Origin of the sequence: Candidatus Liberimonas magnetica (genome assembly GCA_020523885.1) — a bacterium.
In the GTDB taxonomy this organism is placed as follows: domain Bacteria; phylum Elusimicrobiota; class Endomicrobiia; order Endomicrobiales; family JAFGIL01; genus Liberimonas; species Liberimonas magnetica.
Window position 1 is genome coordinate 115,344 of record JAJAPY010000007.1, and the last position, 57,671, is coordinate 173,014.

The window sequence follows — 57,671 nt, forward strand, 5'->3', positions numbered from 1 at the left end:
TAATGCCTACGGTCACCTGTCCGCCCCGCTTTCAAAAATCGCTTTGCAGAACGGTGTTTATGCCCTGGGTGTCTCATCCATCGAAGAAGGCATCGCCTTAAGGCAGAACGGCATAAAAGGGAAAATCCTGGTCCTTGGGAGTATTTATCCTCTTAGTAATTTTGCCGTAACTTCCAAATACGGCCTTATCCCTACCATATCAAGCCAGTTAAGCTTACATGAGCTGGCAAGTACGGCAAGAAAATTAAAAAAACGCCTGCCTTTCCACCTGAAAGTAGATACAGGAATGGGGCGCATAGGCATTTCTCCGAAAAATGCAGTAAAACTGCTCGACGAGATAGCTTCCGCTAAAAACGTGTCCCTTGAAGGGATATATACCCATTTTTCAGTTGCAGGTACAAACCAAAAATATACTCTTAAACAATTAAACAGTTTTAAAGCCGTTTTAAAATATGCGAAAAAACTGGGGTTTAATTTTATAGCGCACAGCGCTAATTCGTCCGCCCTATTGAGGAACAGGGCTTTCCATTTAGATATGGCCAGGCCCGGTCTCTTGCTTTACGGCATGTACCCTTTTAAGGGTGCAAGAAAACTTATAAAGCTGTCCCAGGTCCTTTCCTGGAAAACAAAGGTGGTTTTTTTAAAAAGGGTGCCTAAAGGAACTGCAATAAGCTACAGCCGTACTTATATTACAAAAAGGAATTCCGTGATCGCTACTTTGCCTGTCGGTTATGCCGACGGGTACTTAAGAAAGTTCTCGAACAAGGCAGATGTCCTGATAAGAGGCCAAAGGTGCAGGGTCGTAGGCCGTGTTACGATGGATATGATAATGGTTGACGTGACCGTCGTTAAGGGTGCCGGTATAGGCGATGAAGTTGTTTTAATAGGTTCACAGGGCAAAGAAAAGATACGGCCAGAAGAACTTGCGAACATAGCAGGGACAATAAATTATGAAATAACCTGCGGTATAAGCTATCGTGTTCCAAGGATATTAATTTAAAGCATAGGAAATTCAATAACAGAGAGATTGCTTCGTCTTCGGCTCGCACTTCTTGAGTCATTGCGAGAAGCGAAGCGACGAAGCAATCTGCTTTTGGAAAAGAGTAATAAATGAATAACAAAATCCCTGATTATGTGGGTTTATGGTTCTTAGAAACTGCATCTGAATTAGGCAAGGTAGCCAATATTATTTTCGGCACTTTCTACTGGGTATTCCGGGGTGCCATTAATTGGAGGAATACTGTTATTCAGATGGTCGAGGTCGGCTGGGCATCTTTCCCGGTCGTTTTTTTAACCTCTCTTTTTACAGGGATGGTGCTTGCGCTTCAGATGGGTTCATCCATGAAAAATATGTTCAACGAGCCGATCTATCTCGGTTCCATAGTATGCCTTTCCCTTGTGCGGGAATTAGGTCCTGTGTTGACATGCATAGTTATATCAGGAAGGATAGGCGCGGCTATTGCGGCAGAAATAGGGACTATGAGAGTAACTGAACAGATAGACGCCCTGTACACGCTCGGCACTGACCCCGTACGGTACCTTGCAGTACCGCGGTTCCTTGCCTGCATGCTTATGATACCGATACTTGTGATTTTTTCAAATATCATAGGAACTTTTGGCGGGCTTTTGGTGACCATGTATAAATGGAACATCCCGTACACTGTTTATTGGAACGATATAACGGACTATATAAAAATGAGCACTTTTATGCACGGTTTCATTAAAACTTTTATTTTCTCAGGCATAATTGTATTTACTTCATATTACAAAGGAACTACCTGCAGCGGAGGGGCGGAAGGTGTGGGCAGGGCTACTACTAATGCTGTCATGGTCTCGATGGTATTGATCCTGGTTTCCGACTATTTTATTTCTGCGATACTCGTGGCATTAGGCATAGCATAACGGCAAAATATGATAAAAGTAAAAGGTGTTTATAAGAGTTTTGGAAAAAACAATGTGCTTCGCGGCGTTGACCTAGATATACATGATGCAGAGACACTTACGATCATCGGCGGTTCGGGCTGCGGGAAAAGCGTTTTGCTTAAAAATATTATAGGTTTGATAAAACCCGACAAGGGTTCTATACAAGTTGACAACAAAGAAATAACGGGATTGAATGAAGACGATCTTCTTGAAGTACAGAAAAAATTCGGTTACCTGTTCCAGGCTGCGGCGCTCTTTGATTCATTGACGGTAGGAGAGAATGTCGGGTTCGGTTTAAAAAACTTGAGCAGTTTAAGCGATTCTCTTATAGAAACAAGGGTACAGGAATGCCTTGCTCTTGTCGGGCTTAAAGGCATAGAGCACCTAAAACCGGCGGAAATATCCGGCGGTATGAAGAAAAGAGTAGGGCTTGCAAGGGCGATCGCCCATGAACCGAAATATATCCTTTACGACGAGCCTACAACGGGCCTTGACCCCATAATGGCCGACGTGATAAATGACCTTATAATACATCTGCAGAAAGAAATAAAGGTGACTTCTATCGTAGTAACGCATGATATGAAATCCGCGTACAAGGTTTCAAACCGGATAGCCATGCTTTACCAGGGCAAAATAGTGGACAGCGGCACCCCTGACCAGATAAAAAACACTAATGACGCAATCGTGCACCAGTTCGTAGAAGGTTTAAGCAAAGGGCCCATTACCCTTGACCTTGAAAAAACTATTTAACTAAAATTATTATATAACGTTTTTAATTGGAGACTATATGAATCAGGAAACTAAACTAGGGCTTTTCGTGCTTGTCGGTATTATCGCTCTTGCCACTACGATAGTGTTTTTGGGAGATTTTCAGTTCCAAAGGAGCTATTACCTAAATATCCTTTTTAACGACATAGCCGGCCTGCCTGCAAAAGCAAAGGTCAAGATATCTGGCGTTGAAGTCGGGGCCGTAAAAGACATAACTTTAGCGGAGAACAAGGCAAAAGTCACAGTATGGATCAAAAAAGATATAGTAATCCACGCTGACTGCCGTGCGAGCATCGTAGCTACAGGGCTTATAGGCTCAAAGTACCTTGAGCTTACCACAGGAGACCCGAATACCCCTATTCTTAAGGACGGGGATACAATTGTGGGAGTAACTCCGCTCTCTTTTGACAAGATAGTTGAAACCGCTATGGAACAGCTCCACGAAATACTAAACGCTTTTAAAGGCACCGGAGGAAGGAGTTTGGGCCAAAACCTGTCGGAGACGCTTGATAATTTAAGGAAAGTATCCGAATCGCTCCGGGTTGCTTTGTACGACCAGGAGGACAGGGTTAACAGGATAGTCTCGAACATCGACAATTTCACCGGAGATCTGGCTGATATAACAGGCGATAATAAGGAAAACCTGAAATCAGCTTTAGCAAACATAAAAAGTGCCTCAGAGAAACTGGACAGGCTTTTGGCAGGATTGGATAAAGGCGAAGGGACTATCGGAAAACTTATGGCTGATAAGGAGATGGGAGAAGACCTGAAGGCTACTTTCAACGACCTCAAAGAGACGACAAAAGAAGCTAAAAGGGCGCTGCGGCGCATTAATTATATCGAAACTCAATGGGATTACGAACTGCGGTACGATTCAAGGTATTCCGTTGCAAAAAGCGATATAGGTTTAAGGTTTAACCCAAGCCCCGGGAAGTTCTATTATATAGGCGCTTCAAATGTAGGCGAAGCAAGTCTCGGGGATAATAACCCGGAAGAGTATAATACCATCAATCTGCTTATAGGAAAAAGTTTCGGGCCTACGACACTTTACGGAGGGATAATCCGCAAGAAAGCCGGTTTAGGTGTAAAAGTAAAACCTTTCTGGAACTGGCAGCCTCTTAAGAAACTGGAGATCACTGTTGAAGGGTATGACTTTGCAAGAAAGGTCCCGGTAAACTCGGCTAATGCCAACGTCGGAATGAGGTACCCCGTAACCAAGTGGGCCTATGTAGGCACTCAGCTGGAAGACCCTTCGTCCCGCTCAAGCGTTAACACTTATGTTAACTTTGTGATCCGCGACGACGACCTGGGATACCTGCTGGGGCTGGTGGGATTGGCAAGGCCGTAATGACAATGTAAAATGCAAACTGAAAAATGAAAAATTTAGGTATTTTTATAATAAATAAAATAGTATACCTTTGGCAAGCACAATAATTTTGCATTTTGCAATTTTCAATTTGCAATGAATCAGTTAACTATATGGTTAAATCAAAGATAAAAACAGTGTTCCGGTGCCAGGAGTGCGGGTATACAAGCCCTAAATGGCTTGGCAGGTGCCCGGACTGCGACGCGTGGAACACTATGATTGAAGAGAAGGAAACCAGCCTTGCATCTTCTTTGAACATCAGAAACCTTACGGATTTTTCATCCGAGGTTTCAAAGCTTCAGGATATTTCTGTCGAAAACAGCGAAAGGCTCAAAACCGGTATCTCCGAATTTGACAGGATACTGGGCGGAGGCGTGGTGCCGGGCTCGGTCGTGCTCCTGGGCGGAGCTCCGGGTATAGGCAAATCCACTCTGATGCTTCAGGTTTCTGCGGTCCTTGGTTCAAAAGCATCTTTAAAAGTCCTCTATGTGTCAGGAGAAGAGTCGCTGTCCCAGGTAAAAGCAAGGGCGGACAGGCTTAAATTAAAAGCTGACAACCTCTACACGGTTTCAGAAACTAACCTTGAAAACATACTTGAAGATATAAAAAAACTCGGGCCCAATATCGTTGTTATAGATTCGATACAGACTACCTACCGCGTTGATGTTACAAGCGCTCCGGGTTCTGTCAGCCAGGTAAGGGAATGCGCGGCTGAGTTCTTGCGTCTTGCCAAATCAAAAAATATCACGGTATTTTTGCTCGGCCATGTTACAAAAGAAGGGTCTATTGCAGGCCCAAGGGTCCTAGAGCATATAGTTGATACTGTGCTCTACTTTGACACGGAAAAACAGGAAGTTTATAGGATCTTAAGGGCGTACAAGAACAGGTTCGGCCCTACTAGCGAAATAGGCGTTTTTGAAATGAAAAGCGAGGGGTTGGCCGAGGTAACGAACCCGTCTTTGATGTTCTTAAATGAAAGGTCAACAGATGCACCGGGCAATGTAGTGGTATCGACCATAGAAGGGACAAGGCCCATACTTCTTGAAGTGCAGTCGCTTGTCACAAGGACGAGTTTCGGGCTCCCCAGAAGAATGGTGACAGGCTACGACCTGAACAGGGTGATACTTTTAATAGCTGTCCTTGAAAAAAGGGTTGGGCTGCACCTTGAATCGCAGGATGTTTTCGTAAATGTAGTGGGCGGAGTGAAGATAAAAGAAACAGGCGTTGACCTGGGCATACTGTGCTCTATAGCTTCGGGTCACCTTAACTTTGTCTGTTTAAAAGATACTATAATCCTCGGCGAAGTCGGTCTTTCAGGAGAGGTGCGTTCCATATACAATTTGTCCGAACGTCTCCTTGAAGCCGAAAAACTGGGGCTTTTAAAAGCTATAATCCCAAAAAGCAACATGAACGGTTTGAAACATAAAGGAAAGATAAAAATTATCGGTGTCGAGAACGTTAAAGAAGCTATTGAACAAATTAAATAAAAGCGGATAGCGTTTAGCGTAGAGCGTATAGGAACAGCAAAATCTTTAAAGGTTTTGATTTTCTATACGCTATACGCTATACGCTCTGCGCTAAAGAGGTGTTTTAATGATTCGTTATATCACAAGCGGGGAATCGCACGGGAAACAGCTTACTGTAATTATTGACGGGGTGCCTGCAGGGCTTTCATTAAAACTTTCAGATATAAATAATGACCTTGTAAGAAGGCAGTCTGGTTTTGGGAGAGGTATGCGTTCGACAAGCATTGAGAAAGACAATGTGGAGATAGTCTCAGGAGTCAGGTGGGGGCAGACTATAGGTTCTCCCATTACCCTTGTCATTAAAAACGTGGATTGGGAAAATAACAAAACCCTTATGTCCGATAACCCGGATGCTGTTGATGAGAATACATTTCTTTTTAAGGCCCGTCCCGGGCATGCGGACCTGGCCGGGGTGCTCAAATTCGACAGAAAGGATATAAGGGATATTTTAGAGCGTGCATCAGCAAGGGAAACCGCAGCCAGGGTAGCGGCAGGTGCAGTATTTAAAAAATTTCTGGCGGAGTTCGGCATAATCGTTTATTCCTTTACAAGAGAGATAGGGGGGATAAAAGCAGGGTTAAAGAACGCTTTTAACCTTAACTCTGTATCCCATATAGAAAGATCGTTGGTACGCACTCCCGACCCAAAAGCCGAAAAAGAGATGGTTGCATTGATAGAGCAGGTCAAAAAAGACGGCGACAGTGTCGGCGGGGTATTTACTGTAGTTGCAAAGTGTATCCCGGCCGGGCTTGGAAGCCATACCCAGTGGGACCTAAAACTGGATGCAAAAATAGCTCAGAGCCTGATGTCCATACAGGCTGTAAAAGGTGTGGAGTTCGGCATCGGCTGCGAGTTCGCACAGAGGCTTGGTTCAAAGGCTCACGATGAAATATTCTACTCAAAGCCGAAAGGCTTCCACAGACTGACGAACAATGCAGGCGGGTTTGAAGGCGGCATGACAAACGGCGAGGACGTAGTTGTAAGCTGTACGGTCAAAGCTATACCGTCGTTAAAGAAACCTCTGAGGTCCGTAAATATTTCAACTAAAAAAGCCGAGCTTGCAGAGGCAGTAAGAAGCGATTTTTGCGTTGTCCCGTCCGCAGGTGTTGTAGGCGAGTCCGCTTTATCCTATGAGCTTGCTAAAGCTGTGAAAGAAAAATTCGGCGGCGATTCCATAAAAGAAATGGACCGCAATTTCAGAAGCTATTTAAAACAGATCAAGGATTACTAAACCGAAATTCCACCGCGTAGGTGGAACATGGTTACCGGTTGGTAAAAAATATTATGAACATTGTACTTACTGGTTTTATGGGAACTGGAAAATCCGCGGCTGGGAAACTGCTTGCAAAGCGGCTTAAATGGCAGTATTTAGATACGGATGAAATGATAGAAAAAGACATAAATGTAAAGATATCCGATATATTCAAGTATCACGGCGAAGCCCGGTTCAGGGAATTAGAATCAAAAGCGATAAAACTCATAGGCCTGCTTGATAAAGCCGTTATAGCCTGCGGCGGGGGAGTTGTTTTAAAGGCCCAGAACATGGACGAGCTTGAAAAAAACGGAGTAGTAGTATGCCTCAGCGCAAGCCCTGAAAAAATACTTGAACGGACCAAGGACAACGATGACAGGCCTCTTCTTAAAACCCCTGACCCTCTTTCCAAAATCAAAGAACTCCTAAAAATCCGTGCCCCTTTCTATAAACGCTGCAGTTTTTCCGTAGATACAGATAACCTCTCCGTTGAACAAGTCGTAGATAATATATTAAATAATCCTACAATTAAAGATAAATTAATGAAGGACAACGTTGTTTGATAGTACGATATACGAAACTATTTTTCAGCATAAACTATATATTTACGAAATGCTGAAAAAAATGAAGTAACAGATCAATCGGTAAATAAAGGAGTAAACATGAATTTAAATCCAGGCAGGTACATCGTTGACAAAGAATTCCAGTATTCATACATTTTTAGAAGCCTTTTACTGCTTTTCTTTGTAATGTTTTCTACGTTCGCAATAATAATTGTCTGGAACAATTTTAAATTTTATCAGGGTTACCTTTTAAACCCGCCGTCCGGGGAGCAGGTCACAGCCTGGGCTAAAGCGAACAACGTCCCGACCGACAGTATCGAGGCAGCATTCCAGTACTATGTGCAGGCAAAACCGTACCGTTTTTACGAGATAATTATCGTGCCTGTTCTGATAATTTTTGCGGTGAACGCGGTCGTCATTGCTATAGCGAGTCTCTATATCTCATATAAAATAGCCGTACCTCTCCATGAGCTCAAGATTGCCCTCAGGAAAAAAGTGGAGACCGGTAATTTCGAAAAACAGCTTACTGTGCGAAAGGGAGACCCTTTCCATGAGCTTACAAGTATCGCAAACCTGGCGTTTTTCGTTGCCGTTCACCCTGCACTTAAGCCATTTGCAAAAACTGATGAAACTGGTTCCGGGACGTAAACGTGCCGTTCGAAACTTTGGCAGGAATGGGCTACCGGTATTCCAAAAGAATGATCTTTGGTTTTGACCTGCAATATGCCAGGTTCCGCGGAGATGAAGTCCTTATAGGTTCAGGCCTGACCCCTGCGTATGATGATTATAAAGTTGCACGCAGCGCCTATTTGAGCCCGCACTTTGGAGCGGAATACAAAACTTCACTGTTTAAAAGGGTCCTATTTTTGCGGGGTGGGTACTACTACCAGCCGAACATATTTGAGGGTCTGTCTTCAAGGTACCACCTGACTTACAGTTTATCCTGGAGCCTTATAAAAATGCCCAGGTTCATGTTTTTAGGAGACCTGGACATCGGGTTCAGCAACGATATAGCGGATAAATACAGCGTAAGCTCGATTACCTTAGACGGCAATTTTTAATTTTAGAGATACATTATAATTAGTACAGGTTAGTGCATTTATGGTAAAAACTTTGGTTAAACCTACTCCTGCTTTTTAGATAGGATTTCCATCACAGAATCGAGGTTTACGTCGGTATCTACGCAGCCGTCTTTAGACAGAGGTACAAATTGAACGGTTATGTTGTTTTTCTCACAGAGTTCCATTCCTTCGCTTCCTTCATAGAAACACGCAACGCCGACTATGGCTTCAGGTTTTAATTCTAAAACTAGCTTCTCAACTATCCTTCCGCCTTTTAGTATGAATAACCCCTTATAGCCGAGTTCTTTGGATTTCTTGGAGATACTGCCTATTTTGCAGCCGCCGCATTCCGAGCATATATAGTACCCGCCTTCTTCTTTTGCTTTGCAAACTTTTACGTTTCTCATGCATTGAGGCACGAATATTAAGCGTTCGCCAAAAGGAACAGAGATAAACTTGGCAGAATTTGATTTGTTTTTCTTTGCGGTTATTTTTTTATAGGTTTCTTCTTTTAATTTAGAAGGTTTTAAACATTCGAACATACCCTAACTTTATCAAAAAATGACGGAAAAATCAAATTGCTTTTTTGAGGCGTTTTTTATATAATATCAGGCAATATGAAGTTAATAAACGTCAGGCTGAAAGAACGGACTTATCCTATTTTAATAAATCGAAAGTTGAAAAACCTGGGTAGTTACCTTAAAAACAAAAACTATACCCGAAAGGTCCTGGTGGTTACAAACCCGAAGGTAAAAAAGCTTTATTTTGCAGAGCTTGATAATAGCCTTAAAAAAGCTGGTTTTAAGGTTTATTCGGCCATTTTACCCGACGGGGAAAGGTACAAAACCCTTGGAACGGTAAATAAAATATATATTAAAGCGATAAAGGCCGGCATTGACAGGGCCACCCCTGTTATAGCTCTTGGCGGAGGCGTGATCGGCGATATAGCGGGTTTTTTTGCCTCCACTTTCTTACGGGGTATTCCATTTATACAGGTGCCGACAACTCTGCTTGCAATGGTTGATTCTTCGGTCGGAGGAAAAACCGGAGTTGACTTAAAAGAAGGGAAGAATCTCGTAGGCACGTTCTACCAGCCTGATCTGGTGTGGATAGATATCTCTACTTTAAAGACACTGCCTCTTGCAGAGATGAAGAACGGCATGGCGGAAGTCATCAAATACGGGGTCATTAAGGACGGTACTTTTTTTAAATACCTGAACGAGCATATACAAAATATCTACGAGATAGAAAATTCAAAATATGAAGCGATAATCGCAAAATGCTGTTCGATAAAGGCCAGGATCGTTGAATCCGACGAGAAGGAAAAAAAAGGCATTCGCGAGGTGCTGAATTTCGGCCATACTTTCGGCCATGCAATAGAAACCTTGAGCGGATATAAGGTTTACAAACACGGCCAGGCAGTGGCGATAGGCATGAACATGGCCGGCAACCTTGCAGTCAGCCTGGGTGTTTTAAGTGAGGTAGACAGGATAAGAATAAAAAATATACTGGTTTCTGCAAAGCTTCCTGTAGGTATGAAAGAAAGATATTCGTTCAAACAGATCCTGCCGGTGCTCATGCGCGATAAAAAAGTTAAGAGAGGCAATCTGAGATTCGTCCTGCCGAAAAAACTCGGAAGTGTGTTCGTCCACAAAGGAGTGCCCCTTAAAGTTGTCAGAGATATACTTTCTTTAAAAGGGTAAATTAATAATAGGAGATGAAATAAATGAAAATACTTGTTATAAACGGCCCGAACTTGAATTTGCTCGGAGAAAGAGAACCGGATATTTACGGAAAGATAACGCTCGATAAGATAAACGGCGAAATGACTGCCCTGGCCAATGAATTAAAGATAGAACTTGAATTCTTTCAGTCAAATCACGAAGGAGAAATAGTAGACATTATCGGTAAAGCGAGAAAAGATTTTAAGGCGATCATAATGAACCCTGCTGCATATACCCATACTTCAGTCGCTATAAGGGATGCCGTAAGTTCTTGCGCTCTGCCTGTTATTGAAGTGCATATTTCAAACATCTATGCAAGGGAAGAATTCCGCCATAAATCGTTGATAGCCCCTGTATGCAAAGGCCAGATATCAGGTTTTGGGTTAACCAGTTACTTATTGGCTCTTCGGGCGGTCAAAGAATTAATACAATAATTCATCAATTAATTCGGCAAATAAGACACCCTATATTTTAATAGGGTGTTTTTGTGTAATATATAATGATAAAAAGAATAGAAAACTTAATTGCAAGAACGAACGGCATGCCAAGCCTAATAACCAGGGGCCCGGACCTGTTTTACCTGACAGGCATAAATCTGGACGGCTACTGGCTTTTGTTGGCCAAAAAAGAAGTTTTTGTCCTTACATCAGAAATGCTTGCAGGACAGTTAAAAGAGGCTTTACCGGATTTTTCGGTTATTGCAGGCAATAATTTGTTTGAATTATTAATCAATTTGTGTAAAAAGAACAGGTCGAAAAAATTAGGGGTTTCTTTAAATGAAATAAGTTATGCTTTAGGAAAAAAACTTGGCAAATCGATACAATTGGACGATATTTCCGGGCTGCTTAATGATCTAAGAGTAATAAAAGATGAAAATGAAATAAAAAACATAAAAATATCGTGCCGTATAGCTTATTTGGCTGCAAAGTATGCTCAAAAGTTCATAAAACCCGGAAACACCGAGATTGAAATTTATTACAAAATTGAAGAGTTTTTTTCAAAAAATCATGTCAAACAATCGTTCCCAACGATCGTTGCATCCGGGCCTAACAGCTCTTTGCCTCATCATATAACTTCATATAGGAAAATCAGAAGAAATGATGTAGTTTTATTAGATCTGGGCTGTATATATAAAGGGTATTGTTCTGACTTGACAAGGACATTTTATTTAGGTAAAATCAACAAATCTCAAAAAGACGTTTACGGGTTAGTAAAGAAAGCAAAAGACACGGCTCTAAAATCTATTAAAAGCGGAGTAGAGTCAAGTAAAATAGATATGGCAGCAAGAAACGTGATAAAGCATGGCGGATATGGAGACAACTTTATCCATTCAACCGGACACGGAGTGGGTATAGAAGTGCATGAACCGCCAAGACTTAGCAGTAAAGATAAAACAGTACTTAAAAACGGTATGGTAGTAACGGTCGAGCCCGGGATCTACCTGAAAGGCGAATTCGGGGTCAGGCTTGAGGATACTATTTTAGTGACAAGAAAAGGATATAAGGTCTTAACGGACTAAGGGAAGGATTAAAAAATGATTTCGACGAGTGACATAAAGAACGGAGCCAACATTTTTGTGGAAAAACAGCCTTGCACGGTGATATGGTTTCAGCACCACAAACCCGGCAAAGGCGGAGCTATGCTAAGGACAAAGCTGAAAAACCTGCGCACAGGAGCTATCGTAGAGCGGACATTTAAATCCGGTGAAAGGTTTGATGAGGTAGATGTTGAACAGCGAAAAAAACAGTATTTGTATGCGGATAATGATAATTTTTATTTCATGGATGCTGAAACCTACGAACAAATAGGTTTTCCTAAAGAAAAAATGAAGCTGGAAGGCTCGTATTTAACAGAAAATCTTGAAGTGACCGCATTATATCTTGAAGGAGAGCTTGTAAATATAACTCTTCCGCTGTCCGTTGTGCTTACAGTTACAGGCACGGTGGTAGGGGCTAAAGGAGATACTGTCTCGGGCGCTACTAAACCAGCAACCGTTGAAACAGGCTTAGAAGTGATGGTCCCCTTGTTCATCAAAGAAGGCGATAAAATAAGGGTTGATACAAGGACCGGCGAGTATCTTGAAAGAGCGTAATAATTTTATTAGGTAAACGGGAAACGGTAAAAGGTAGACGGATTATTTGAGGGGTAAATATGGATCAAAAAGAAATAAAACAATTTTTAGTATCGTTCAAGAACACCGACCTGGAAGAAGTACGCTTTGAATCCGACGATCTGAAAATTTATTTTAGGAAAGGCGAGCCTGAAGTCATAGAACCAAAGGTAAAGGCCGAAGAAAAAAAAGAAATTACAGAAGAAGAAATAAAAGTCATACCTATCAAATCTCCCATGGTCGGCACTTTTTTTAGCTCCGAATCGAATGACCACCCGCCGTTTGTCATAGAGGGCAACCATGTCAAGCCGGGGCAGAAGATAGGGATAATCGAAGCGATGAAGATAATGAAGGACGTAAATTCGAATCTAGGCGGCAAGATAGTAAAGGTATTTGTAAAAGACAGGCAGCCGGTCGAATACGGCCAGGAATTGTTTTTAGTCGATACGGAGGACGTAAAATAATAGATATAAAAATTAAAAATTAAAGATGTAATTATAAACGTAACCTGTAATTCATAACCCGAAATCCCTTTTTGCGGGTTACGGGTTACGGGTAGCGGGTAGCGAGGAATAATATGTTCAATAAAATTTTGATCGCAAATAGAGGCGAGATAGCCTGCAGGATAATTCACGCCTGTAAGGAACTCGGGATAAAGACAGTTGCCGTCCATTCCGAAGCAGATAAGGATTGCCTGCATGTAAAGCTTTCCGATGAATCCATCTGCATAGGCCCGGGGCCTGCAAGGGAAAGCTACCTGAACATTCCGAGCATAATATCTGCGGCCGAGATATCAGGTTCGGACGCTATCCATCCGGGTTACGGTTTTTTGGCTGAGAATACGTATTTTGCCGATGTCTGCGAGTCGTGCGGTATAAAGTTCATAGGGCCCAGCAAGGAATCAATAGAAAAAATGGGCGATAAGGTACAGGCTCGTAAACTAATGGCAAAAGCAGGGGTCCCTATAATACCCGGTTACGACGGCCCTATATCGGTTGATGACCCGGACCTTGCCAAGATAGCAAAAAAGATAGGGTACCCGGTCATAGTAAAAGCTTCTGCCGGCGGCGGCGGAAAAGGGATGAGGGTAGTCCAATCTGAGGACGCCTTAAAAAATGCTATAGCCATGGCGCAGACCGAAGCAAAAGCAGCTTTTAATAATGACAATGTTTACATTGAAAAATATATAGAAGAACCCCGGCATATAGAATTCCAGATACTGGGCGATTCTAACGGCAAAGTCGTTTACCTGCCTGAGCGCGATTGTTCTATCCAGAGGCGGCACCAGAAGCTTGTCGAGGAGAGCCCGTCGCCTTTTATCAGTACGTCTCTGCGCAAAAAAATGGGCAAGGCAGCCCGCCATGCTGCCGAAGCCGTAGATTATGTTACTGTAGGGACCATAGAGTTCCTTGTAGACAAGCACGAACACTTTTATTTCATGGAAATGAACACACGCATACAGGTAGAACACCCGGTAACTGAGATGGTAACAGGCATTGACCTTGTCAAAGAACAGATACGCCTTGCTGCGGGCGAGCGCCTGAAATATGATTCCGATGACATCGATATACTCGGCCATGCGATCGAGTGCAGGATTAATGCGGAGGACCCGGACAAAGATTTTATACCCTGCCCGGGAAAGATCGAGCGGTTTATAGCGCCCGGCGGACCAGGTACAAGGATAGAGACGCACCTTTATTCAGGTTATACCATACCTCCTTTTTACGACAGCCTTATAGCAAAGGTCATAGCTCTTGGTTCTAACAGAAAAGAGGCGATAGCAAGGATGACAAGGATCCTTGACGAGATAATTTTAGAAGGCGTGAAAAACACCATTTCTTTGCAGAAAAAAATCATGAGGAACGAAGCTTTTGAAAAAGCGGAAGTCTGCACTGATTTTCTGCCCAAAAATATATTTAACAAAAAATAAAAACTGGATAAATGGTAGACGGTAGATGGCAAACGGGGAAACAATATGAAAGAAAAAATAGCAAAATTAATCAGCGACAGTATAGAGGCAAAACAAAAAATGTTGTCGGCCGAACAAGTCCTAGTTATAGAGGGCATCGCAAATAAGCTTATTGGTGCTTACCGCTCATGCAAGAAAATGGTCGCTTTCGGGAACGGCGGTTCTGCCAGCGATGCGGCGCATTTTGCCGGTGAAATGGTCTCCCGTTTTGAGAAAGACCGCAGGGCCCTTCCTGCCATAGCCTTTACTACGAATATGTCTACGATAACTTCTATAGGCAACGATTACAGTTATGAGAATATATTTTCAAGACAGGTTGAAGCTTTGGTCCAGGAAGGCGATGTGGTAATCGCTATATCAACAAGCGGCAGCTCTCCCAATGTGCTCAAGGCCGTGGAAGAAGCAAAAAAGCTTAAGGCAGTAACCGTAGGTTTTACAGGGGCAAAAGACTGCAAGCTGAAAAAAGTAACAGACTTATGTTTCTGTGCTCCAAGCACAGTTACCGGAAGGATACAGGAATGTCACATTCTTGCTATTCATATAATCTGCGCTTTGGTAGAGGAGAGTCTTTTTGGCAAAAAATAGCCCTTCTAAAGTCCGATCAAGAAAATCGTTAAAACAAACACTCATACGTTTAAAGAACAAAGGGAAAAAAATTGTTTTTACTAACGGTTGTTTTGACCTTTTACACCTCGGGCATATAAAGCTTTTTAAAAAAGCAAAAACTCTGGGCGATATCCTGGTGATAGGGCTTAATTCCGATTCCTCTTTAAAGAAACTGAAAGGCCCTTTGCGGCCTCTTGTAAAGGAAGGAGCAAGGGCGCAGGTTTTGGCCTGCCTTGAACCGGTTGATTACATAACGATTTTTGGCGAAGAGACGCCGGAAAAACTTATTATGGAATTAAAACCGGACGTCCTGGTCAAAGGTGGAGATTATAGGTTAAATGAAATAGCCGGAAGGCAATACGTTAAAAAGGTCTACATTTTCCCTGTTATTAAAGGGTATTCAACGACAAGTTTAATAAAGAAAATAGTAAAGGTCTATGGCAACAAATAAAATGCAAAATGCAAAATGCAAAATGCAAAATGAACTGCGTTTGATAGATGCGAATTTAAACAGGTGCAGGGAAGGCTTAAGAGTTATTGAAGATACCTTGCGTTTTATTTTAGATGACGGCAAACTCTATAAAAAAGTAAGGTCTTTGCGCCACAAACTGGAAACAGGTACGAAAAAGCTTTATCCGGAACTGATCTCAAACAGGGACAGTTCTAGAGATGCCGGACGCAGTATTAAAGAAGGCAGAAGAGGAAGCATTAAGGGTATCCTTATAGCGAACTTCAAGCGCAGCCAGGAATCCCTTAGGGTCCTTGAAGAATACAGCCGTTTAATAGCGTCCGGGGCAGGAAGAAGTTTTAAGGAAATCAGGTACAGTGTCTACGATATAGAAAAAAAAGCCCTTACGGATATGAAATAATGACTATCTTAGAGTTACTCAAAAAAAATAAGGTTGATGATTGTATAAAGACCGTAGCGCAGAAAGAAGGTCTGCCGGAACAGACTATAGTTGACGGGCTTGTAAAAGGAGAGATAGTAATCCCAAAGAATATAAACAGGCAGATAAAAAAACTCTGCGGGATAGGTAAAGGGCTTAAAACAAAGGTCAATGCGAACATAGGAACTTCACCAGAACGTATCTCGGTAGATGAAGAGATGCAAAAACTTGATGCCGCGATCAGCGCAGGGGCTGATACCATAATGGACCTTTCAACCGGAGGGAACTTAAGGAAGATAAGAAAAACTATCCTTGAAAACTGCCCGGTCCCGTTGGGGACGGTCCCTATCTATCAGGTTGCCTGCCAGACAGTCGAGAAAGGCAAAAATATAACAAAGATGGAAAAAGGCGTTCTTTTTGACGTGATAGAAGAACAGGCACAGGAAGGCGTAGATTTCATGACTGTTCACTGCGGTGTCACAAAAGAAAGCGTAAGTTACTTAAAAAATAAAAAAAGGATAGCAGGCATAGTTTCAAGGGGCGGCGCTTTTCTTGCAAAATGGATAGGGGCAAATAACAGGGAAAATCCGTTATATGAAGATTTTGACAGGCTGCTTTCTATAGCAAAAAAATATGATGTCACTCTAAGCCTTGGGGACGGACTGAGGCCTGGGTGCCTGGCGGACGCGTCCGATAAAGCTCAGATGGCAGAGTTAAAGATATTGGGAGAACTTGTCTTGCGGTGCAGGAAAGCTGCTGTCCAGTCCATGGTTGAAGGTCCCGGGCATATGCCTCTAGGCCAGATACAGGGGCATGTAAAAGAGGCAAAAAAACTTATTTTTGATGCTCCATACTATCTCTTGGGCCCTCTTGTTACGGATGTTGCTGCAGGCTATGACCATATAACCTCTGCCATCGGCGGAGCAATAGCGGCGTCTTCCGGAGCTGATTTTTTGTGTTATGTAACCCCGTCGGAACATTTGAGGCTCCCGGATAAAAGCGACGTTTATCAGGGTGTTATGGCCTCAAGGATTGCAGGGCATGCCGCTGACATCGCAAAAGGCATTAAAGGCGCAAGGGCATGGGATGACGAGTTCTCCAGAAACCGCAAGAGCCTGAATTGGGAAAAGCAGGAAGAAATGGCGTTGGACCCGGAGAAATTCAAAGCCGAAAGAAGTAAAATGCTTCCGAAAGATCCGAAAGTTTGCACAATGTGCGGCGAGTTTTGCGCTATGAAGGATTGAATTCGGGATAAAAATTTTATTCTCGCTTGTTGGAATAAATATAAAGGAAAAATTATATGAAAATTGCTTGTTTGGACCTTGAAGGGGTTTTGGTGCCTGAAATATGGATAGCTGTTTCAGAGAAAACTAAGATAACGGCTTTGAGGGCAACGACCAGGGATATTTCGGATTATGATGTCCTAATGCGGCAGCGATTGAAGTTATTAAAAGAAAATAATCTGAGTCTAAAGGCTATTCAGGAAGTGATCGGGCAGTTAAAGCCTCTTGACGGAGCTCTTGATTTTCTTAATTGGCTCAGAGAACGTTTTCAGGTGGCTATTTTGTCCGATACTTTCGATGAATTTGCTATGCCTCTAATGCGCCAGCTCGGTTATCCTATGCTTCTATGCCATCGTCTTGAAATTGATAAGAACGGGATGGTTACAGGCTATAAATTAAGGCAAAAAGAAGCAAAACGCGAGTCTGTCAGAGCTTTTAAGGCCCTTAATTACCAGGTGGTCGCGGTTGGTGATTCCTATAACGATACCCTGATGCTTTCGGAAGCGCATACCGGGATTTTGTTCAAGCCGCCGCAGAATGTAATAGATGATTTTCCTCAGTTTCCGGTAACGCGGAATTATGCTGAATTAAAAGATGTGTTGTTAAAAATGGTTTAAACTGAAAAAATAAAAAGGCACTAAAATGAAAAAATTTGTGGTAATGAAATTCGGCGGTTCGTCTGTCGCCGATGCCGAAAAAATAAAAAATGTTGCAAGGAAAGTCGTAAATAAAGAAAAAGAAGGGAATAAAGTTGTTGTAGTGGTTTCTGCCCCCGGGGATATGACTGACGACCTTATAGCCCTGGCTGAAGGCATAACCAAAGACCCGGACGCAAGAGAGCTTGACATGCTTCTTGCCACCGGAGAACAGGCTTCTATAGCTCTTTTGTCGATGGCGATAAAAGACATTGGGTGGAAAGCGATTTCTTTGACGGGGCCGCAGGCAGGCATATATGCTGACACGACTTATACAAAAGCCAGGATAACAAAAATAGTGCCTACCAAAGTCCACAATGAGCTGAACAAGGGGAATATCGTGATTGTCGCAGGTTTTCAGGGATTGAACCCCAATGACGATATTACAACTCTGGGCCGCGGCGGGTCAGACCTTACAGCGGTTGCGCTTGCTGCAGCACTGAAAGCGGACCTATGCGAGATCTATACTGATGTAGACGGCGTTTATACTACCGATCCCAGGCTTGTTAAAGAAGCCATGAAAATAGATTATATATCTTATGAAGAGATGCTTGAAATGGCCGGTTCCGGCGCGCAGGTAATGCAGGCACGGAGCATAGAAGTGGCAAAAAAGTTCAATGTCGAGATACATGTGCGTTGTACTTTTAATGATAATCAGGGAACTATAATCACAGATGAAGCAAAAATTAATTCCGGGGAGGCTGCCTCATCGGCAGCCCGCCGGAGAGGTGGGAAAAAAATGGAAGAAGTAGTCGTATCAAGCGTGACTTATGACAAAAATCAGGTTAAATTCGCCATCCTTGGAGTCCCGGATAAACCCGGTATAGCGGCCCAGGTTTTCGGAAGTCTTGCGAACGCGGGCATTAACGTGGATATGATCATCCAATCTGCACCTAGGGAAAAATATAACGATATATCTTTTACCGTATCAAGGAGCGATATCAGGAAAGCCCGTGCAGTCATAGGGAAAGTCAAGCGTAAACTTGACGCCGAGGAAGTTATTTACGACGACAAGATAGCGAAAGTCTCTATTGTCGGGGTCGGGATGCGGAGCTATCCCGGGGTCGCGTCCAAGATGTTCAAGACCTTGTCAAAAAACAATATAAATATAGACATGATATCTACGAGCGAAATAAAGATATCATGCGTGATTAAAGAAGCACAGGTCAATGAGGCCGTTGTTGCCCTTCACAAAGCATTCGGCCTTGGATCAAAATAAAGGCTTCATTGCAAATTGAAAAATGCAAATTGCAAATTGCAAAATAAGAAGGTAATTTTTCATTTTACAATTTACATTTTGCAATTCCGCTTTAGCGGGTTAGAGGTTATATGAAGATAGAATTATTTGACACTACTTTAAGGGATGGCTCCCAGGGAGCGGGCATCTGGTTCTCTCTGGAAGACAAGGTCAAGATAGCAAAGGCCCTTGCTAATATGGGTGTAAGCTATATCGAAGGCGGCTGGCCCGGATCAAACCCGAAAGATGAGGATTTTTTTAAACAAGCTCTTGAACTAAACTTGAAAAAAGCAAAGATCGTAGCATTCGGCTCTACCAGGCATAAAGACAAAAAAGCGCACCAGGACCCGAATTTATCGACCCTTGTGAACTCAAAAGTCAAAGTCGCCTGCATTTTCGGGAAATCCTGGGACATGCAGGTAACCCAGGCCTTAAGGGCTTCCCTTGAAGAAAACCTTAAAATGATATATGACAGTGTGGCTTTCTTAAAGTCAAAAAAGCTGCAGGTGATCTATGACGCGGAACATTTCTTTGACGGGTTCAAGAATAACAGGGAGTATGCCCTCAGGTCTATCAGGTCAGCGTACGAGGCAAAGGCGGACAATATAACGTTCTGCGATACGAACGGAGGGATGCTTCCCGGAGATATAAGGGAAATAGTGCGCATTGTCAGAAAGGAATTGCCGGAGGTAGCGCTTGGAATACATAACCACAATGATTCTGATTGTGCGGTGGCAAATTCAATAGTTGCTGTCCAGGAAGGCTGTACACTTGTGCAGGGGACTATCAACGGGCTGGGCGAGCGGTGCGGCAATGCAAACCTTTGCTCTATCTTGCCGGCTCTGCAGTTAAAGCTCGGCCTTGAATGCCTGCCTAAGGAAAAACTAAGGGAGTTGACGGAGTTATCCCGTTATGTTGATGAAATAGCTAACCTCTTACCTAATGAAAAGCAGCCGTACGTAGGCAGAAATGCGTTTGCGCATAAGGCAGGTATTCACGTGTCAGCCGTTGCAAGGCATTCAAAAACATATGAGCATATTCATCCTGAAGAGGTGGGCAACGAAAGAAGGATACTAGTCAGCGAGCTTGCAGGAAAGAGCAATGTTTTCTTTAAGTCAAAGGAGCTTTCTCTTGATATGCCGAAAGACCCTGCCGCGACAGGTAAGATAATCCGCTTGCTCAAAGAAGCGGAGAATAAAGGTTTTCAGTTCGAAGATGCAGACGGTTCTTTTGCTCTTTTAGTGTATAAAGCAGTCGGAAAATATAAGCCGGTTTTTGCGCTCAAAAGCTTCCGGGTCAGTGTAGAAAAGAACACAAAAGGTGAAATGGTCTCTGAAGCTACCATAAAACTTTTAGTCAACGGCAGGGAAGAACATACCGTTGCCGAAGGCGACGGCCCTGTGAACGCTCTTGATAACTCTCTCAGGAAAGCCCTGGAGAAGTTTTATCCGCAGATAAAAGAAGTTTCGTTGACTGATTTTAAGGTAAGGATAATTAATACAAAAGCTGGTACAGCTGCCAAAGTACGTGTTTTAATTGAGTCAAGCGACACCGCTTCTACGTGGGGCACGATAGGCGTTTCCGAGAATATTATCGAGGCCTCATGGCAGGCGCTGGTAGATGCAGTGGAATATAAAATATTAAAAAAATAAAAACAGACATCAGACATGAGACAACAGACAAGAGACTAAAATCTATAAACATAAAAGTTTAGTCTGTAGTCTGTAGCCTGAAGTCTGTAGTCTGAAGTTCTGGAGGTTTAACATGCGCAGTAATGAGATCAAAAAAGGTGAAGTAAGGGCTCCGAACAGATGCCTTGTTTATGCTACGGGCATAAGTACCAGCGAAATGAATAAACCATTTATCGGCATAGCGTCTTCGTTTACCGACCTTGTTCCCGGCCATATAGGCATGAGAGACCTGGAGAGGCATATAGAAAGAGGCGTAGCAGCCGGCGGCGGTGCACCCTTTATTTTCGGCGTGCCGGCGATATGCGACGGCATAGCCATGGGGCATTCGGGGATGCATTACTCTCTTCCTTCCCGGGAGCTTATTGCGGATATCATAGAATCGGTCGTAAAGGCTCACTGCCTGGACGGCTTAGTCCTTTTAACTAACTGCGATAAAGTGACTCCTGGAATGCTTATGGCAGCGGCACGTTTGAATATACCTTCAATAGTCGTTACTGCAGGCCCCATGCACACGGGAATGTATAAAGGCCAGCGCCGTTCTCTGGTAAGGGACACTTTTGAAGTTGTCGGGCAGTTTTATGCAGGTAAAATAAAAGGTGCTGAGCTCGAAGATCTGGAACTGTCCGCGTGTCCGGGCGAAGGTTCCTGCCAGGGGCTGTATACGGCAAACACCATGGCTTGCCTAACGGAAACACTGGGGATGTCTCTTACGGGTTGTGCGACTGCACTTGCAGGTTCGGCGAAAAAACGGCGTATCGCCTATGATTCTGGCGAAAAAATAGTCGATCTCGTCAAGCAGAATACCGTGCCCAGAAGGATACTTACCCCTAACGCGTTTAAGAACGCAATAATGATAGATATGGCCCTGGGCGGGTCAACGAACACTGTCCTGCATCTGCCGGCCATAGCTAACGAAGCGGGAATAAAACTTCCCCTTGAAATGTTCGATGTGATATCAAAAACAACCCCTCATATTACTTCTCTTGAGCCCTCGGGAGACCATTATATGGAAGACCTTGAATATGCGGGAGGTATTCCTGCGGTGTTGTCCTGTTTTCCGAAAAAACTCCTTTCATCGTCAACTGTAAGCGGGAGGAATATCCTTGAAATAGCAAAGACCAGCAAAGTATTGGATACGAACGTTATCAGGGAAAATAAACCTTACAACAAAGAAGGAGGCATAGCGATATTGAACGGCAACCTTGCCCCTGAAGGCTGTGTCGTAAAGCAATCTGCGGTAAAAGACAAGATGAAAGTATTTACTGGCAAAGCAAGGATCTTTGATTCTGAAGAGGATGCGATGAACGCTATAGTCAAGAAAAAAATACAAAAAGGCGATGTGATAGTGATCAGGTATGAAGGGCCACAGGGCGGCCCGGGTATGAGAGAGATGCTGGGCCCCACGAGTGCCATTCAGGGCATGGGGTTGTCAGAACACGTAGCTCTTATAACTGACGGCAGGTTTTCTGGCGGGACACGCGGCCCCTGCGTAGGCCATATCTCTCCTGAAGCTGCAGTAGGAGGGCCCATAGCCGCTATACGCGACGGCGATATAATAACAATCGATATACCAAAAAGACAGTTGACCGTCAGGCTTACCGAGACAGATATAAATGTCAGGCTTGCCAAGTGGACGGCTCCTCAGAACAAATTCAAATTCGGGTATTTATCAAGATATGCAAGAATGGTGCAGTCGGCAAACACAGGGGCGATAGTGAAATAGCTCAAAGGTAAAAGGGAGACGGGAAACGGTAGACGAAAAAGGTTTTTAACCGTCTACCATCTACCTTTTACCGTTTACCGCTGTTTTTGGAGGTTTTAATGCAAAAGACCGGAGCTCAGATATTAATTGAATGTCTGTTAAAAGAAAAAGCGGATGTGGTTTTCGGATATCCGGGCGGCCAGGTGATCCCCATATTCGATGCTATTTACGGGTCACCCCTGCATTTTATCCTTTCGCGCCACGAACAGGGCGCTGCGCATATGGCTGACGGCTATGCCCGTTCAACGGGCAGGGTCGGCGTATGCCTTGCAACTTCAGGGCCGGGTGCGACTAATCTTGTCACCGGGCTTGCAACGGCTTTCATGGATTCTATACCTGTTGTGGCTATAACAGGGCAGGTGCCGACACATTTAATAGGCAACGATGCGTTCCAGGAAGCGGATATAACAGGTATTACAAGGCCTGTCACAAAACATAATTTTCTTGTAAAAGATATCAAAGACCTCGCAAGGACTATAAGAGAAGCTTTTTATATAGCCTCGACAGGCAGGCAGGGACCGGTCCTTGTCGATATTCCGTCTGATGTCCAGCGTGCCGTAACAGAATTTATCTGGCCTGAAAATATAGAAATACGTTCCTATAAGCCCGTCCAGCACGGCCATCCCGGGCAGATAAAAAAAGTAGCAGATGCCATAAACGAAAGCAAACAACCGGTACTTTATACCGGCGGAGGGATAATATCTTCAGGCGCATATAAAGAAGTCATTGAACTTGCGGAAAAAGCAGATATTCCGGTCACGAATACGCTTCTGAGCCTGGGAAGTTTCCCCCAGGATCACAGGCTTTTCCTGGGCATGCTCGGCATGCACGGTACCTGTTATGCAAACAATGCTGTTCAGAATGCAGATCTGATAATTGCCATAGGCGCCAGGTTTGACGACAGGGTTACAGGCAAAGTCGATGCGTTCGCAAAAAAAGCAAAGATAGCCCATATAGACATAGACCCGACTTCCATATCCAAAAGCATAAGCGCTGACATCCCTGTGGTAGGGGATGCAAAGACGGTGCTGGCAGAACTTATTAAGAACGTTAAGAAGAACAGCCATAAAGAATGGCTTGAAGCTATAGGTAAATGGAAAAAATCAAACCCATTATCTTATAAAAATGACGAAAAACTCAGGCCCCAGTATGTTATTGATTGCATAACCAAACTTACAAAAGGCGAAGCTATAGTTACAACTGAAGTAGGACAAAACCAGATGTGGGCCGCTCAGTTTTACAAGACCAACAGGCCGCGCAACTTTATAAGTTCAGGAGGCCTGGGCACCATGGGTTATGGTTTTCCGGCTGCTATCGGCGCAAAACTTGCAAACCCAAAAAAACAGGTCATAGACATAGCAGGCGACGGTTCTATACAGATGAACATACAGGAACTTGCGACTGCCGTGTTGAATAATATAAATGTCAAGGTGATAATACTCAACAACCATTATCTCGGGATGGTCCGCCAGTGGCAGGAATTTTTCTGGGGTAAAAGGTATTCAGGGGTCTGTTTGATGAAAGGTTCAGGATGCCCGGATAAATGCAATAAACCTCAATCAAAAAAGTGTTTTACTTATGTCCCTGATTTCGTAAAAATAGCCGAAGCGTACGGAGCTGTGGGCCTTAGGTGCAAAAATAAAAAAGATGTAATCTCTACATTAAGGAAAACATTGTCTTTGAATAAAACCGTGTTTGCGGAATTCATAGTCGAACAGGAAGAGAACGTTTTCCCCATGGTACCCGCAGGCAAGCCTCTTGATGAGGTAATGACCAGTTTAGCGTAGAGCGTGGAGCGGATAGCGGATAGGAACTTCTAAGACTTTCCTCTACGCTAAACGCTATCCGCTATACGCTGTTTTTGGAGGTTTCATGCGTCATACGATTTCAGTTTTGGTTGAAAATAAATTCGGAGTCCTTGCGCGGATTTCGACTTTGTTCGCTGCCCGGGGGTTTAACATAGATTCATTGGCCGTAGGTGAAACTGAAAACCCCGATGTTTCAAGCATGACGATTATCGTCAGAGGCAATGACAGGATACTGGAACAGGTGGAAAAACAGCTTAACAAACTTATTGATATAATAAAAGTAATAGATTTTAAGGCAACAAAACACGTCGAGCGCGAACTTGCCCTTATGAAAGTAAAAGTTGACAAGTCCAACCGCACAGAGGTCCTTCAGATAGTAAAAACTTTCAGGGCAAAGATAATAGATGTATCACAGAGTTCTGTGATAATCGAGATAACAGGAAAAGAAGAAAAAGTAAATGCCTTAATAAACATGATAAAACCGTTCGGAGTAAAAGAATTGTCAAGGACAGGCATAATAGCCATGGGAAGAGGATAATAAAATATAGCGTATAGCGCATAGCGTTTAGCGTATAGAAAAACCAAAAATCATATTTTTTTGACTTTCTATCCGCTATCCGCTAAAAAATGGAGGCAGTAAAATGGCTGCAAAAATGTATTATGACAAAGATGCTGACTTAAAGCTGCTAAAGGGCAAGAAAATCGCAATAATCGGTTATGGAAGCCAGGGCCATGCCCAGGCGCAGAACCTTCGTGATTCAGGGCTTAATGTCGTGATAGCGGAAGTTGAAGGGACGGATAATTATAAAAAGGCTGTGGAAGCCGGGTTTAAACCGGTTACTGCGGCAGAAGCAGCAAAAGGAGCGGACTGGATACAGATGCTTGTGCCGGATGAAATACAGTCCATTGTATGGCAGAAAGAAGTAAAACCGAACATTAAAAAAGGTGCGACTTTGAGTTTTTCTCACGGGTTTAACATCCGCTTTAACCAGATAGAACCGCCGAAAGATATAAATGTGGTGATGATAGCGCCGAAAGGCCCCGGTCACCTTGTCAGAAGGCAGTATCAGGAAGGAAAAGGCGTGCCAAACCTGATAGCCGTTGAACAGGACGCCACAAAGAATGCACAGAAGCTTGCGCTTGCCTATTCAAAAGGCATCGGAGGCACGCGTGCGGGTGTGATAGAAACAACTTTTAGCGAAGAGACTGAAACAGACCTTTTCGGAGAACAGGTAGTCCTTTGCGGAGGGCTTGTCGAGCTCATTAAAGCAGGTTTTGAAACTCTGGTAGAGGCAGGTTATCAGCCTGAGATAGCATATTTTGAATGTTTGCATGAATGCAAACTTATTATAGATATGATATACGAAGACGGTATCTCCTGGATGAATTATTCTATTTCGGATACGGCTGAATACGGCGAATATTCCAGAGGCAAGAGGATCATTACCGAACAGACACGCGCTGAAATGAAAAAGATACTCGGCGAGATACGTTCCGGAGAATTCGCAAAAGAATGGCTCCTTGAAAACCGTGTGAACAGGCCCGTATTCAAACAGGCAAGAAAAGATATGTCGGAAAGCCTGATAGAACAGGTCGGGAAAAAACTTCGTTCAATGATGAGCTGGCTGAAGAAAAAATAAATAATACATGCGACATGAAATCCCCCGAATTCCTTCGGGGGATGAAAGCGTGACGAGGTCGTAGTAGGTCACGTTATTTAAGGAGCCTCTGGCTCCTGCCGGAGGAGTTCCACTGAAAAAAATAATTGTTGATGATATAAAACTCGGTATAAAGATAGTTGTAGCTATTGTTCTTTTTAGTATATTTATCTTTCTGATGTTTGACTGGATAATGTCAGCGGCTCTTCATTCCCGTAAAGAGGTGATAGTCCCGGATGTAAAAGGGAAGTCCATTTATGATGCTCTGCGTCTTGTCTCTTCTTTGGACCTGGGTTTAAAGATAGAAGGCGAAGAATTAAACCAGGACCTTCCTGCAGGAACAGTCATCAGGCAGACGCCTTATCCCGGCATCACAGTGCGTGAAGGAAAACTGATACGGGTCATTGTTTGTCAGGGCGGTGAGGTCATCTTTGTGCCAAAACTCATAGGCCAGCCTGTCAGGTCCGCAAGGATAGCCATAAGGTCTGCAGGCCTTAATCTCGGCGAAGAATCTTCGAAGTTCTCAGCGGTCTACGAAAAAGAACAGGTTATAACGCAGGATCCCGGACCGGAAAAAATAGTCGAAAGGGATTCTCTGGTAAATCTGGTAGTTTCAGCCGGGCTTCCGCCGGATAATATCAAACTTGTACCGAATTTTGCGGGTAAAAACATAGAAGACGTAAAATCCTGGGCAGCTGAGAATAAGATTGAGTTGAATATCTCTGAGGAAGAAACAACAAGCTTTTCCATGGGGACTGTGATGTCACAGAAACCGGAACCGGACGATGAACTTAAAAACGGAGAAAAGATAAGTTTGACCGTTGCAAAGTCTTCGTTAGGGAGAGGACCTAACGGAAAGATGTTTGTCTATGACATACCTGCCGGCAATGAAGACAGAAAAATAAAGCTGACCCTTATCGATGACACAGGTGAAAAAGAGATATTTAACGGTACAAAGGCATCAGGCACAAAGCTTGAGATACCGATCGACCCGAAAGGCCAGGCAAAGGCCAGGGTTTTTATAAACGGTGTTTTAGTCGAGGAAAGAGAAATAGAGTAATAACAATAATGCAAAATGCAAATTGAAAAATGCAAAATAAAAAAACAAAAAATATCTTGATTGCACCATCAATACTTTCTGCGGATTTTTCGGCTTTGAAAGATGATATAATGGCCGTTGAAAAACTGGGGGCTGATTGGCTTCATATAGATGTAATGGACGGCCATTTTGTGCCGAATTTAACTATAGGCCCGGTTGTTGTAAAATGGGCAAGGAAACACTCCGGATTATTTTTTGACGTGCATCTGATGGTGGAAAGGCCTGATAATTACTGGAAGGCATTTAAAGATGCAGGAGCTGACCTCATAACATTCCATTGCGAAACCGCGGTTAACAAAAAAACATTGATAAATGAAATAAAAAAGGCAGGTTTGAAGGTGGGGATGTCTATCAGGCCGAAAGCAAAGCTTTCAAAGATTATACAATTTTTGCCTTATATGGACCTTGTTTTGATAATGAGCGTTGAGCCGGGCTTTGGCGGCCAGGAGTTCATTCCAAAAATGCTTTCAAGGATAAAAGAAGTAAGGCATATTATAGATAAAGATAACTTATCTTGCTTAATTGAAGTTGACGGCGGGATAAATCCCGCGACGGCAGCAGAAGCAGTAAGATCTGGGGCAAATGTGCTTGTTGCAGGTAACTCGATATTCGGTAGAAGGAAGATCAAGACGGATTATAAAAAGTTAAGAAAAGTAATTGACAATACTTCTTTTAACGAGTATAATTATTGAACCTTGTTAGGCCGCTTATCGGCGGTCATGAATAATATAGACGGGGTAAAGCCCCATATTAAATGGGTATAAATGCCTTAATAGGCATCAAGTAATGCACGGAGGTGAAAGAAGGAATGACAGTCCGGTTACGTTTACAGCGACAGGGAAAACCCAAAAGGCCTTATTATCGTTTAGTGGTTATTAATCAGACCACCAGAAGAGACGGTAAACCTATAGAGGTTCTGGGACAATATGACCCTATGGCTATTGATGAAAAGATCAAAGTGAATAGAGAAAGAGTGGATTATTGGATTTCTCAGGGTGCAAAAAGCTCTGATACAGTTTCTGATTTATTGAAGATCCAGAAAGAAACAAGAACAACTGTTTCAAAAAAAGAAAGCGAAGTAACGAAAAGCCCGAGCGAAAGCGAAAGCTAGTGTAGTGTCCCTGAAATAACTTTACATTTGGATACCCAGATTTGAGGTGATTTCAAGGAGCGAAGAGGGAGCAATGCAATAGCATTGTAAGCGATGAGCAACGCAGAAATCGCCCAAAAATGGGCATCCCCTTCGGGCTGAGGGTCTTTTAACCATCTTCATCGTTGTTCGGTCGCTCACATACTATCAAGTATGCTCGCTCCTCACGCCTTGAAGCTGGCTAAAATACCCTCAGCAAATGTCAAGGTATTTCAGGGACACTACACTAGACTTTCTTGGTGACAATCTCAGGAGGTAAAATCAGATGATGAAGGATTTGGTTCTCTATATAGCGAAAGCCTTGGTAGACAATCCAGATAACGTTGAAGTAAAAGAAGTGACTGGAGAAAAAGCCACTATTATTGAATTAAAAGTCCAAGATACAGATAGAGGCAAAATAATCGGAAAAGAAGGAAGAATAATCAAATCTATCCGTACCATCGTTAATTCTGCTTCAGCAAAACTTGATAAAAGAGCCACTGTAGAAATAGTCGAATAATCAAAATTTAAAATATAACAGAAATAAAAGACGCTGATATATGCTCTGAATTCATATATCAGCGTCTATATTAATATATAGAATCTTATAATTGATTACGGTGATTATAAACTCTGATTACACAGATAAAACAGCATCACTCTTGTAATCAACGTAATCTTGAAGTTAATCATAGTAATCAACAAGTTCCCGAAGGGATTAACTTGTATATGTGGAAAGTCAGCGACCTAGCCGGCAGTGAAGTCTTTGATATCGATGGCCAAAAACTCGGGGTATTAGTAGATGTTCTGCCTTCAGGTTCTAACGACATCTGGGTTGTCATGCAGAACGAGTCAAAAGAGCTTCTGATACCGGCGCTTTTTTCGGTAGTTAAAGACGTAGATATCCCAAAAAAGAAGATAAAGGTAGATCTCCCGGCAGGATTAAAAGAGATTTATGAAACTGATAAAAAATAGAGAGGATTAAGGTGAATATCGACATTCTTTCTATTTTCCCGGATATGTTTGAAGGGCCTTTAAGCGAAAGCTTGATAAAGAAAGCCAGAGATAAAAAAATAGTAAATATTAAAATTCACAATATCCGTTCTTTTACAAAAGACAAGCATAAGAGCGTAGATGACAGGCCTTTCGGCGGAGGACCGGGGATGGTGTTCAAACCCGATCCGATATACGAAGCTTTACGGTCCCTAGGCGCGGCTAAAAGTAAAAATAACCCTGAATGGCCCAAAAAAGATAAACCGGTAGTAATATATCTTTCACCTCAGGGGAAAACCTTAGATCAGAAACTATTAAATAAGTTTACGGGTTACAAACATATAATACTTCTTTGCGGACATTATGAAGGCGTTGATGAAAGGGTACTGAAGTTTGTAAACCAGGAAATATCAATCGGAGATTACGTGCTTACTGGCGGGGAACTTCCTGCAATGGTCTTTGTTGACAGCCTGGTAAGGTTACTGCCCGGGGTAGTTAAAGAGAAAGATTCCATAACCCAGGATTCTTTCTGGGAAAACCTGCTGGATTACCCTAACTATACAAGGCCTGTCAATTTCAGGAATATGGCGATACCGGACATTCTTTTAACGGGAAACCATGCATTAATAGCCGGGTGGAGGAAAGAAAAGGCAATTCTAAATACCCTAAATAAACGGCCCGACCTGCTAAAAAAAGCCAGGTTAAGTGGGACCCCTCTGGCAGTCCCTCAATGCGGGACTTTAAATAACGTGACATTCCGCCCTAGCGGGATAAAGAAAATAAAGAAATAATAAAAAAGATAAGGAGTTAAAAGCATGTCAATAATGAACGATGTTCAAGAATTACAAAAAAAGAAAGAAACCTATGATTTCCGGCCGGGAGACCAGGTCAGGGTGCATTTTAAGATCATAGAAGGCGACAATGAACGTGTCCAGCCGTTTGAAGGCACGGTCATACGGCATAGAGGTGCGGGTTTATCCGAGACTTTCACGGTAAGAAAGATATCTTACGGAGTAGGGGTTGAAAGGGTGTTCCCTATCCATTCCCCGAGGCTTCAAAGAGTTGAGCTCCTGCGCAGAGGAAAAGTCAGAAGAGCAAGGCTCTATTATTTAAGAAAACTCTCAGGTAAAGCTGCCAGGATCACCGAAGTACAGTCTCAAAAAGAAGCACCAGAAGAAAAAGCCTAATTCGCTAAAGCGAAATTGTAAAATGTAAATTTCAAAATGCAAAATTCAGGTGTTCTCCTTACGGAGAACTTATTAAATTGTCTCGCTTTGGCGGGACACCACAGTTTTGAATTTTTCAATTTGATTTTTGCGTTTAGCCAGAGGGGCTCCACTTGATGGATCTTTTCTGTTTCGATGATTCCTACCGAAAAAATGGGTGTAAGATGCTTGCAGGTATAGACGAAGCCGGCAGAGGCCCGTGGGCGGGTCCTGTTGTTGCAGCCTGTGTAGTGCTTCCTCCCGGACTTACTATCTACGGCCTAGATGACTCAAAAAAACTCTCACCTGTCCAGCGGGAAAAAATATTTAAAATAATCAATGAAGTTTCGCTCTCTGTAGGTGTCGAGGTGATAGATGAATCCGTCATTGATTCCCTGAATATCCTAAAAGCGACTCACCTGGCAATGAAAGGTGCTTTGGATAAGATCAAAGTGCACTTTGACCTTATCCTTGTCGACGGTTCACCTGTGCCGAGGCTGGGTGTCATGCAGGAATCCATAGTTAAAGGCGACCAGAAAAGTGCCTGCATCGCGGCTGCTTCTGTCGTTGCCAAAGTGACCCGGGATATGATAATGAGGGATTTGGCGGTAAAATACCCTGAATATTATTTTGATAAGCATAAAGGTTACGGGACGAAGCTCCACTATGAAGCGCTGAAAAAATACGGGCCTTGCCCCGTGCATAGAAAAAGTTTTCACCCTGTAAGAGATGTAATAGGCCGCCTGGATGTTTAATAAGAGAGCTTTGGGAAACCTGGGGGAAGAAAAAGCCGTACAGTATTTGACAAAAAACAAGTACAAAATACTGGAGAGGAATTACAGGTCAAATTTCGGAGAAGTCGATATAATCGCAAAAGAAAATGAAGACCTGGTTTTTATAGAAGTTAAATTAAGGAGGACCAATGAATTCGGACTTCCGATAGAAGCCATAACTGGTTTAAAGCAAAAAAGGATAGTAAAGTCTGCCCTGCAATATGTTAAGTCAAAAAACTTACTGAAAGAAAATATACGTTTTGATGTCCTATTGATCGGCCCGCAAGAAGATGAAATAGAGGTAGTAAAATCAGCTTTTTCTACAGATGGTTTCTATAAGTATTGATGAAAACCTCTGAATTTCTTTGGGGATGAGTTTAAAATGAATATCCCGCCTCCGATGCTTCGATACGGAGTCCGACAGAATCCTCGGACATGGCGGGATGTCGCACAATTAAAGTCCCACTAAGCGGGACTGCCGTAGGAGCTCCATGTTTTTTAACCTGCCGTTTTCTCCGTTAAATAAAGGCATAGACCTGATGCGCAAGAATGAACTCAGCGCAGCCATAGCTTATTTTAAAGGATTAATAAGCAGTAAAGTGCTCCTGGGGGAAAGCTATTTTAATATAGGAAGATGTTATTTCAAGATAGGAGATATTAGTGAAGCAAAAAAGAACCTCCATAATGCCCTCGATAATCAATTTACCGAAGAAATAATCAAAGACGTTCTTGAGATCACGAATTGGAAACTGCTCTGCTCTTACAATTATTATAATAATTGGCCCACTTTCTCAAGCGATTCAAAAAAACTAGCCTTCGTTTCTGTAAGGAAGGACACGAACGGCGACGGATTGATAAACTCTACAGACCGCGGAGGAATTTACCTGATAAACCTGACAACTTTTGAGGAAAAATATATAGTCACTGATGATTATTATAATTTTCATCCAAAATTTTCACCGGACGGGAAATACCTCACATATCTTTCGGTAAGGAAATTCCTGCCGGATAAAGACATTGTGGACACAAAAGCCAATCCCGGGCTTTATTTGTTCGACCTTGAAACTGATCAGGAAACCGAGCTTTTAAGCGATAAATACAGGCCTAAGAATTATACGTTTACGGATGACAGCAAAAAGATCATACTCGCGTGCTGGATCCCGGGAAATAACGGAAGCGGTATATATGCACTGGATATTGCGGAAAAAAAAACCATAGAAATCGTCCCGGGTTTATTTGAGAATACCTTTCCTTCTATGTCAAAAGACGGCCAGTATCTGCTGTTTTCTACCTGGCGCCGAGATACTAACGGGGACGGGCAGATAAATTTCAGGGATAACTCCGCCATATTCCTGAAGAACCTTAAAAGTTATAATGAATTTGAAATCGTTTCAGACAGGTACAATAATATGTTCCCTTCGTATTCTCATGACGGCAAAAAAGTGCTTTTTTTATCCTACAGGAGGGATACGAACAAGGACGGCCTTATTGATTCTCTTGATAATCCTGGTATCTACTATTATGACCTGACAAAACAAAAAGAAGTATGTGTCGTTGATGATAAATTCTTTAACAAATTCCCTAGCTTCACTGCCGATGACAAAAACGTAGTTTTCTTGAGCAGCTGGAGAAAGGTGGATAAAGCTGATAAATACAAAGATTATTTCGAACATAAAGGCGTCTATATGATAAATATAGATACAAATAAAATAAAGCGGATAGTCTCTGATAAATATTACGGCTGTTATTACCCTGTTGTCTCGCCTGACGGCCAGAAGACGGCTTATGTTTCATGGAGAAAGGATACCAGGAGGGGCTTATACCTGGCCAGTTTAAATGGCTATCCGTCCAAAGAAGAACTCCATAAATACATTGATGATAATATATAATATGAAAAATAAAGAAATAATAAAAAATAAGGAAAAAAGAAAGGCCCCCGGATTTAGCATGAAAAATGCAATAGAGAAAGGATATTCACTTATTAAAAGCGGAGAATATGCTGCCGGGGTAGGGTGTATAGAGAAAATAGCAGCGGATGATCCGGGTGTAATGCTCGATTATTTTTTAATCGGATACGGATATAAGATGACGGGTAGATATGATGCGGCATTGAAATATTTCAAAAGAGCAAAACTGCAGGACAAAAAAGACATAGAGATCGATAAGAATATAGGAGAGATGTACTTCAGGCAAAAGAAGTATAAACAAGCGATAAAGGTTTTCAGCAGGCTGATAAAAAAAGCTCCCTTGGACAGCGGGCCTTATAAAATCATGGGTGATGCGTACAAAGACCTTGGCGATGAAGATAAAGCACTGGAGTGTTATCTGCGTGCCAAAGGAAAGGGCGCAAAAGATATCGAAACAGATAAAATAATAATCAGGATTTATTATAAGAGAAAAATGTATAAAGAACTTATTTTGATGCTGATGGATTGCCTTGCAGATAAAACTACAGATGAGAGTGCCGCCGATGAATTCAAATTGATGCTGTCCCGTGCAGATTCTGAATATGGCATGGAGTTTTATGGACACGGCAATAAAGAATATCCGCTCAGTCTGCTAAAAGGGCATCTTAAATTGCTTGATGAGAAAAAGGATGTTTTTGCATATAACAAAATATTAAATACTATAGAATTATTGGAAAGAAGAACTGTCCTCAGGTCAAAACCACTGCAGGCATCGCTGCATTTAACTACCAAGTGTAATTTAAAGTGCATAATGTGCGATTTTTATCAATATGATTTTGATATTACTGAAAAGACCGCAGAAGAAATTATGGAACTATTCCCATACCTTGAAAGCATAGAATGGCTGGGAGGAGAAGTTTTTTTTTCAAAACATTTTGAAAGACTCTTTAACTCGTCGTTATCTTATAAAAATATTACCAGCCAGATAATATTCACGAATGGGTTATTATTGAGCGAACCTTTTATTGAGAAATGCGTCAAACACGGGGTAAACATATTTTTCTCTATAGACAGCGTAAATAAAAAAAACTATGAGAAGATACGCCGCGGGGCACGCTTTGAGGACCTTATACACAATTTAAATTTAATGGCTTTGTACCGCAAGAAATACGGTTATAAAAATACTTTGTTGTTGAATGTGGTCATAATGAATTGTAATTATAAAGAGATGCCGGAACTGCTTGATTTTGCCAAAAAACACGGGTTTAGCATAGTAGAATTCAGCGAAAAGGTAGAAAGGCATGAACAAAAAAACGCTGGGAATATCAGGTATAATCCTGCGGCCATAAAATACTTGCACAAAGTCCTGCCCGGTATAATTAAAAGGGCAGAAGAATTAAAAATAAGTATAAACCTGGGCCATTTTTATCCAGACATAGATATAACAAAACAAGTCAAAAAAATAGAAAAAATAAATGATAAATATCCTAAAATTGATATGAATTATCTTAATGATAAAAACTCAAATATTAGTTATACTGATTATACTTACAGGACCAGGTTGTCCTATTGTCATTCTCCGTGGAATAGTTTTCAACTCATGATAGACGGGTCTATACGCCCTGATTGCACCTGCAAGGTTTCTTGCGGTGATTTTAATAAACAACCAATCCTCAAAATATGGAATGGCCCGGTTATGCAGGAATACCGTAAAACATTGATCGAAAGGTCGGGCCCGGGAATATGCCCTAGAGGATGTTTTGAAAAAAGAAATGTAAATAAAGATGGGTGTTAGGACCGTCAGAACAGCCTGAGAGGTTCCGCTTATGCTAGCACAAGTAATGTCATGTGCCGTATATGGCATTGATGCATATCTAATAAACGTTGAAATAGATATTTCAAAAGGGCTTCCCTGTTTTTCCGTTGTAGGCCTGCCCGATGCAGCGGTCAAAGAGTCAAAAGACAGGGTGATTTCTGCCATAAGGAACTCGGGTTTTGATTTTCCAGGAAAGCGCATAACAATAAACCTGGCCCCTGCGGACATAAAAAAGGAAGGCACTGCTTTTGACCTGCCGATAGCCCTAGGTATCCTGTCGGCGCAGGAGAAAGTAAAAAATGAAAAATTAAAAGATTTTTGTTTTGTCGGAGAACTTGCACTAGACGGCAGCCTCAGGCCGGTGAAAGGAATGCTTCCCGTTATCTTAAGCTTGAAGAGCAATAAGATAAAAAGGATAATAGTCCCGGAGAGCAATGCCAGTGAAGCGTCCGTTATCAAAGAGATAGAAGTATTCCCTATAAAAAACCTGGCCCAGCTGGTACGTTTCCTGAATTCGGAAGAAGAGGTTCTGCCTTTTGAACAGATAGTAGCAGAACCGTCTGATGAAAACATACCTGAGATTTTTGATTTTTGTGATATAAAAGGCCAGCAGTTTGCAAAACGTGCGGTAGAGGTTGCCTGTGCAGGCGGCCATAACATCCTTATGATAGGCCCTCCGGGTTCAGGCAAAACCATGTTAGCAAAACGCCTGCCTTCTATTCTTCCGCAATTTACTTTTGATGAGGCTGTTGAAACAACAAAGATACATTCGGTCGCAGGGCTTCTGCCGCACGGGAAAGGTTTAGTAAAGAAAAGGCCTTTCAGGTCGCCCCACCATACGATATCCGATATAGCTCTTGTAGGAGGAGGAAATACTCCAAAGCCCGGTGAAGTGAGCCTTGCCCACAACGGGGTCCTTTTTCTTGATGAGTTCACAGAATTCCACAGGGATGTATTGGAAGTATTGCGCCAGCCGCTTGAAGAGCGTTCTGTAACAATCTCGCGTGCCAAGGCTTCACTTTTATTTCCGGCAAATTTCATGCTTGTGGGTGCCATGAACCCGTGCCCGTGCGGTTATTTTGCCCACCCGCAAAAAGAATGCAACTGTACTCCTTACCAGATACAAAAGTACAGGGCAAAGATATCAGGCCCGCTGATGGACAGGATAGACATCCATATCGAGGTGCCGGCTTTAAAAGTCTGTGACCTTGTCGGCGAGAACAAACCGGGTGAACCATCTTCGAACATAAGGTCCCGGGTAGTGAAGGCAAGGGATGTCCAGCTAAAAAGGTATAAAAATAAAAGAGTATATTGTAACAGCCAGATGGATACGTCCGATTTAAAAAAATACTGCCAACTGGATAAACAAACCAAAGACCTATTGAACGGTGCCATAGAAAGGCTCGGTCTCTCAGGCAGGGCTTATGACAGGATACTTAAGGTCGGCCGCACCATCGCAGACCTGGAAGGAAAAGAGAATATAGAAATATCGCATATAGCCGAAGCTATCGGATACCGCAACCTGGACAGGGTCATCTGAAATCCCTGCGACTTTTATACCCGCAATACCTTAACCTAGACCAGTAAATATGACAATGAAATGAGCTTGAGTAACATTTGATTTAAAGCAGATTATTATGTAAAATATGGTAGACATAAGGTTTACATATAGTTGACTAGCGGAGAGCAAATAAAATGCAGAAAATTATAATAAATCAGAGAGTCATAAAAATCTTGTCTGAAATCGATTACTTGCGTGGTAGGATCGCTGAAAACCACCTGAAAGGTGTTTTTGTTCCTGTAATAGAAAAAGAGTCAGCGATTATAATGGCATACGCGTCTACAACTATTGAAGGGAGTACACTGTCGCTGCAAGAAGTTAGGCAGGTGGCCGACGGCGGGATGCCGGGTAAGCCGGGAAAACACATTCAGATGGTGAGGAATTATCTCGATGCAGTCAGATGGATAAGACAGAAGGAGAAACAAAAAACTATTTCAGAAAAAGATATTCTGTATTTGCATAAACTTATCGGCGAAAATGCGGTTGAAGGCGGCCCGGTCGGACAATACAGAAAAATTCAAGTATATGTAGGCGACCATACCCCGCCGGTCTACTCAAAAGTATCGCCATTGATGAAAGAGTTTATAAAGTGGTTAAATGGCGACGCAAAAGAATATCATCCTGTTGTCAGCTCCGCCATAGTGCATTTTGAGATTGCCACGATTCATCCTTTCCGTGATGGTAACGGCAGGGTGGCCCGGGCGCTGGCATCATGGGAATTATATCGCAGGGGTTTTGATACCCTGCACATTTTTACATTGGACGACATTCTGCTTGAAAACAGGCAGTTATATTATTCGCAGTTGAGCAGGGCAAGAAAGCCTGGGGGCTTTCCCGACTGGATAGAATACATATCCGATATTACCGCTGAGGGCCTTGAACGCTCATATAATCGCCTTAAACTGGCACAGGGTGACTTAAAAAAATTACCGGCTTTCTCTGACACACAAAAGCAGATACTATCTCTTCTTTCAACTGATGGCCCGCAGTCTATAGCGCAGCTTATGAAAAAATATCAAATCAGCCGCCAGGGAGTATATAAGGCACTGGGATTCCTCTTAAAAACAAAAAGGATCGTACCAGTTGGTACCCGCCGCAGCAGACGCTACTCGGTTTCAGTTTGATACATTATGTTGAAAAACAGTTAGTATACTTAGTGAAGCCTGACACCGAATCTTGGTGATAGAATAATGGCGATGAACGATTCAGAAAAATATATAAAGTATTATTTTCTTGAAAACTATCTTTTTAGTGAAGTGAGCGCGGCTTTCAAAGAAAGAGGCTTTCTCGCTCCCGAAGAGTTTTTCGCCATACTGATTTGGAAATCGAATCGATCCAAAACAAAAATCCGCGACAGCATACTCAAGAACGGGAAGACCGTTCGAGGAATAATGACAGAAGTTTCAAAAGCCGATACGCCCGGACTAAAATTGGATATCCTGGATTCGGTGCCGTACATAGGCATTCCAATCGCTTCCGCGATTTTATCGGTTTGTTATCCAGATGATTTCACGGTCGCGGATTACAGGGCTTGCGCGGCCATAAAGAAATACGGCAAAGAGATAAACGGCAACCCGACCGCGAGCAAAACGGCATATTTTGAATATTTGAACGCGTGCAAAGAATTGGCCCGCGAGAGCAATCTTTCATTGCGTGATTTCGACCGTATGCTTTGGGCCAAAGATTTTTATGCCGGTGCCAATGGTTTAAGGGACTTAATCAAAGGGTTGAAATAATAGTTTTTCCACTTTGTTCAAAAGTTTCTTTGTAGGCTTATGTTCGCCCCTTTCCCATGAGGCAACTGTGCTTTCATCAACCTGGAGCAGAGCGGCCAGTTTCTCCTGGCTTAGACCCGAAAGTCTGCGGAAATATATCAGCTTATCTTTATATTCCGAAAAATCTTTGCTATAAGGTATATACCCTAGAAATTTTACGATCTTTGGAACGAATGATATAACAGGGGAATGAAGGTTAATCTCCCATTCCCAGATTGATGTGGCGTTGGTTCCAATCATTCGGGCGGCTTGCTTTTGCGTCAGCTTGAGATCGAGCCGTCTTTTTCTTATGTGATCTCCCAAAGTTACGAGATTTTCGGGATACGCGGAATCCATTGGTTTTTGAGAGCGAAGCGTAATCCTGCCGAAAGGCAACGCGTTCATGCCCGTGCGGTTATTTTGCCCACCCGCAAAAAGAGTGTAATTGTACGCCGTACCAGGTACAAAAGTACAGGCCAAAGATATCAGGCCCGCTGATGGACAGGATAGACATCCATATCGAGGTGCCGGCTTTAAAAGTCTGTGACCTTGTCGGCGAGAACAAACCGGGTGAACCATCTTCGAACATAAGGTCCCGGGTAGTGAAGGCAAGGGATGTCCAGCTAAAAAGGTATAAAAATAAAAGAGTATATTGTAACAGCCAGATGGATACGTCCGATTTAAAAAAATACTGCCAACTGGATAAACAAACCAAAGACCTATTGAACGGTGCCATAGAAAGGCTAGGTCTCTCAGGCAGGGCTTATGACAGGATACTTAAGGTTGGCCGCACCATCGCAGACCTGGAAAATAAAGAAAACATTGAGGCCTCACATATAGCCGAGGCGATAGGTTATCGCAACCTAGACAGGCTGGTTTGACAATCTAAGAATAAAAAAATAGAATTAATATACTCAATATCAGCCCTCTTTCGTCCGCTACAGATTCAGAGGCGGACTGCGGAAGGGTAAACTCAGAGCGTATAGGAAAACAAAAATAAGTATAAAAAATACTTAAGGCCCTGCCCTGGATGGGGAAAGGAAGGTAAAATGCGCAAGTTAATTTTGGCAACATTATTGACCGGATTATTAGCCTGTATGTCTTACGGTGCACCTCGCCGGGGTGTGCAGGATGAAACAAATGAAATAAAAATCGCAGGTTCAAATGATACTTCTTCCAAAAATGCAACTAATGCCGTACAAAATACCGATGCAAAACAGGACATAAAACAGGATAGAGAGACCAATATAGAAGTACAAAAAGAGGTAGAACAGGAAGCACAGATGGCTAAGGAAGCAGAAGGAGAACCTGAAATCGATGAGGTCGTAAAAACTGAACCAGCAAAAGAAATGAAGCGGAGAGTCGACAAAGACATAAAAGCCGAGAGTTTTATAGTCCCCACTTCCTGGCAAATTGACGGAGTTATAATAGGGGATAAAGATAAAAAGCTCCTTATTTCGACCGGGGATACGGTTTATGTTAATATTCATCCCGGGAAAATCAGAGCCGGAACAAAATGCAATGTATACAGGAAAGAAGAACATTTAAAAGATCCCAAAACCAAAGAATATCTAGGTTATGAAGTCAGAAGGATAGGCCGCCTTGAATTTACTAATAAGATAGGGACTAAGGTGTCTTCCGCTAAAGTCATAGTAACTTATGAACCTATACAGCTGGAAGACGTTGTCAGGATCGAATAATAAAACACGGCTGTTTTCAAACTGTCGTTAGTTATTGCCCCGCTAAAGACGTGGTTCTTTGACGGGGCTTAATTATCCCTCTCATGGACATAGAAAAAAAAGCAGTTATTACTCTTGTCTTATTGCCTGAGATCGGGCCGGTGCGGTTTCAGAATTTAATTAACAGGTTCGGTTCAGCTGTCCAGGTTTTAAATTCTTCATGGGAAGAGTTAAACCTGGTGGAAGACATCAATGAAAACCTGTCAAAGAAAATAGCAAGAGCAAAAAATGAAGTAGATACAGATAAAGAGATAGAGCTTGCCGCAAAACTTGGAATTAATATCGTAACATGTTTTGAATATGAGTATCCAAAGGCCCTTAGAAATTTATATAATTACCCTGCCGTTGTTTATATAAAAGGCGAAATAAAGGATATTGATATCTTAAGCGTAGGTATCGTAGGTACCAGGCATCCGACTAATTACGGCAGGAATGCCGCTTTGCAATTTGCAAAAGATTTTGCAAAGTACGAAGTTACTACGATATCCGGCCTTGCAAGAGGCATTGACACCGAAGTGCACAGCTCAACGATCAATGCTGGCGGGAGGACTCTGGCGGTCCTTGGAAACGGGCTTAACCGGCATTACCCGCCGGAGAACAGGAAGCTCGAAGAAAAAATAGTTAAGCAAGGGGCCTTAATAAGCGAGTTCCCGCTAGATATAGAGCCTGACAGGCAGAATTTCCCTAGAAGGAACAGGATAATTTCGGGACTTTCACTTGCCACTCTGGTCGTTGAGGCGGATATAAAAAGCGGCGCACTGATAACTGCCCGGTATTCCGTTGAACAGGGAAAGGATGTTTTTGCAGTCCCAGGCCCGATATTCTCGAAATACAGCCGGGGTACTCACCATTTAATAAAATCAGGAGCTCAACTTGTTGAAGGCGCAAAAGAAGTCTTAGAGTCAATAGAACCTTTGGCCGTGTGGCTAAAAGAGAAGGAGTCAACAAGTATCATAAGAGAAAAAGAAGATATAGAGCTTGATCAAAAAGGAAGAAAAGTAATGGATATCCTGGATAACAATATAGAGGGGGTTTCAATTGATTATTTTCTTGAGAACCTGGATATCCCTTTCGGTGAACTTTCTTCGACTCTAGTGAACCTTGAACTAAAAGGGATACTTCGTAGTTTACCCGGGAAAATTTACGTAAAAAATCATTAAGCTGTAAAAGGTTGAAAAATGAAAGCGCCAAAATACCTGGTCATAGTGGAATCGCCGACAAAAGAAAAAACAATATCAAAGATGCTGGGCTCAGATTATATGGTATTGAGCTCTTACGGGCATATAAGGGACCTGCCGAGCAGTAAACTCGGGGTAGACATTGAAGATAACTTCAAGCCGTCTTATATTATCATGCCTAAGGCAAAGAAGCTTTTGCCGGACCTAAAAGAGGGAGCAAAGAAAACAAAACTGGTTTATCTTGCCACTGATTATGACCGCGAAGGAGAAGCCATCGCCTGGCATCTGCAGAAAGCCCTGGACCTGCCTGATACTAAAATAAAGAGGATAACATTTCACGAGATAACGCAGAGCGCCATAAAAGAGGCGCTTGAAAATCCAAGAAAAATAGACCTTAATCTTGTGGACAGCCAGCAGGCAAGAAGGGTCCTTGACCGCCTGGTAGGTTATAAGCTTTCTCCTCTTTTATGGAAAAAGATAAAGTACGGCCTTTCTGCAGGAAGGGTTCAGTCCGTTGCCGTTCATCTTATCTGCGAAAGAGAAAAGGAAATTGCAAAATTCAACTCCCTGGAATACTGGAGCGTGCATGCAGAGCTTGAAAAAGAAAAAGAGGATAAGTCCCACTTTATTTCAAACCTTTTTTCAAAGGGAACTGTAAGGTACGAGAAACTTGATGTAAAGAATAAAGAAGCTGTTGATGTTATATTAAAAGACCTCGAAAATGCCCAATATGTCGTGTCAAAGGTAGAAAGAAAAGAACAGCGCCGTTCCCCGCTGCCTCCTTATATTACTTCCTCAATGCAGCAGGATGCTTCAAGAAGGATAAATTTTTCGGCTGCCAAAACCATGATGATGGCCCAGAAGCTGTACGAAGGCATGCCTATCGGAGATGAGGGAAACGTGGGTTTGATAACTTATATGAGGACTGACTCATTTAACGTGGCCGTCCAGGCGCAAAAGGAGGCCAAAAAGTATGTAGAAGAAAAGTACGGAAAAAACTTTTTGCCCGAAAAACAAAGGATCTATCAAACAAAATCAAAAAGCGCTCAGGAAGCGCATGAAGCTATACGGCCGACATCTGTTTACCGGGCCCCGAACGATATAAAAAAATACCTCTCCGGCGACGAATTTAAACTGTATGAACTTATATGGCAGAGGTTTGTTTCAAGCCAGATGACAGATGCAGTTTATGATACGCTTTCCTGCGATATAAAGGCTAAAAACTATATTTTCAGGGCAACGGGAAAGACCCTGAAATTCAGCGGTTTTCTGCAGGTGTATGAGATCCTTGAAAATGATAACGGAAAAGAAAAGGATGACAAAGACAGCAGCCTCCCAGACCTTATTGAAGGGGAAAAGCTAAGTTTGATAAAACTTTACCCGGAACAGCATTTCACTGAGCCTCCTCCGAGGTTCAATGAAGCGAGCCTTATAAAGGCTCTTGAAGAACACGGCATAGGCCGGCCTTCGACCTATGCTCCGATAATAAAAACTATACAGGACAGAAGCTATGTCCGCATGGATCAAAGAAGGTTTTTTCCTACGCAGCTCGGCAGTCTGGTCGACAGCGTCCTGGCAAAGCATTTTGCCGAAATTGTCGATATAGAGTTTACTGCAGGCGTGGAAGAAAAGCTTGACCTTATCGCTGAAGGCAGCAGCAAGTGGACCAAGGTGATAGAAGAATTTTATACCCCCTTTAGTAAAGACCTTGAGCAGGCAGACAAGAATATGGAGCGGCAAAAAATAAAGCCCGAAGAATCAAAAGAGATCTGTCCTAAATGCGGCAAACCTATGGTGATAAGGGATTCAAGGAGGGGCAGGTTCCTTGCCTGTTCAGGTTTTCCAGAATGCCGTACTACATTTTCCATAGATAAAAACAACGATATAATAGTTAAACCGGCACCTGAAGCTACGGGGCAGGTATGCGAAAAGTGCGGCAAACCGATGCTTAAAAGGTTCGGCAAAAGAGGCCCGTTTTTAGCCTGCTCGGGATTTCCGGGATGCAGGAATACTAAAAGGCTGCCCAAAGAAGACGGCAATAAAGAACAAGATGAAAAATGAAGAAGTAATTAAAACGGAATTAGATATAAACGCAAAAAAATTCTTTCAATATCTGAGGGCAGAGAGGAATTACTCAAAAAACACATTAAGGGCTTACGAAGCTGACCTGAGAGATTTCTATTCATTTTTGAAAGATAATTACCCTGCGAAGAAACCGCATCAAAGCGAGCGGATAATATTTCGCGAATACCTCTCTTTCCTTGGCAAGAAAAACCTGAAACGGTCTTCTGTAATAAGGAAAGCAGCGGCGCTGCGGTCTTTGTTCAAATTCTTAACCAGAGAAAAAATAGTTGCAAAAAACCCTTTTCTGTATGTCTCAACCCCGAAAAAGGAAAAAAGGATACCTGTTTTTTTAAGCGAGGAAGAAATAAGGGGACTGTTTTCGCTTAATGAAATAAAGTTAAGGGACAGGGCAATGCTTGAACTTTTATATTCCGGTGGAATAAGGATAGAGGAGCTGGTAAGCCTGAATATAAATGATATCAATTTTATTGAGGGGCTGGTCAGGGTCTGGGGGAAAGGGAACAAGGAGCGGATAGTGCCTGTAGGAGACAAATCCCTGTCCGTGCTGCATGATTATATAAAGGAAACAAGAAGAAACCCGGGCAGCGAACCTGCTTTATTTATAAACCGTTTTGGGAAGCGTATTTCAAGCCGCGGAGCCAGAAAAACACTACACCAGTGGTTTTTAAAAGCAGGTTTTATAAAAAAAGTCAGCCCTCATACCTTAAGGCACAGTTTCGCTACTCATTTACTGGACAGGGGGTGCGATTTGCGGAGCGTGCAGGAAATGCTGGGCCACTCAAGCCTGGTTACGACACAAGTTTATACGCATGTGACTACTGAAAGCCTAAAGAGGATATACAATAAGTCGCATCCGAGAGCGTAGGCACAACAAAAAAAGCGGATAGCGTTTAGCGTAGAGCGTATAGTAGAGATTCGAGTTTTTCTATACGCTATCCGCTCCACGCTCTACGCTAAATTTAGGACAAGTCTATGCAGGAAAATATACGATTGTTAATGGAAGAGACAGGCTGTGACCAGGGGGAAGCTGAACTTGCCCTTGAATTATCGAACCAGAACCTGGAAAATGCAATAAGGACCATAGAAAGCCTGCTCAGGCATATCTTTGCCCTTAAGGGGAAATTTTATTTCCAGGATAAAAACTTGTACGGCCTTTTATTAATAGTATTAAACACAAAAACCCAGGAGATACTCAGGCTCAGGACAGTCGTTTCCTATAACCCGACCATTTATGAGAATTCACCGAAAATGGATTGGTATGCTTTAGAAAAATTGATATTTTCTTACCGTCTCGATGAAGGGAGTATCCCGGATTTTACTCAGGAAATAGAACAAAAGATGCGCCCCTATTTTGAAGCTAATAAAGAAATGCTGGTCAGAGGCAATATTAAGGATATATCGGGTCTTTTAAGTAACCTGTTCAGCCCGGATAAAGTGACCATAGAGATAGAGCTCGAAGAACTTAACCTGGCTCAGTTCAGGAAACTTCCGGGTGATGATATTACTCCTAATACAAGAGTAATGATATCTGAAAGCGAGGCCGGCTCCATATGGCTGAAAGTTGATTTTTTTGAAGATAGCCTAGGAAAACCGGTTTCTAATTTAAATGAAGGAGATGTTGTATTATCCCTGATCTCGGATACGAGGGACATTGCCCATTATCTGGCACATTTAATAGGCAGTAAACGGGATGATAACACTATACCCTTGCCCGCCATTGTCAGGAAAATATCGGTTAACGGTGAAGAATCAGAAGTCCAGGTCAGTTATGCCCCAGGAATTATAGGGACTGCAAGGGTCAAAAACAATATTCGTGTCAAGGTTATAGAAGAAAAAGCAGAATCGTGGTGGAAGAAGATCATACCGTGGACATGACCCTCTCAAAGAGGAATTGCAAATTTAAAAATTATCAATTAGTCCCGCTATTGCGGGATTAATTTTGCAATTATTTGTTACTTTATTTTATTCTTTTTTTCGAGGGCTTTTATTTTTTTCCATTGTTTTATTACTTGAGCGGAGTTTTTCAGTTTTTTCTTTCCAAAGACGTGAGGGTGCCGCCTTATCAATTTTTTGTTGATTTCTGAAATAACATCGGCTATATTGAAACAACCGGTTTCGCTGGCGATACGGCTATGGAAAACGACCTGTAAAAGGATGTCGCCAAGCTCTTCTTTAATGTTCTCCAGGTCTTGATTCCTTATAGCGGTTTGAAGCTCCAGGGATTCCTCGAATAAATACTTTATAAGCGATTCGTGAGTCTGGTGCTTGTCCCAGGGGCATCCGCCCGGACCGCGCAGCCGGTCCATGATATTAATAAGTTTTTTAAACTCAATAATGGGATTTTTCCCTACGCATGAAAACCCCCTGACGGGGGTTGGAGTATGAGGAAGTCTGGAGGTAGCGTTATTTAAAGAGTCCTTGGCTCCTGTTATAGGGGCGCCGCTGCGGTTTTTTGACAAGTTCACTCTTAAATGATATATTATTTGCGGTCAAAAAACAAATCTAATAACTTATAAAAGGAATAACAAAATGCGTATTTTAATAGTAGATGACGATGCGCCCGTGCTCGATTTCTTGGGTATGTTCTTTGAAAGTTTACAGCACGAAGCTATAAAGTCAAATACCTATAAAGATGCCTTAAAAAGCCTGGTCAAGGAACAGCCCGACCTTGTTTTGCTGGATATAAGGATGTCTGAAAAAGACGGGCTTGCAATTTTCAAAGAGATGAGAGAAATTGACAGGGATGTTCCGATCGCAATGATAACGGCTTTTAAAGATGCAGAACGGATCATTGAAGCTTTCCGGTTAGGTGCGATAGATTGTTTGCTGAAGCCTTTTAATATAGATTATATAGTAACCTCACTGTTACCACGAGTAAGGCTGCGAAAACGGTAAGAACAACAGTAGTAAGTGTTAAGGTGTAAGCGGTAAGAAAAATTAGAGTCAACAACTCAGGACGGAAAGACATATTGTTTGGCGTTAAAAAACAGTCCGGTGATATTAAAAACAGGCGGCAAGGATGAGGATTTTAGTTGTAGATGACGATAATATTGTATTGGACTTTTTGCAGATATTTTTTGAAAATATGAAATACGAAGTAATCCTGGTCAGCGACCCTACTGAAGCTGTAAAAAAGCTACTTACCGAAAAACCCGACCTTGTTTTGCTGGATATATCGATGCCCAAAAAAAACGGCCTTGAAGTCCTTAAGGATATGAGGGAAGTAGATAAGGATGTTTCGATCGCAATGATAACGGCTCTTAAAGATGCTGAACAAGTCATAGAGGCTTTCCGGTTGGGGGCTATGGACTTTTTGTTGAAACCATTCAATATAGATTATATAGTCAAATCTGTTTTACCGAGAGTGAAAGTAAGAAACCGGTAGATTGGTAAAGGTAAAGACTCTCGCTCTAACGGGATCGGGTTCATTGATTTTATTGTTTTGGTTTAGTTTTAACTGGTTACTGTTCACCGGTAACTGGTCACTGATTTAACGCCGAGTTGGTCCGCCTTCGCTAAAGCTGCGGCGGGATAAACTCCACAACTCGCCCTGACGGGTTCGAGTTCCTTGATTTTGTTGTTTTAGGTTTGGTCTTAACTGGTTACTGTTTACTGGTAACTGGTCACTGATTTAATGCCGAGTTGGCGGAACTGGCAGACGCGCTAGCTTCAGGAGCTAGTGATCGCAAGGTCGTATGGGTTCAACTCCCTTACTCGGCAGTTTCTCAAAGTTGTCTTTGTTTCTACTGCGTAAATCATATTTGGGCTGCAACTTCGGAATTTTCTCCTAACGTAGCGATGCTACGCAGCGTCAAAAATTCCTTCGTTTCGCTCCAAATATGATTTACTCGCTACGAAACCAGGCAACCTTGAGAAACTGTCAAGAAAACAAACCCCAAAAACATCATGAAGTATGGTCCTTTCGAAATTAAACCATGGCAATTTAAATTTATATAATTAAAATATGCACATTCGCTATGCATTGCATAGAGAATTGACATAGATGCATTAACTTTATTGTGGGGTATTATGGAAGATTTAAAAAAGAAAATTATTGATGAAATACGAAGAACCGCAAAAGAGAACGGAGGTAAGCCTTTAGGTATATCAGGTTTTGAAAAAGAAACTGGAATAAAGGTTTATGAATGGAAGAAATATTGGCCTAGGTTTGGAGATGCACAAAGTGAAGCAGGTTTTATGCCAAACCAACTTACTATTGCTTATTCTGATGAGTTTATTATTGAAAAAGTGGTTGGTGTTATGCGTAAGTTAAATAAATTTCCAACTTTTGATGAACTTAGCATTGAAAAGCGTAGAGATGCGAAATTCCCAGGAATGACGGTTTATTTTAGAAAATATGGATCAAAACAAGAATTTGCGAAGAAAATATTAGAATATTGCACAAGTAGAAAAGGTTATGATGATATTATAAAACTATGCAAACCAATCCTTGAAAAACCTACTTTAATAGATAAAATTGATAATTCTGACATTAATCAAAAATTAGGCGAAGTATATCTTTTTAAATCAGGGCGTTATTATAGAATTGGACGAACAAATGATACTGTAAGGTGTGGAAAAGAAATTAAGATGCAATTAGCTGAGAATCCTGTCTTAATTCATTCAATCAAAACCGATGACCCGAGTGGTATTGAAGCTTACTGGCATAAACGGTTATGGCAAAAAGAATGAATGACAGCGAGTTTTTTAATTTGACTTCAGCAGATATAAAAGCTTTTAAACGCTGGAAGAAGATATTCTAATACTTTGGATATAAATTGGAAAAAAGCGAAAAATAAATCATTGCATCTAACCGGAAAGAGTATCGTAATCATGTATTGACATTTTAATATCATCATGATATAATGAAGTAGAGTCTCATATTATCATGTATAAAAGACTTCAAAAATTCATTGATATAGGAAATAACAGTGCATTCCTTTGGGGGGCAAGGCAGACCGGTAAAAGCACGCTCCTTCACCAAAGATTTCCCAATAGTATTTATTTTGACCTGCTTTTATCCCAAGAGTACGAGAGGCTTGTTAATCGTCCCTATGCTATGAGAGAACAGCTTCTTGAATCGAACATAAAATCCGGCAGTGTAATTATAATTGATGAAGTTCAAAAAATACCGGCATTGATGGACGAAGTGCACTGGTTTATAGTTAATAAGAAGCTTCAATTTATCCTTTGCGGTTCAAGCCCGAGAAAACTTATCCGTTCCGGCGGCAATTTGCTGGGTGGCAGGGCAATCCGTTACGAACTTTATCCTCTTGTAAGCGCTGAAATAAAAGATTTTAAACTCCTCAGAGCTTTAAACCACGGGCTTATTCCAACCCATTACATTTCAGAAACACCTGATGTCTTAATTTCATCCTATATTGGGAACTATTTAAAAGAAGAGATAGCAGCAGAAGCCATGGTACGCAGAATACCAAGTTTTGCCAGGTTTCTTGAAGCAGCGTCTTTTTCTAACGGTGAAATAGTTAATTATCAGAATATAGCATCAGAATGCGGAGTCAGCTCGCATACAATTAAAGAATATTTCCAAATTTTGGAAGACACTTTGATTGCTAGGTTCCTGCCGTCCTTTCAGAAAAAACCTAAACGCAGGGTCATACTGGCGCCAAAGTTTTATTATTTTGACGTAGCCATTGCCAATCATCTTTTAAAAAGAGGCCCCATTGCACAAAGAAGCGAGGCATTTGGCAGAGCATTTGAGCATTTTATATATCAGGAAATATATGCTCATAGTAAATATTCAGGGATAGATTACCCTATTGCATACTGGAGGACAGCTTCACAATATGAAGTTGATTTTATCCTTGGCGATCACGAAATAGCACTTGAAGTCAAATCAACGGATATGGCAATGCCGCATCATTTAAAAGGGTTAAAGGCATTCAGCGAAGAATACAGGGTAAAATATAGCATTATTGTAACGCAGGATTTACATCCAAGGAAAATAGGTGGTATTACAGTGTTGCCGTGGAAAGTGTTTTTAGAAAAACTTTGGAACAAAGAAATTATAAAATAGTATAGTATCTGATACCTGATAATGGAAAAAAACGATAAGAAAATCATTGCTTCTAACAGGAAGGCGTTTCATAATTATGAAATACTGGAGAGCTTTGAGGCGGGGATAGTGCTTGAGGGGTATGAAGTAAAATCTCTAAGGCAGTCAAAGGCAAGTTTGGTTGACGGAATAGTACGTTTTGACAAAGATGAAGCATACCTTGATAATGTCCATATAGCGCCTTACCTCCAGCAGTCAACCCATGTTATTGATTATAACCCCAGAAGAAAAAGAAAGCTGCTCCTTCACAGAAGGGAGATAAACAGGCTTTCCGGGCGGACAAAAGAAAAAGGGCTGGCTGTGATTCCTCTTGAGCTGTATTTTTCTAAGAAAAATATGGTCAAAGTCTCTCTGGGGCTTGGAAAAGGAAAAAAGGTTTATGATAAACGGGAAGTCCTGCGTAAAAGGGATATAAATAGAGAAATGGAAAGGGACATTAAATCTAAAAAGTGAGCATGAGAAAAGTAATTCTGACTCTTCTATTCCTTTTTTCAGTGTCAAAGATATATGCCGGAGTCATAAATATCGGCGCAGCAAGTTATACGGACACCCTTCCTTCAGGTAAGCTAAAACCCCAGACTAATTTCTATGCAACTTCAAATATAAGCACACCTGTGCCGTCAAGCGACTGGTGGACTTCAGTGTTAAGTTCTTCTTACTCCTCCAGGATGTATGCCTATCCCCTTTGTTACAAATGTATATCACAAGGGTTCTTGATAGGTTATCCTGAAACTATTCCGTCCCAGGACTATGTATCCTTTGGGAGCGATTTATCTGCACCTTATAGGCAGCAGTTGCTTGTCCAGGGAATGTATAACGGCATTTCAAGCACTGTAACAGTTCAGAGCGTAAAAGTTGACTCCTTCGGGGATTGGTCGTTGACTTCTATATGGCAGGACAGCGTTGATCCATCAAACTACTTTACTGCAACTTACGGGCACGGATTTATATTTACATATTTTAATTTTTCTTCAGGTGTAAACCCGATGATAGCTTTTCCTTTAGAATGGGGTTTGGGGCAGCTTGATATTTACGATTCAGCCGGAAACCTTATCGCCTGGGACAACCCTGTTACCGGAGAGTCTTTTTCTCTAAGGTACCTTGATTATGCTACAGGCAAAGAAATATACTACGGCGTGTTCCTGCCAAATAACAGCGTTTTTAGTATAACCAATAAAGGCCATATAGTAAATATAACTCTGCCTGCAGGCAAAGATTTCATGTCTATAGGGTTAATGAAAGATAAAGCGAGCCTTTCATTTTTACGAAACTATGCTTATGCTTTTATAACGGACACTGAGTACGGCAGTTCGTTCGATACCGCAAAAAGCGTTGTTACAAGCAGTTTTACTGCCACAACCCAGCCAAAACAATTCAACCAGAATACAACTTTGATAGCTCTTTTTCCCCACCAATGGAAAAATGCTTCGGGTATAAGCGAAATATACAGTTTTCCGACCCTGCGCGGGGATATGAAAGTAATAGCAGCTGATAGTTTTACAGTGTCAAACAGGTTTCACGGTATAATGCCCTACCTTTTATTGTCAGGGAACCTGGACGACCAATACTTAAAAACTCTTCTAAATGACGACAAGGATTATACCTTCAAGTACGATACAGTTTATTACCACGGAAAAGAGCTCGTAAAAGTAGCAAACCTGATACCGATAGCTGACCAGCTCGGAGAAATAGGTACAAGGGATTCTTTGATAGCAAAACTAAAGGCAAGCCTTTTAGACTGGTTTACCTATACAAACGGCAAAACAGGCTCGTTTTTCTATTACGATAAAACCTGGGGCGCTATGCTCGGGTACAACATGGAGACTGAATTTTACCTGCACACCATAAAAGACCAGCATTTTGTGCTTGGATATTACGTATATGCAAGCGCTGTACTTGCGATGTATGATATATCTTTTAAAACAGATTATGGTGATATGGTCGAGTTGTTGATCCGCTCATACGCTTCACCATACCGAAATGACGCTATGTTTCCGTATTTGCGGACATTTGACCCGTATGAAGGCCATTCCTGGGCCAACGGCATGGCTTTATCTGATGATGGAAACGACCAGGAATCGTCTTCTGAAGCTATGAACTCCTGGGCAGGAATCTATCTGTGGGGTATGGCAACGAATAAAGATATTTACAGGACCCTTGGAATATGCGGCTATGCACTTGAGAATTCTGCGCTACAGGAGTATTATTTTGATACGGATAACACCACCTATTCGCAAACTTACGGCCATTCAAGCATCGGCAGGCTCTTTGGCGGAAAAGTTGATTACAATACATGGTTCGGCTCCGAGCCTGAGTACATACATGGGATACAGATACTGCCCCTGACACCGTCCATGCTTTATCTGGGGTATAACGCTGACTATGCAAGAATAAACTATAACCACATGGTACAAATAAATGGCGGCACAGAAGACAAATGGTATGATATATTCTGGAAGTATCAGTCTTTTTTTGACCCGCAGTCTGCCATAAGAAGATTCAGGGATGATATTTCTTATGATGACGCAGATTCAAAGACCGCCGTTTATTCCTGGCTGAAATTATTCGCCCTTTTAGGAAAACCCGATACAAACGTTTATTCAAATATGCCTTCGTTTGCTGCTTTTGACAGGAACGGAAGAAAAACCTGGATGGCATTTAATCCAGCAAATACCTTAGCAACAGCAAAGTTCTATGATTCTTTGAGCGGAGAGCTTATTGGTTCTGTTAGCGCAGGAGCTAATTCAATAGGTGTACAGAGTACTCTTCCTGTAAGCGCTAAAAGCTCAAATGATTTAAGCAAGGTAATAGCTTATCCCAACCCTTATTTAAACAACCCGGGCGGTATCATATTTTCAGGGATTGCTAATAATAGCAGGATAAAGATATTGGATATAGCGGGTGAAGTTGTCCAGGATTTTGAAGAAAATGACGGGGACGGTATTTACCAATGGGATGCAAAGAACAAAGACGGCGACAAACTTGCATCAGGGGTTTATCTGTATTTGGTCACAAATACTAACGCTGGCCAACAGAAAGTTATCGGAAAACTTGCTATAATAAAATAGAAAAGGCAGACCACAGACATCAGACTACAGACCACAGACTGCAGGCAAAAAAAGATTTTAAGTCTGTAGTCTGCAGTTTAAAGTCTGCAGTCTGTAGTCTATATAAGGGGTTAAATAATGAACGATAAAGTGGTATGGGTGGATTTTAATTTGTTAGAAAGGTTTATGGCAGATGTTTTTCAAGCAGTCGGGGTACCGGAAGAAGATGCTAAAGTCTGTGCCGATGTCCTTATCACATCGGATAAAAGGGGGATAGATTCGCACGGAATAGCGCGTTTTAAATCAATATACTATGACAGGATAAAATCAGGGATCCAGAACCCGAAAACGAAATTTGAGGTCATAAAAGAAGGCCCGGCAACCGCTGTTATAGACGGGCATGACGGCATGGGCCACGTTATCTCAAAAAAGGCAATGGAAATCGCCCTAGACAAAGCCCAAAAACTGGGGCTTGGCATGACGGCAGTGCGCAACTCCACTCACTACGGCATAGCGGGTTATTACGTCTTAATGGCAGCGGAAAAAGGAATGATAGGTATAACAGGCACCAATGCAAGGCCTTCTGTTGCGCCTACTTTCGGCGTTGAAAATATGCTTGGGACAAACCCTCTGACATTCGGCATCCCGAGCGATGAAGAGTTCCCTTTTGTCATTGACTGTGCAACTTCTCTGGCACAGCGCGGGAAAATTGAATTATATGACAGGGCAAACAAAGAATTGCCGGAAAGCTGGGTAATAGACCAGAACGGCAGGACCAGGACGGACACTCACCAGATACTTCAAGACCTGGTAAAAGGTACGGCTGCGCTTGCGCCTCTCGGAGGTATAGGTGAAGAAACAGCAGGGTATAAGGGTTACGGGTATGCTACGGTAGTGGAGATACTCTCGGCGGCATTGCAGGACGGAAGTTTCTTAAAAGGCCTTTTAGGAGTTAAGGACGGCAAACCGGCCCCGTATCACCTTGGCCATTTTTTTATCGTTATAAATATTGAGTCTTTTATAGACCTGAACAGGTTTAAAAAGATAACAGGGGATATCCTTCGTGAACTGAGGGCATCTAAGAAAATGCCGGGCCAGGACAGGATATACACTGCCGGGGAAAAAGAGTTCATAGCCTGGCAAGACAGAAAAAATAAAGGTGTTCCTGTGAACGAAGTCCTGCAAAAAGAAATAATAACGATGAGAGACGAGACAGGTTTAATAAACTATCAGTTTCCGTTTTAGCTTGCTTATTACTTATCACATAATGCTTATATCTGGCTTTTTGCTATAGCTTTTACAATATCTTTCTTCGTTACAACTCCTCTCAGCCTGCCGTTTTCTAAAACCGGGAAATAATGGACTGCTTTATCTATCATTAAAGTTGCTATATCTTCCATAGTAGCTTCAGGAGTTATAGTAATGGGTTTTTCATCCATTATGCCTGAAACAGTTGTTGCTGATATTTTTTTCAGTTCATCCTCGAATTTTTTCTCGCCCAGAGTAAAAAATCCCGAAAGGAAATAGACAAAAGTCGGAAGGTGCACTTTTGTATCTTTGAAAATAATGCCGTCTTCGAGCACAAGCCCTAGGAATCCGCCGTTATCGTCCACAACAGGCGCGCCGCTGATGTTCCTGTCGATGAACATCTCAGCAAGCTTGTGAACGTCCATGTCCGGCTTGACAGTTATGACGTCTTTGGTCATTATCTCTTTTGCGAGCATACGTTCTCCCGTGAGAGTAAAAACAAAATGTAAAGCAACCTGACTAAATATTTACCTGTAGCCAGGCTGCTTCATTAAATTAAGCTTTGTTTTTTCTATTTTATTTCGCTTTTCCTAAGATCCTGAAAACTTTTGTTCCGCAGGCAGGACAGCAGCCTGCCATTGCTTTCATGCCGTTTTTCATTACTTTTTCCTTACCATCTTTGATCTCTACGGTCTTTTTACATTTCATACATCTTCCTTCAGCCATTTTAGCCTCCCTTTATAATTTAAGAACTTTCAACCTGGTAATATTATATTAAAATATTACGAAATTGCAAATAGCAGAGCATAATTTTCAATATTACTGATTCATTATAAAATTAGCAATTATCATTGTACATTTCAAAATAAAAATTTAAAGCCTGAAAAAATACAATATTTGCATTGCTAATTGCTAATTTTGCATTGCCCTTATGGCCTTTATCCTTTCAAGTACCGGCGGATGGCTGTATTCTAAAAAAACCTTTAATGGGTGAGGTGTTAAATTCGACAAATTGTTGACGCTTAATTTTTTTAAAGCATTTATCATCGCTTCAGCTTTTTTGTAAGTATGGACCGCATAAGCGTCAGCCTCAAACTCGTGAACCCTGGACATTATACTAGTTATTACAGAAAAAATCATATTTATGGGAGCGTAAAGGAAGCCAAAGAAAAATAGGCTTGCATAGACCGAGATGTTTTCCATTTTAAATGCTTTAAATAGTTCCGCGTTGTTTATGAACAATGACAATATGAAAAACATTACCCCTGTTGTAATTATTGAAGTTATAATGGATTTCAAGATATGTTTTAGTTTATAATGCCCCATTTCATGAGCGAGCACGGATACAAGTTCGTCAACGCTGTGTTTTTCTATCAACGTGTCAAAAAGGACTATCCTCCTGTATTTCCCAAATCCGGTAAAGAACGCATTTGATTTAGTGGAACGTTTTGAGCCGTCCATTTTAAACAGCCCTTTCATCTTGAAATCCTGTTCCTTTGCATATTTTTCAAGGGTGGTTTTTAATTCGCCTTCTTCAAGAGGTATGAATTTGTTAAACAAAGGCATTATAATAACAGGAGCTATGAAGATCAAAAATATCTGGAAAACTGTAAGAGCCAGCCATGAGTACAGCCAGGCAAGAGCGCCAAATCTGGCAAAAAACCATATAACACCTGAAAATACAAGCCCGCCTATTATGACGAGGAGCACCCAGGATTTTAGTATGTCTAAAAAAAATGTTTTCAAAGTTGTCTTATTAAAACCGTATTTTTCTTCTATAACAAATGTTTCGTATAAAGAAAACGGTATCTTTAATACCTGAAGACCGAACAAAAGCATACCCGCGAAGATAAGCCCTGAAAAAATCTGCGCAAAACCAAAACTTCTTGCGATGCCGTCGACAAAATTGAAACCGCCGAGCATTATAAAAATGATGGTCAAAGCGGTAAAAAATCCGTCGGATAAAAAATCAAATTTAGTGTTGTCTTTTAAGTACTCCTGGGATGTTTTATACTTTTGAGCATCATAAAAACCGATGAATTCTTCAGGCAGCTGCGGCGAAGCATGGTTAAGGTTTAAAGTTTCAACAAGGAGATCAAGAAGATAACCGCCTATTATTATTGCTAAAATTATTATCAGATAAGTGTTCATGTTCCTCCTTACAATGATTTCAAATACAGGAACCTTAAGATGAAGAGCGCAGCAAACAAGTATACAAGCCAGCCTGCTTCTTTTCCTTTTCCTGAAAGCAGTTTTATTACGGCATAGCTTATAAAACCTACTGCTATACCCGTAGCTATGCTGAAAGACAGGGGGATTATTATGATGACTAAAAAAGCAGGTATAGATTCGCTGTAATCCGTCCAGTCAATTTTTGATATAGTTACAAGCATCATGCACCCGACTATTATCAAGGCAGGAGCAGTAACCGGATGGAGGGTGATACCGTTCGTGGTAGCATAGCCCCCGCCTATCATTTTAACAAAAGGAGAGAAAAAAAGCGCTACGAAAAACAATAACCCGGTAACGACACTGGCAAACCCGGAGCGGCCGCCTGTAGATATGCCGGCTGAGCTTTCTATATAACTTGTAACTGTCGGCGTGCCGCATACCGCCCCGGCGCATGAGCCGAGAGCATCGCTAAAGAGCGCTTTGCCTATCCTTGGGAACCTGCCGTCTTTGATGAAGCCGCCCAGTTCTCCTACTCCTGTAAGTGTCCCTACAGTATCGAACAGGTCCATAAAAAGAAAAACAAATATTATTGAAATAAGCCCGAAATTAAGGGCTCCTGCTATATCCATTTTCATAAAAGTCGGAGCCATAGAAGGCGGCAGGGAAACAAGCCCCTGGAATTTTACGATGTCCAGGGGTATGGCAAAAGCGGCGGTAACCAACATCCCCCAAAGAAGCGCCCCGCTTATTTTTTTTATTAATATTACGCTTGTAATAAGCAAGCCAAAAATAGATACTAATGTTGCGGGGTTAGTCACGTCTCCCAGAGAAACAAGAGTGGCAGGGTTAGCTACTATCAAACCGGAGTCAATAAGTCCTATAAAAGCGATAAATATGCCTATGCCGCAGGCTATTGCATAGCGTATTGATCCCGGTATGGAGTAGGCGATAGCTTCCCTTGCTTTTGTCAGAGTCAGCATAATAAAGATAATGCCTTGAATGAATACACAGCCAAGCGCGACTTCCCAGCTTATTTTCATGCTCAGGCAGACCGTATAAGTAAAAAAAGCGTTTATGCCCATACCCGGCGCAAGGGCTATAGGGTACTTGGCATAGACTCCCATGAATATAGTCGCTATCGCCGATGCTACGCAGGTGGCGGACATCGCAGCACCGATATCCATTCCGGCTTGAGCTATCATGGCGGGGTTAACGAATATTATGTATGCCATTGTCATAAAAGTAGTGACACCCGCAATGACCTCTGTCCTTATCGTGGTTTTAAGCTCCTGCATATTGAAGTAATTTTCGATAAAATTTTTTGTTTTCTGTTTCATGTTATGGAGTTAAATTCTACATTATTTATAAACCTAAAACAAGACCGGCTTAACCTTGATTAGAAAAACAATAATTATGTACAATTAATACTAAAATTACAGTAAAGGAAAACACTGTGCCTATTTTTGTTGTTCACGAACACCATGCAAGGAACCTTCATTTTGATTTCAGGTTAGAAATGGACGGTGTTTTAAAATCCTGGGCAATACCCAAAGGCCCGTCCATGAACCCTAAAGACAAACGCTTAGCTATACTTGTGGAAGACCATCCGCTTGACTATGCTCCTTTTGAAGGTGTTATACCCGAAGGACAGTACGGGGCAGGAGAGGTTGTTATCTGGGATAACGGCGAATTTGAAATAAGAGAAGGTTCATTTAAAGACAGTAAGATGGTTATTAGGATGAAAGGGAAAAAACTAAAAGGAGTTTTCTCTTTATTTATGTTAAAAGGACAACCTAAGAACTGGTTGTTGGTTAAAAAGAATGACGAGTTCGCAGATAAGAAATTTTCAATGGAAACAAAAAAAACTATTTAGTCTATACCGCTGCATACTGCCTCTGCTGTTCTATACGGAGTCCGAAAAAATCATTGGACACGGCTGGAGAGCGGTTCCACCTGTGCGTAAAAACACATTTATTTTTCAATAACAATTCTTTATGCTT

At 42.0% G+C, this 57,671-nt stretch carries 61 protein-coding genes, 1 tRNA gene and 1 pseudogene (1 of these 63 only partly in view); 56 read left to right on the plus strand and 7 right to left on the minus strand.

What is annotated here, in order from left to right:
- The 9 genes from alr to LHV68_07475 form a co-directional block, all read left to right on the plus strand.
- A protein-coding gene (alr, locus tag LHV68_07435) for an alanine racemase (GenBank protein MCB4791705.1) crosses the window boundary here: on the plus strand, positions 1–1,000 show its 3' portion. It extends 149 nt beyond the left edge of the window; 1,000 of the gene's 1,149 nt are visible here — the last part of the coding sequence; its start codon lies off the left edge, out of view; its stop codon occupies positions 998–1,000.
- Positions 1,001–1,110: 110 nt separating this feature from the next.
- On the plus strand, positions 1,111–1,902 hold the full coding sequence (locus tag LHV68_07440; protein MCB4791706.1) for an ABC transporter permease: 792 nt from the start codon (positions 1,111–1,113) through the stop codon (positions 1,900–1,902).
- Between the two features lie 9 nt (positions 1,903–1,911).
- Entirely contained in the window at positions 1,912–2,673 is a 762-nt protein-coding gene (locus LHV68_07445) for an ABC transporter ATP-binding protein (protein MCB4791707.1), read from the plus strand.
- Between the two features lie 37 nt (positions 2,674–2,710).
- Positions 2,711–4,039, plus strand: a complete 1,329-nt coding sequence (locus LHV68_07450; protein ID MCB4791708.1) for an MCE family protein — start codon at positions 2,711–2,713, stop codon at positions 4,037–4,039.
- Positions 4,040–4,170: 131 nt separating this feature from the next.
- Positions 4,171–5,544, plus strand: a complete 1,374-nt coding sequence (gene radA / locus LHV68_07455; protein ID MCB4791709.1) for a DNA repair protein RadA — start codon at positions 4,171–4,173, stop codon at positions 5,542–5,544.
- A 106-nt stretch (positions 5,545–5,650) separates the two neighbouring features.
- Positions 5,651–6,814, plus strand: a complete 1,164-nt coding sequence (gene aroC / locus LHV68_07460) for a chorismate synthase (protein MCB4791710.1) — start codon at positions 5,651–5,653, stop codon at positions 6,812–6,814.
- Between the two features lie 53 nt (positions 6,815–6,867).
- Complete coding sequence (locus LHV68_07465) at positions 6,868–7,398, plus strand: shikimate kinase (GenBank protein MCB4791711.1); 531 nt, start codon at positions 6,868–6,870, stop codon at positions 7,396–7,398.
- Between the two features lie 99 nt (positions 7,399–7,497).
- On the plus strand, positions 7,498–8,046 hold the full coding sequence (locus LHV68_07470; protein MCB4791712.1) for a hypothetical protein: 549 nt from the start codon (positions 7,498–7,500) through the stop codon (positions 8,044–8,046).
- Positions 8,047–8,048: 2 nt separating this feature from the next.
- Positions 8,049–8,459: a hypothetical protein gene (locus LHV68_07475; GenBank protein MCB4791713.1), complete on the plus strand. Its 411-nt coding sequence runs from the start codon at positions 8,049–8,051 to the stop codon at positions 8,457–8,459.
- A gap of 62 nt (positions 8,460–8,521) precedes the next feature.
- On the opposite strand, the gene LHV68_07480 is transcribed toward LHV68_07475, so the two are convergent.
- Complete coding sequence (locus LHV68_07480; GenBank protein MCB4791714.1) at positions 8,522–9,001, minus strand: DUF116 domain-containing protein; 480 nt, start codon at positions 8,999–9,001, stop codon at positions 8,522–8,524.
- A 75-nt stretch (positions 9,002–9,076) separates the two neighbouring features.
- Here LHV68_07480 and aroB point away from each other — a divergent pair, with 75 nt between their 5' ends.
- The 31 genes from aroB to LHV68_07635 all read left to right on the plus strand — a co-directional run bounded on the left by aroB (position 9,077) and on the right by LHV68_07635 (position 38,108).
- Positions 9,077–10,162 carry a 3-dehydroquinate synthase gene (gene aroB / locus LHV68_07485; GenBank protein MCB4791715.1) on the plus strand — a complete coding sequence of 362 codons (1,086 nt, stop codon included), beginning with the start codon at positions 9,077–9,079 and terminating at the stop codon, positions 10,160–10,162.
- Positions 10,163–10,185: 23 nt separating this feature from the next.
- Positions 10,186–10,617, plus strand: coding sequence for a type II 3-dehydroquinate dehydratase (gene aroQ, locus LHV68_07490; protein MCB4791716.1), 432 nt, complete (start codon positions 10,186–10,188; stop codon positions 10,615–10,617).
- A 65-nt stretch (positions 10,618–10,682) separates the two neighbouring features.
- A complete protein-coding gene (locus tag LHV68_07495; GenBank protein MCB4791717.1) occupies positions 10,683–11,702 on the plus strand; it encodes an aminopeptidase P family protein in 1,020 nt (339 codons plus the stop codon).
- Positions 11,703–11,717: 15 nt separating this feature from the next.
- Positions 11,718–12,275: an elongation factor P gene (gene efp, locus LHV68_07500; GenBank protein MCB4791718.1), complete on the plus strand. Its 558-nt coding sequence runs from the start codon at positions 11,718–11,720 to the stop codon at positions 12,273–12,275.
- 59 nt (positions 12,276–12,334) lie between these two features.
- Complete coding sequence (locus tag LHV68_07505; protein ID MCB4791719.1) at positions 12,335–12,757, plus strand: acetyl-CoA carboxylase, biotin carboxyl carrier protein; 423 nt, start codon at positions 12,335–12,337, stop codon at positions 12,755–12,757.
- A 113-nt stretch (positions 12,758–12,870) separates the two neighbouring features.
- A complete protein-coding gene (accC, locus tag LHV68_07510) occupies positions 12,871–14,223 on the plus strand; it encodes an acetyl-CoA carboxylase biotin carboxylase subunit (protein ID MCB4791720.1) in 1,353 nt (450 codons plus the stop codon).
- A gap of 45 nt (positions 14,224–14,268) precedes the next feature.
- Positions 14,269–14,847, plus strand: a complete 579-nt coding sequence (locus LHV68_07515; GenBank protein MCB4791721.1) for an SIS domain-containing protein — start codon at positions 14,269–14,271, stop codon at positions 14,845–14,847.
- Entirely contained in the window at positions 14,834–15,319 is a 486-nt protein-coding gene (locus LHV68_07520; GenBank protein MCB4791722.1) for an adenylyltransferase/cytidyltransferase family protein, read from the plus strand. The genes LHV68_07515 and LHV68_07520 overlap by 14 nt, the downstream gene beginning before the upstream one ends.
- Positions 15,306–15,737, plus strand: coding sequence for a thiamine-phosphate pyrophosphorylase (locus LHV68_07525; protein ID MCB4791723.1), 432 nt, complete (start codon positions 15,306–15,308; stop codon positions 15,735–15,737). The genes LHV68_07520 and LHV68_07525 overlap by 14 nt, the downstream gene beginning before the upstream one ends.
- Positions 15,737–16,999: a phosphomethylpyrimidine synthase ThiC gene (gene thiC / locus LHV68_07530; GenBank protein ID MCB4791724.1), complete on the plus strand. Its 1,263-nt coding sequence runs from the start codon at positions 15,737–15,739 to the stop codon at positions 16,997–16,999. Before LHV68_07525 ends, thiC begins: the two co-directional genes overlap by 1 nt.
- A 56-nt stretch (positions 17,000–17,055) precedes the next feature.
- The gene (thrH, locus tag LHV68_07535) at positions 17,056–17,655 is read left to right on the plus strand and encodes a bifunctional phosphoserine phosphatase/homoserine phosphotransferase ThrH (protein MCB4791725.1); all 600 of its coding nucleotides are present in this window, start codon (positions 17,056–17,058) and stop codon (positions 17,653–17,655) included.
- Positions 17,656–17,680: 25 nt separating this feature from the next.
- Positions 17,681–18,952 (plus strand): aspartate kinase, encoded by a 1,272-nt coding sequence (locus tag LHV68_07540; GenBank protein ID MCB4791726.1) that lies wholly within the window; start codon positions 17,681–17,683, stop codon positions 18,950–18,952.
- A 110-nt stretch (positions 18,953–19,062) separates the two neighbouring features.
- Positions 19,063–20,622 (plus strand): citramalate synthase, encoded by a 1,560-nt coding sequence (gene cimA / locus LHV68_07545; GenBank protein MCB4791727.1) that lies wholly within the window; start codon positions 19,063–19,065, stop codon positions 20,620–20,622.
- Positions 20,623–20,734: 112 nt separating this feature from the next.
- Entirely contained in the window at positions 20,735–22,384 is a 1,650-nt protein-coding gene (gene ilvD / locus LHV68_07550; protein ID MCB4791728.1) for a dihydroxy-acid dehydratase, read from the plus strand.
- Positions 22,385–22,482: 98 nt separating this feature from the next.
- The gene (gene ilvB / locus LHV68_07555) at positions 22,483–24,210 is read left to right on the plus strand and encodes a biosynthetic-type acetolactate synthase large subunit (GenBank protein MCB4791729.1); all 1,728 of its coding nucleotides are present in this window, start codon (positions 22,483–22,485) and stop codon (positions 24,208–24,210) included.
- An 85-nt stretch (positions 24,211–24,295) separates the two neighbouring features.
- The gene (gene ilvN / locus LHV68_07560; GenBank protein ID MCB4791730.1) at positions 24,296–24,769 is read left to right on the plus strand and encodes an acetolactate synthase small subunit; all 474 of its coding nucleotides are present in this window, start codon (positions 24,296–24,298) and stop codon (positions 24,767–24,769) included.
- A gap of 103 nt (positions 24,770–24,872) precedes the next feature.
- Positions 24,873–25,871, plus strand: coding sequence for a ketol-acid reductoisomerase (gene ilvC / locus LHV68_07565; protein ID MCB4791731.1), 999 nt, complete (start codon positions 24,873–24,875; stop codon positions 25,869–25,871).
- Positions 25,872–26,067: 196 nt separating this feature from the next.
- Complete coding sequence (locus tag LHV68_07570; GenBank protein ID MCB4791732.1) at positions 26,068–26,949, plus strand: PASTA domain-containing protein; 882 nt, start codon at positions 26,068–26,070, stop codon at positions 26,947–26,949.
- A gap of 29 nt (positions 26,950–26,978) precedes the next feature.
- Positions 26,979–27,680, plus strand: a complete 702-nt coding sequence (gene rpe, locus LHV68_07575) for a ribulose-phosphate 3-epimerase (GenBank protein ID MCB4791733.1) — start codon at positions 26,979–26,981, stop codon at positions 27,678–27,680.
- Positions 27,681–27,796: 116 nt separating this feature from the next.
- The gene (gene rpsP / locus LHV68_07580) at positions 27,797–28,099 is read left to right on the plus strand and encodes a 30S ribosomal protein S16 (GenBank protein MCB4791734.1); all 303 of its coding nucleotides are present in this window, start codon (positions 27,797–27,799) and stop codon (positions 28,097–28,099) included.
- Positions 28,100–28,406: 307 nt separating this feature from the next.
- Complete coding sequence (locus LHV68_07585; protein ID MCB4791735.1) at positions 28,407–28,637, plus strand: KH domain-containing protein; 231 nt, start codon at positions 28,407–28,409, stop codon at positions 28,635–28,637.
- A gap of 209 nt (positions 28,638–28,846) precedes the next feature.
- Positions 28,847–29,092 carry a PRC-barrel domain-containing protein gene (locus tag LHV68_07590; GenBank protein MCB4791736.1) on the plus strand — a complete coding sequence of 82 codons (246 nt, stop codon included), beginning with the start codon at positions 28,847–28,849 and terminating at the stop codon, positions 29,090–29,092.
- Positions 29,093–29,103: 11 nt separating this feature from the next.
- On the plus strand, positions 29,104–29,901 hold the full coding sequence (gene trmD, locus LHV68_07595) for a tRNA (guanosine(37)-N1)-methyltransferase TrmD (protein MCB4791737.1): 798 nt from the start codon (positions 29,104–29,106) through the stop codon (positions 29,899–29,901).
- A gap of 24 nt (positions 29,902–29,925) precedes the next feature.
- Positions 29,926–30,297 carry a 50S ribosomal protein L19 gene (rplS, locus tag LHV68_07600; protein ID MCB4791738.1) on the plus strand — a complete coding sequence of 124 codons (372 nt, stop codon included), beginning with the start codon at positions 29,926–29,928 and terminating at the stop codon, positions 30,295–30,297.
- 155 nt (positions 30,298–30,452) lie between these two features.
- Positions 30,453–31,070 carry a ribonuclease HII gene (locus tag LHV68_07605; protein ID MCB4791739.1) on the plus strand — a complete coding sequence of 206 codons (618 nt, stop codon included), beginning with the start codon at positions 30,453–30,455 and terminating at the stop codon, positions 31,068–31,070.
- The gene (locus LHV68_07610) at positions 31,063–31,434 is read left to right on the plus strand and encodes a YraN family protein (GenBank protein MCB4791740.1); all 372 of its coding nucleotides are present in this window, start codon (positions 31,063–31,065) and stop codon (positions 31,432–31,434) included. The genes LHV68_07605 and LHV68_07610 overlap by 8 nt, the downstream gene beginning before the upstream one ends.
- 145 nt (positions 31,435–31,579) lie before the next feature.
- Positions 31,580–32,977, plus strand: a complete 1,398-nt coding sequence (locus LHV68_07615) for a hypothetical protein (protein ID MCB4791741.1) — start codon at positions 31,580–31,582, stop codon at positions 32,975–32,977.
- A gap of 1 nt (position 32,978) precedes the next feature.
- Entirely contained in the window at positions 32,979–34,790 is a 1,812-nt protein-coding gene (locus LHV68_07620; GenBank protein MCB4791742.1) for a radical SAM protein, read from the plus strand.
- 31 nt (positions 34,791–34,821) lie between these two features.
- On the plus strand, positions 34,822–36,351 hold the full coding sequence (locus LHV68_07625; GenBank protein ID MCB4791743.1) for a YifB family Mg chelatase-like AAA ATPase: 1,530 nt from the start codon (positions 34,822–34,824) through the stop codon (positions 36,349–36,351).
- Positions 36,352–36,506: 155 nt separating this feature from the next.
- Positions 36,507–37,496 (plus strand): Fic family protein, encoded by a 990-nt coding sequence (locus LHV68_07630; GenBank protein MCB4791744.1) that lies wholly within the window; start codon positions 36,507–36,509, stop codon positions 37,494–37,496.
- A 66-nt stretch (positions 37,497–37,562) separates the two neighbouring features.
- Positions 37,563–38,108, plus strand: a complete 546-nt coding sequence (locus LHV68_07635) for a hypothetical protein (GenBank protein ID MCB4791745.1) — start codon at positions 37,563–37,565, stop codon at positions 38,106–38,108.
- Here the strand turns inward: LHV68_07635 and LHV68_07640 are convergent.
- A complete protein-coding gene (locus LHV68_07640) occupies positions 38,088–38,387 on the minus strand; it encodes a helix-turn-helix domain-containing protein (protein ID MCB4791746.1) in 300 nt (99 codons plus the stop codon). The genes LHV68_07635 and LHV68_07640 overlap by 21 nt on opposite strands.
- A gap of 131 nt (positions 38,388–38,518) precedes the next feature.
- On the opposite strand from LHV68_07640, the pseudogene LHV68_07645 reads away from it, so the two are divergent.
- The 7 genes and pseudogenes from LHV68_07645 to LHV68_07675 all read left to right on the plus strand — a co-directional run bounded on the left by LHV68_07645 (position 38,519) and on the right by LHV68_07675 (position 45,003).
- Positions 38,519–38,668 (plus strand): annotated as a pseudogene (locus LHV68_07645) (ATP-binding protein).
- Positions 38,651–39,007 (plus strand): hypothetical protein, encoded by a 357-nt coding sequence (locus LHV68_07650; protein ID MCB4791747.1) that lies wholly within the window; start codon positions 38,651–38,653, stop codon positions 39,005–39,007. Before LHV68_07645 ends, LHV68_07650 begins: the two are co-directional and overlap by 18 nt.
- 168 nt (positions 39,008–39,175) lie before the next feature.
- Positions 39,176–39,826 (plus strand): hypothetical protein, encoded by a 651-nt coding sequence (locus tag LHV68_07655; protein ID MCB4791748.1) that lies wholly within the window; start codon positions 39,176–39,178, stop codon positions 39,824–39,826.
- Positions 39,827–39,909: 83 nt separating this feature from the next.
- The gene (dprA, locus tag LHV68_07660) at positions 39,910–41,025 is read left to right on the plus strand and encodes a DNA-processing protein DprA (protein ID MCB4791749.1); all 1,116 of its coding nucleotides are present in this window, start codon (positions 39,910–39,912) and stop codon (positions 41,023–41,025) included.
- An 18-nt stretch (positions 41,026–41,043) separates the two neighbouring features.
- Complete coding sequence (gene topA, locus LHV68_07665) at positions 41,044–43,104, plus strand: type I DNA topoisomerase (protein ID MCB4791750.1); 2,061 nt, start codon at positions 41,044–41,046, stop codon at positions 43,102–43,104.
- Positions 43,094–43,993 carry a tyrosine recombinase XerC gene (locus LHV68_07670; protein MCB4791751.1) on the plus strand — a complete coding sequence of 300 codons (900 nt, stop codon included), beginning with the start codon at positions 43,094–43,096 and terminating at the stop codon, positions 43,991–43,993. Before topA ends, LHV68_07670 begins: the two co-directional genes overlap by 11 nt.
- Positions 43,994–44,100: 107 nt before the next feature.
- Complete coding sequence (locus LHV68_07675) at positions 44,101–45,003, plus strand: hypothetical protein (GenBank protein ID MCB4791752.1); 903 nt, start codon at positions 44,101–44,103, stop codon at positions 45,001–45,003.
- Between the two features lie 77 nt (positions 45,004–45,080).
- Here the strand turns inward: LHV68_07675 and LHV68_07680 are convergent, their stop codons facing one another.
- Positions 45,081–45,587, minus strand: coding sequence for a MazG family protein (locus tag LHV68_07680; protein ID MCB4791753.1), 507 nt, complete (start codon positions 45,585–45,587; stop codon positions 45,081–45,083).
- A gap of 70 nt (positions 45,588–45,657) precedes the next feature.
- Between LHV68_07680 and LHV68_07685 the strand changes: the two genes are divergently transcribed.
- From LHV68_07685 to LHV68_07720, 8 genes are all read left to right on the plus strand, one after another.
- The gene (locus tag LHV68_07685) at positions 45,658–46,023 is read left to right on the plus strand and encodes a response regulator (GenBank protein ID MCB4791754.1); all 366 of its coding nucleotides are present in this window, start codon (positions 45,658–45,660) and stop codon (positions 46,021–46,023) included.
- A 124-nt stretch (positions 46,024–46,147) separates the two neighbouring features.
- On the plus strand, positions 46,148–46,513 hold the full coding sequence (locus tag LHV68_07690; GenBank protein MCB4791755.1) for a response regulator: 366 nt from the start codon (positions 46,148–46,150) through the stop codon (positions 46,511–46,513).
- Positions 46,514–46,764: 251 nt separating this feature from the next.
- Positions 46,765–46,848 (plus strand) — tRNA-Leu (locus LHV68_07695).
- A gap of 309 nt (positions 46,849–47,157) precedes the next feature.
- Positions 47,158–47,820, plus strand: a complete 663-nt coding sequence (locus LHV68_07700; protein MCB4791756.1) for a GIY-YIG nuclease family protein — start codon at positions 47,158–47,160, stop codon at positions 47,818–47,820.
- Between the two features lie 196 nt (positions 47,821–48,016).
- Complete coding sequence (locus tag LHV68_07705; protein ID MCB4791757.1) at positions 48,017–49,165, plus strand: AAA family ATPase; 1,149 nt, start codon at positions 48,017–48,019, stop codon at positions 49,163–49,165.
- Positions 49,166–49,186: 21 nt separating this feature from the next.
- A complete protein-coding gene (smpB, locus tag LHV68_07710) occupies positions 49,187–49,657 on the plus strand; it encodes an SsrA-binding protein SmpB (protein MCB4791758.1) in 471 nt (156 codons plus the stop codon).
- Positions 49,658–49,659: 2 nt separating this feature from the next.
- Positions 49,660–52,272, plus strand: coding sequence for a T9SS type A sorting domain-containing protein (locus LHV68_07715; protein ID MCB4791759.1), 2,613 nt, complete (start codon positions 49,660–49,662; stop codon positions 52,270–52,272).
- A gap of 117 nt (positions 52,273–52,389) precedes the next feature.
- Complete coding sequence (locus LHV68_07720) at positions 52,390–53,496, plus strand: Ldh family oxidoreductase (protein ID MCB4791760.1); 1,107 nt, start codon at positions 52,390–52,392, stop codon at positions 53,494–53,496.
- Positions 53,497–53,522: 26 nt separating this feature from the next.
- On the opposite strand, the gene LHV68_07725 is transcribed toward LHV68_07720, so the two are convergent.
- The 4 genes from LHV68_07725 to LHV68_07740 all read right to left on the minus strand — a co-directional run bounded on the left by LHV68_07725 (position 53,523) and on the right by LHV68_07740 (position 57,008).
- Positions 53,523–53,975 (minus strand): CBS domain-containing protein, encoded by a 453-nt coding sequence (locus LHV68_07725; protein ID MCB4791761.1) that lies wholly within the window; start codon positions 53,973–53,975, stop codon positions 53,523–53,525.
- 100 nt (positions 53,976–54,075) lie between these two features.
- Positions 54,076–54,225: a DUF5679 domain-containing protein gene (locus LHV68_07730; GenBank protein MCB4791762.1), complete on the minus strand. Its 150-nt coding sequence runs from the start codon at positions 54,223–54,225 to the stop codon at positions 54,076–54,078.
- Positions 54,226–54,411: 186 nt separating this feature from the next.
- A complete protein-coding gene (locus LHV68_07735; GenBank protein MCB4791763.1) occupies positions 54,412–55,650 on the minus strand; it encodes a M48 family metallopeptidase in 1,239 nt (412 codons plus the stop codon).
- 8 nt (positions 55,651–55,658) lie between these two features.
- On the minus strand, positions 55,659–57,008 hold the full coding sequence (locus LHV68_07740; GenBank protein ID MCB4791764.1) for an NCS2 family permease: 1,350 nt from the start codon (positions 57,006–57,008) through the stop codon (positions 55,659–55,661).
- 116 nt (positions 57,009–57,124) lie between these two features.
- Here LHV68_07740 and LHV68_07745 point away from each other — a divergent pair, with 116 nt between their 5' ends.
- Positions 57,125–57,544 carry a 3'-phosphoesterase gene (locus LHV68_07745; GenBank protein MCB4791765.1) on the plus strand — a complete coding sequence of 140 codons (420 nt, stop codon included), beginning with the start codon at positions 57,125–57,127 and terminating at the stop codon, positions 57,542–57,544.
- Positions 57,545–57,671 lie beyond the last annotated feature (127 nt).

Excerpts from the sequence above, each read along its gene's own strand:
- LHV68_07440 (MCB4791706.1), top strand. The coding sequence starts at position 1,111 with ATGAATAACAAAATCCCTGATTATGTGGGTTTATGGTTCTTAGAAACT.
- LHV68_07445 (MCB4791707.1), top strand. The coding sequence starts at position 1,912 with ATGATAAAAGTAAAAGGTGTTTATAAGAGTTTTGGAAAAAACAATGTG.
- LHV68_07450 (MCB4791708.1), top strand. The coding sequence starts at position 2,711 with ATGAATCAGGAAACTAAACTAGGGCTTTTCGTGCTTGTCGGTATTATC.
- radA (MCB4791709.1), top strand. The coding sequence starts at position 4,171 with ATGGTTAAATCAAAGATAAAAACAGTGTTCCGGTGCCAGGAGTGCGGG.
- aroC (MCB4791710.1), top strand. The coding sequence starts at position 5,651 with ATGATTCGTTATATCACAAGCGGGGAATCGCACGGGAAACAGCTTACT.
- LHV68_07465 (MCB4791711.1), top strand. The coding sequence starts at position 6,868 with ATGAACATTGTACTTACTGGTTTTATGGGAACTGGAAAATCCGCGGCT.
- LHV68_07470 (MCB4791712.1), top strand. The coding sequence starts at position 7,498 with ATGAATTTAAATCCAGGCAGGTACATCGTTGACAAAGAATTCCAGTAT.
- LHV68_07480 (MCB4791714.1), bottom strand. The coding sequence starts at position 9,001 with ATGTTCGAATGTTTAAAACCTTCTAAATTAAAAGAAGAAACCTATAAA.
- aroB (MCB4791715.1), top strand. The coding sequence starts at position 9,077 with ATGAAGTTAATAAACGTCAGGCTGAAAGAACGGACTTATCCTATTTTA.
- aroQ (MCB4791716.1), top strand. The coding sequence starts at position 10,186 with ATGAAAATACTTGTTATAAACGGCCCGAACTTGAATTTGCTCGGAGAA.
- LHV68_07495 (MCB4791717.1), top strand. The coding sequence starts at position 10,683 with ATGATAAAAAGAATAGAAAACTTAATTGCAAGAACGAACGGCATGCCA.
- efp (MCB4791718.1), top strand. The coding sequence starts at position 11,718 with ATGATTTCGACGAGTGACATAAAGAACGGAGCCAACATTTTTGTGGAA.
- LHV68_07505 (MCB4791719.1), top strand. The coding sequence starts at position 12,335 with ATGGATCAAAAAGAAATAAAACAATTTTTAGTATCGTTCAAGAACACC.
- accC (MCB4791720.1), top strand. The coding sequence starts at position 12,871 with ATGTTCAATAAAATTTTGATCGCAAATAGAGGCGAGATAGCCTGCAGG.
- LHV68_07515 (MCB4791721.1), top strand. The coding sequence starts at position 14,269 with ATGAAAGAAAAAATAGCAAAATTAATCAGCGACAGTATAGAGGCAAAA.
- LHV68_07525 (MCB4791723.1), top strand. The coding sequence starts at position 15,306 with ATGGCAACAAATAAAATGCAAAATGCAAAATGCAAAATGCAAAATGAA.
- thiC (MCB4791724.1), top strand. The coding sequence starts at position 15,737 with ATGACTATCTTAGAGTTACTCAAAAAAAATAAGGTTGATGATTGTATA.
- thrH (MCB4791725.1), top strand. The coding sequence starts at position 17,056 with ATGAAAATTGCTTGTTTGGACCTTGAAGGGGTTTTGGTGCCTGAAATA.
- LHV68_07540 (MCB4791726.1), top strand. The coding sequence starts at position 17,681 with ATGAAAAAATTTGTGGTAATGAAATTCGGCGGTTCGTCTGTCGCCGAT.
- cimA (MCB4791727.1), top strand. The coding sequence starts at position 19,063 with ATGAAGATAGAATTATTTGACACTACTTTAAGGGATGGCTCCCAGGGA.
- ilvD (MCB4791728.1), top strand. The coding sequence starts at position 20,735 with ATGCGCAGTAATGAGATCAAAAAAGGTGAAGTAAGGGCTCCGAACAGA.
- ilvB (MCB4791729.1), top strand. The coding sequence starts at position 22,483 with ATGCAAAAGACCGGAGCTCAGATATTAATTGAATGTCTGTTAAAAGAA.
- ilvN (MCB4791730.1), top strand. The coding sequence starts at position 24,296 with ATGCGTCATACGATTTCAGTTTTGGTTGAAAATAAATTCGGAGTCCTT.
- ilvC (MCB4791731.1), top strand. The coding sequence starts at position 24,873 with ATGGCTGCAAAAATGTATTATGACAAAGATGCTGACTTAAAGCTGCTA.
- LHV68_07570 (MCB4791732.1), top strand. The coding sequence starts at position 26,068 with ATGTTTGACTGGATAATGTCAGCGGCTCTTCATTCCCGTAAAGAGGTG.
- rpe (MCB4791733.1), top strand. The coding sequence starts at position 26,979 with ATGCAAAATAAAAAAACAAAAAATATCTTGATTGCACCATCAATACTT.
- rpsP (MCB4791734.1), top strand. The coding sequence starts at position 27,797 with ATGACAGTCCGGTTACGTTTACAGCGACAGGGAAAACCCAAAAGGCCT.
- LHV68_07585 (MCB4791735.1), top strand. The coding sequence starts at position 28,407 with ATGAAGGATTTGGTTCTCTATATAGCGAAAGCCTTGGTAGACAATCCA.
- LHV68_07590 (MCB4791736.1), top strand. The coding sequence starts at position 28,847 with ATGTGGAAAGTCAGCGACCTAGCCGGCAGTGAAGTCTTTGATATCGAT.
- rplS (MCB4791738.1), top strand. The coding sequence starts at position 29,926 with ATGTCAATAATGAACGATGTTCAAGAATTACAAAAAAAGAAAGAAACC.
- LHV68_07605 (MCB4791739.1), top strand. The coding sequence starts at position 30,453 with ATGGATCTTTTCTGTTTCGATGATTCCTACCGAAAAAATGGGTGTAAG.
- LHV68_07610 (MCB4791740.1), top strand. The coding sequence starts at position 31,063 with ATGTTTAATAAGAGAGCTTTGGGAAACCTGGGGGAAGAAAAAGCCGTA.
- LHV68_07615 (MCB4791741.1), top strand. The coding sequence starts at position 31,580 with ATGTTTTTTAACCTGCCGTTTTCTCCGTTAAATAAAGGCATAGACCTG.
- LHV68_07620 (MCB4791742.1), top strand. The coding sequence starts at position 32,979 with ATGAAAAATAAAGAAATAATAAAAAATAAGGAAAAAAGAAAGGCCCCC.
- LHV68_07625 (MCB4791743.1), top strand. The coding sequence starts at position 34,822 with ATGCTAGCACAAGTAATGTCATGTGCCGTATATGGCATTGATGCATAT.
- LHV68_07630 (MCB4791744.1), top strand. The coding sequence starts at position 36,507 with ATGCAGAAAATTATAATAAATCAGAGAGTCATAAAAATCTTGTCTGAA.
- LHV68_07635 (MCB4791745.1), top strand. The coding sequence starts at position 37,563 with ATGGCGATGAACGATTCAGAAAAATATATAAAGTATTATTTTCTTGAA.
- LHV68_07640 (MCB4791746.1), bottom strand. The coding sequence starts at position 38,387 with ATGATTGGAACCAACGCCACATCAATCTGGGAATGGGAGATTAACCTT.
- LHV68_07655 (MCB4791748.1), top strand. The coding sequence starts at position 39,176 with ATGCGCAAGTTAATTTTGGCAACATTATTGACCGGATTATTAGCCTGT.
- dprA (MCB4791749.1), top strand. The coding sequence starts at position 39,910 with ATGGACATAGAAAAAAAAGCAGTTATTACTCTTGTCTTATTGCCTGAG.
- topA (MCB4791750.1), top strand. The coding sequence starts at position 41,044 with ATGAAAGCGCCAAAATACCTGGTCATAGTGGAATCGCCGACAAAAGAA.
- LHV68_07670 (MCB4791751.1), top strand. The coding sequence starts at position 43,094 with ATGAAAAATGAAGAAGTAATTAAAACGGAATTAGATATAAACGCAAAA.
- LHV68_07675 (MCB4791752.1), top strand. The coding sequence starts at position 44,101 with ATGCAGGAAAATATACGATTGTTAATGGAAGAGACAGGCTGTGACCAG.
- LHV68_07685 (MCB4791754.1), top strand. The coding sequence starts at position 45,658 with ATGCGTATTTTAATAGTAGATGACGATGCGCCCGTGCTCGATTTCTTG.
- LHV68_07690 (MCB4791755.1), top strand. The coding sequence starts at position 46,148 with ATGAGGATTTTAGTTGTAGATGACGATAATATTGTATTGGACTTTTTG.
- LHV68_07700 (MCB4791756.1), top strand. The coding sequence starts at position 47,158 with ATGGAAGATTTAAAAAAGAAAATTATTGATGAAATACGAAGAACCGCA.
- LHV68_07705 (MCB4791757.1), top strand. The coding sequence starts at position 48,017 with ATGTATAAAAGACTTCAAAAATTCATTGATATAGGAAATAACAGTGCA.
- smpB (MCB4791758.1), top strand. The coding sequence starts at position 49,187 with ATGGAAAAAAACGATAAGAAAATCATTGCTTCTAACAGGAAGGCGTTT.
- LHV68_07715 (MCB4791759.1), top strand. The coding sequence starts at position 49,660 with ATGAGAAAAGTAATTCTGACTCTTCTATTCCTTTTTTCAGTGTCAAAG.
- LHV68_07720 (MCB4791760.1), top strand. The coding sequence starts at position 52,390 with ATGAACGATAAAGTGGTATGGGTGGATTTTAATTTGTTAGAAAGGTTT.
- LHV68_07725 (MCB4791761.1), bottom strand. The coding sequence starts at position 53,975 with ATGCTCGCAAAAGAGATAATGACCAAAGACGTCATAACTGTCAAGCCG.
- LHV68_07730 (MCB4791762.1), bottom strand. The coding sequence starts at position 54,225 with ATGGCTGAAGGAAGATGTATGAAATGTAAAAAGACCGTAGAGATCAAA.
- LHV68_07735 (MCB4791763.1), bottom strand. The coding sequence starts at position 55,650 with ATGAACACTTATCTGATAATAATTTTAGCAATAATAATAGGCGGTTAT.
- LHV68_07740 (MCB4791764.1), bottom strand. The coding sequence starts at position 57,008 with ATGAAACAGAAAACAAAAAATTTTATCGAAAATTACTTCAATATGCAG.